The sequence below is a fragment of the Dysgonomonas sp. BGC7 genome (assembly GCF_001261735.1).
Taxonomy (GTDB): domain Bacteria; phylum Bacteroidota; class Bacteroidia; order Bacteroidales; family Dysgonomonadaceae; genus Dysgonomonas.
In genome coordinates, this window is record NZ_CVRP01000001.1 from 1 (window position 1) to 57,671 (window position 57,671).

The following is a 57,671-nucleotide window of genomic DNA, read 5'->3' on the forward strand; positions in this document are numbered from 1 at the left end:
GGTTACCGCCGTTTTAAAGTGAAGAAGGTTCGTATAGTAATATACGAACCTTTTTTGTGTTTACACTAGCCCCCTCACTTCTCTACTCTTCTATTCTTCTACTACACATCTCACACATGCTCAAATGTGAACTGTATGATGAAATATAAAAAGACTTCCTCCTTCTGCAGCATCTTGATAACAAAAACCGGAATCACTCAACCATTTTGTTCTCAAGTGAAAGTAGATTTTTGCATAGGATGAAATAGTAAAAAGCTTATCTGAGTGAATGTTTTTAAGACTGTCTCGGGTCTACTCCCCACATCAATTTATTTCGTAGAGTCTTGTAGAAAGTATTTTCTCTTCTTTTTATAACTTTTAGTTTAAAATCAGCCTTTGAAATAGTTAGCTTAGTCCCAGTTCGGAATATGTTTGATCGTCCGTCAAGTGATATGAGAAAGCTATTATTGCGACTTTCTACATCGAGAGTAATTATGCTGTCGTCAGGAACAACTAAAGGTCGATTGCTCAAACTATGAGGAGCTACGGCAGCTATAACAAAGTTGGATGTTGTGGGAGCGAGTACAGGGCCTCCTACACTGAGGGCATATGCTGTAGATCCTGTTGGAGTGGCAATAACAAGTCCGTCAGCTTCATATGAGGTTAAATATTCTCCATTAATAGATGCATGTACAGTTATCATAGATGCTGTGTCTTGTTTCAAGATTGCTATTTCGTTCAAAGCATAGTTGAATCCTTCATAATTGCGATGTTCTGTTGATAGTTGAAGCTGGCTTCGATGCTCTATTCTGTAATTCTCTGAAAGTATATCCGAAAATGTAGCCTCCAGATCCTTTTCTCCTACATCCGCAAGAAAGCCTAAGCGTCCGGCGTTGATGCCTAATATGGGTATATTTTTTTTGCCAATAGCAGTTGTTGTACGTAAGAATGTGCCATCACCTCCAATGCTAACAACTAGATCGACATCAAAATTGTCAGAATCTATTATGCCTGCAATATTGTAATTCAGGGCAAGAACATCTTTTAAGTAGGTGTAGAATTTATTTTGAATATATATTTCTATTTTATTTTGTTCTAATAATTCAAATAATTTTTCTACTTGTTCTTTCTTCTGATGTTTACTGCCAAATATTGCTATCTTCATAATTCTTTTGTTTTGCAAAACTAGCCTTGCATATAAAACAAATAACTGCTTGAGCTGTTAATAAAATGGAACTGATATCTACAAATTCATCAATTCGTGTTACCTTTGTAGCTTAGTACCGTTCTGCAAAGTTGCTAAAAAGTTTCGACTGATAGATTCTTTTTTGTATTTATATTAGAAGGTACTTTATTATATTGCTGTTCATGACTAAATTAAGTGTAAATATAAACAAAGTAGCAACACTACGAAATGCTCGTGGAGGAAATGTTCCTGATGTTGTGAAAGTGGCTCTTGACTGTGAGAGGTTTGGAGCAGACGGAATAACTGTGCATCCTCGTCCTGATGAAAGACACATCCGATTCAAAGATGTATATGACTTGAAGGCTAAGGTGAAAACAGAGTTTAATATAGAAGGTTATCCTTCTTCTCAGTTTGTAGATCTCATAAAAACTATTAGGCCGACACAAGTTACTTTAGTTCCCGACAAACCAGATGCTTTGACATCTAATGCCGGGTGGGATACTGTAGAACATCGACAGTTTTTATCGGACCTGATTGATGAGTTCCATGAGGCTGGAGTCCGTACTTCTATATTTACCGGAACCGATCCTAAAATTATCGAATCTGCAGCAAAAACCGGAACTGATCGTATCGAACTATATACAGAACCTTATGCTGTAAACTATTCGAAAAATAGAGAGATGGCTGTTGCTCCCTTTGTAGAAGCAGCAAGGTTGGCAAAAAAAATAGGATTGGGGATTAATGCCGGCCATGATTTAAGTCTTGAGAATTTAAATTATTTGTATGTAAATATTCCTTGGCTCGATGAAGTGTCGATTGGTCATGCTCTTATTAGTGATGCTCTTTATCTTGGATTAGAGAATACAATAGCATCTTATAAAAATTGCTTGAAAGAAACATTTGAAATAGAATAAATTATGGAGGCTCAAAAAGACAGGATGATAAGTGTAGGGGTAACGGTGGGTTTTCACTTGCTTGTTATTTTAGCTCTCTTATTTTATACTCTCGATTTTACGCCTATTATTCGCCATACAGAGGATCTTGAAGGAGTACCTGTTATGTTTGGCAATGTTGCCGATGCTTTTGGTGATGATGAACCTTTTGGTAGAGGAAATGGAAATGTTGGGGCAACAGAAGCATCTTCTCCCAATGTTACTCCTGATCCTATTCCGATGGTAGAAAATACCACTAAAGAAATAAAACCCGCTATAAAAAATACAACAACCCCTCCTGTAACACAAGACTTTGAAGAAACAGTGGCGATAAAAGAAGCCAAAAGGAAAGCTGAAGAGCAACGGGAACGTGAAGCAACCGAATTGCGTAAGAAAGCGGAGGCCGAGCGTGTTGCCCAGCAGGAAGCAGAAAAGAAGGGGCAGATCAATAATCAGATGTCAGGGCTCTTTGGTAATGGAACAGGCAGTGGTAGCCGTGGAAATACTGAAGGAACAGGTACGCAAGGTGTACCGACAGGTAATGCCAGCTATGGTAAAACATCCGGAGTAGGGGGTTGGGGTTCTTTCGACCTGGGTGGTCGTAGTCTAGGTGGTGGAGGACTGATAAAGCCTAACTATTCGGTAGATGATTATGGAACAGTAGTTGTCGATATTCTTGTAAATGCAAGAGGAGATGTTGTGGAGGCCACTATTGGTAAAGGTACAAATACTCCGAATACCAATTTGCGTAATGAGGCTATTAGAGCTGCAAAACGGACTAAATTTAATGCTGTTTCGGCAGTAACCAATCAAAAAGGAACAATTACATATAAGTTTAATCTAAATTAAATTGGATATGAAAACTATATTTGTATTTCTAACAACAGGATTTGAAGAAATAGAGGCGCTTGGTACTATTGATGTTTTGCGCAGAGCAGAATTGAATGTGAAGTCGGTGTCGTTGACAGATAGTAAACAAGTAATGGGAAGTCATCAGATCCCTGTAGTTGCTGATCTGATGTTTGATCAGGCTGATTTTTCTACAGCGGAGATTCTCGTTTTACCCGGAGGGACAGTTAAGTTCAACGAACATGAGGAGATGAAGAAGGAACTTCTCCGTTTTGCAAATAAAGGGAATAGAGTTGCTGCAATTTGTGCATCTCCGATGGTCTTGGGAGGTCTAGGACTTCTCAAAGGAAAAAATGCAACAGCATATCCCGGTTTTGAAAAGTATCTGGACGGAGCAAATTTGCAGACAGAAAAAGCTGTAGTCGTTGATGGTAATATTACTACCGGCCGTGGTCCCGGACTTACTATCGATTTTGCTCTTAGTTTGGTTGAGCAATTGGCCGGAAAGGAAAAGCGTGATATCGTCGCTGCCGGACTATTGGTGTCATAAAGCAAACAGAATGGTGAGATAAATCTCATCATTCTTTATTATATATAATAACAATTTAAAAATGGAATTTTTAAACGAAGCATGGAGTTTTATCCATGAATTATTATTTAATACTCAGGATGCTCTTAATCATTTGGTAAATCAATATGATACATGGGTATATGCAATTTTGTTTATTATTATTTTTTGTGAAACCGGTCTGGTTGTAACACCTTTTCTTCCGGGCGACTCTCTTCTTTTCTTAGCTGGAGCAATAACTGCAAATCCGGGAAACTCTCTTCACATCTATTGGCTGCTTATAATTCTTATCGTGGCTGCGATAATTGGTGATGCTGTAAATTATACGATAGGACGTTTCTTTGGAGACAAGCTGTTTAGTAATCCTAATTCTAAGATATTTAAACAGGAATATTTAGAAAAGACACATCATTTTTATGAGAAGCATGGTGGTAAAACGATCATAATTGCCCGATTTGTACCTATCGTTCGTACGTTTGCCCCTTTTGTGGCAGGTATGGGTAAAATGACATATAAACATTTCTTCTCGTTTAACGTTATAGGAGGTGTAGCTTGGGTAGTGATTTTCTGTCTACTCGGTTACTTCGTTGGAGGATTAGAAATTGTTCAAAACAATTTGAAGCTTGTTGTAGTTGCTATTATTGTCATATCAATCCTTCCGGGAGTTTATGAGGTAGCAAAAGCTAAGTTGCAAGCAAGCAAAGACGCAAAGAAATAAGAAGGGATTTTCCTTATTAGTTGTTAACACCATTTATACAAGAAGAACGCATATGGGGCTTCTGTGTATAGATGGTTTTATTATAATATGGTATCTGATAATTAAAATTATACATTGTGTCAGAACTGAAAACTTTATCTATAAGAAAGATAAATCTTTCAATTAGTATTAAACGTAATGAATGAAAAGTAAGTAAAAGATGTACAACTTTGTCAGGTTTTAGTTAAAATCGTAATTTGTAAAGACAGGCAAAGTCGTTGTTTTAAATAAATAGAATATGTAACGCAATAATACACAATAATAATTTATGATTACTACAGCAAATATACCTGATCGGGGAGACAAGAAACGCCTTGTAGTCATAGGCGGTGGTTTTGCAGGACTCGAACTTGCAAAAAAGATTGATAAAAGGCAATATCAAGTGATTCTGATAGATAAAAATAATTATTATCAGTTTCAGCCTTTGTTTTATCAGGTGGCTACTGGAGGTTTGGAGCCGAGTTCTATATCCTATCCGCATCGGAAAAACTTTCAAAAAAACAAGGATTTGCATTTCCGAATGTGTGAGGCAACATTTGTCGATCCGGACAAAAAGGAATTAACTACCAATATTGGTATTGTACCTTACGACCTGTTGGTAATAGCTACCGGCTGTGATACAAACTATTTTGGAAATGACAGTATAAAAGAGAATACTTTTGCTCTAAAGTCTCTGTCGGAATCATTGTTGATGCGAAATAGAATACTTCTTAGTTTCGAAGAGTCTTTGACTACTACCGATGACAGTAAACGAAAGGAGTTACTTACTTTTGTAATTGTAGGCGGAGGAGCTACAGGGGTAGAATTGGCAGGAGCATTAGCTGATATGAGGAAGTCTATTTTTCCTAAAGACTATCCGGAAATAGACTTTAATGAAATGGATATACATCTGATGGATGGTATGGATCGCTTGTTAGGAGGTATGTCTCAAAGAGCGTCTCAAAAGGCTTATGATACGCTAAAAGATAGAGGTGTAAATATTCACCTTAATAAGACAGTTAAATCTGTAGAAGATTCATGTGTAACAATGGGGGATGATTCTCAGATACGCTCTCGCAATGTGTTTTGGGTGGCAGGAGTTAGACCAAATAGTTTGAACGGACTTAGCGAAAACTCTTATAATAGAGGTCGTCTTGTTGTAAATAATTATAATCAGGTTGAAGGCTATAATGATATATTTGCTATTGGAGATACATCTTTGTTAGTCTCTGAAGATAGAGTTAAAGGACATCCTCAAGTAGCTCAGGTGGCCTTACAGATGGCAAAAAATCTGGCAGTGAATTTGAATGGAGATAGCGAAAGGAATAGTGCATGGCACGAGTTTGTATATAAAGATAAAGGGTCGTTAGCTACTATTGGGCGAAACGCTGCAGTAGCAGATCTTGGTAAGTTTCGCTTTGGTGGCTGGTTTGCATGGTGGCTATGGCTATGGGTACACATACTCTCCATTGTTGGTATGAGAAATAAGGTTTCGGTATTTATAGATTGGGTATGGAGTTATCTCAACTATGATGTATCCCTCCGTTTATTGGTTCGTCCCAAATTCAATAAAATGTATAAAGAGGAAGATTTACAATAAAGATATTAATGTATAATAGTGAACTAAGATTAGTCTTGGTTCACTGTTGTTTTTATAGTCTTTACTTTCAAAGATCGGCTATGAAATAAAGATATAGAAGAAGTAAAGAGTAATCTTTTAGCATCTTTTTTAGCAGTTCTATAGCTTGTGCATTATATCTTTTTGCCGTTCTTACTGAAATACATAACTCTGCTGCTATTTCCTCATAAGTTTTACCTTCTATCTTATTTTTTTCGAAAACAAGACGAATATTGTCCGGTAGTTTTGATAAAGCAGTGCTTAATTGTTCCTCCAATTCAGATAGTAAATATATGTAGTCTTGCTCTTGTGTGCCTGTTCTATGTTTCTCAAGGACGTTTTCTTGATACTTCTGTGCAGTTTTTTTCTTTCTTAAATAATTCAGGCAGCTATTCTTTACAGAAACCATGAGGTAGTTTCTAACATCTATTTTGGGAGGCAGCTTATCTCTGCTTTCCCAAAAATAGACGAAGATATCCTGTACGATATCTTTGCTAGAATCTTCTTCTTCAATATATTTTTTAGCGAAGATACATAAGGGAGGATAATAAAGACTGAATAATTCAGCGAATGCTTCTTTATCATCATACATGACCATTTTCTCAAACAATAATTCCGAAGAGTTACTCATAGTACATAGTATGCTATTCATATTTTACAAAATAATGAAAAAATATTCTAAAAAAAGAGAAAAATATCTTAAATAAAAAACGGGATTCGTGACACTATTATTTTAGTAGAGTGTCTTATATATAGAATGAGGCGAAATATATGGGAAATAATAAGGATAAAAAAGAAGATCTGAATCAATTTTTCACACAGTCTGAGCTTACGGGAGAGGAGCTTTCTCAGATGTATAAAGCTTTGGCTCTGCAAAAGCATATTGATGAGATAAAAACTGTTGATATAGAAGGGGGCTATAAGACAGTGCGGAGAAAGATTGCAGGAAAGAATGTAAAACTTGGAAAGACAAAATATTGGTTATATTTGGCTGCCTGTATAGTTGTGCTATTGTTGATCAATAGTGTAGTCCTTATATATAACTATGTAGATAGTTTACAGAATAAAAAACCTTTATATACAGAGGTTGTGTCTGCTCCGGGTCTTGTCTCTAAGTTCGAACTACCGGATAAATCTATTGTTTGGCTCAATTCCGGCTCAAGGTTACGCTTTCCTTCTCAATTTGAAACGTCAAGTCGTAAGGTAGAGCTTGTTGGGGAAGCTTTCTTCGATGTGGAGACAAATAAAGATTCTCCTTTTATTGTGTCTACATCCTCAGGTTTTGAAATACAGGCACATGGTACGAGTTTTAATGTTAATACTACAGAACAATTAGTGGAAGCTGTCCTTGTCGAGGGGGAACTCTACGTGACAGATATTCATACATTCAATCAGAAAATAAGGCCGGATGAAGGTCTTGTATTTGATATTCGAGATCGGTCTTACAAATTGAGGAAAGTGGATACGGATGAGAAGACAGCATGGAAGGATGGTAAAATTATATTTAGAAATGCTTCTTTGTCCGAAATGTTCGAGAGATTGAGCAGGAGATATAATGTTGATATTATTTTACATGACGAAAATAAGTTGGCTCAAAACTATTACTCCCGAGTCACATTTACAAACGAAACAATCTATCAGATATTTTCTTATTTACAGATGGCGGCTCCGATCGAATGGAAGGTAACAGAACCGACGCAGAACACAAATTCTACTCTAATGAAACAAAAAATTGATGTATGGTTTAAATAATTACTAATAAAACGATTTTGCTTATGAGAATAATCTATTTACATTTCCTTTAATCTAAAAAAGACACACAAGTTAGTGTAACCTTATCTATGAATCGGAGAATTTGGGATTTGCAATTTTAAAAAATCCCGCGAACTTAAATTTAATTGGTATTGAATATGAGAAACATGAATATCCTGAGATCATATTTTTTTCGCTTATCTTAAAAAATATCGTATAATGAAAATTAAAGTATTATTGTTGTTAACAACTGTTTTCTTATTAAGTATTACAGATGGCTTTTCGCAGATAGCATCTTCATCTTTTTCTTTTAGAGGTGCTACAATTGAGGAGGTAATTAATCAGATTGAAAATAAAACTGAATTTACCTTTCTTGTATTAGATAAAAAACTCGATTTGAGTAAAACTGTAGACATGAATATTTCGGGGCAAACACTGGAAGGTGCCCTAAGTAAGCTATTTGTTGGAACAAATATTCAATACAGAATAGTCGATAAACAAATAATTTTGACTGAAAAGCAAAAGGGGGCATCCCCTTCAGAGACAGCCCAAAGTAATGTGCAAATAAAAGGAATTGTCTTAGATGCAGACCGGGAGCCTGTTGTAGGAGCAAGTGTGGTTCAAAAGGGTACAACAAATGGGGTGTCTACTGATGTGAAGGGTGAATTCTCTATCCGTATGCCTCAAGGAGCTATTTTACAAGTTTCTTACATTGGCTATATTACGCAAGAAATAAAAATAGTAAACCAGACCCCCTTAACGATTACACTTGAAGAAAACTCGAAGGTATTGGATGAAGTTCTTGTCGTAGCTTTTGGTACAATGAAGAAAGAAGCCTTTACCGGATCAGCAGGCGTTCTTAATACCGATAATATTGTGAAAAGCCAGCAAGCCAATGCTGCGCAAGTACTTGCCGGACGTGTGTCAGGTGTGCAAATAAGTAATACATCGGGGCAGTTTGGAGAGTCTCCTCAAATTTTAGTTCGTGGAGTAGGGTCTATCAATACAGATAATGCTCCGTTGATCGTTGTAGATGGAATGCCTTTTGATGGTGATATGGGCACTCTTAATCCTGCTGATATAGAATCTATGACTGTCCTTAAAGATGCTGCATCAAATGCTCTTTACGGGGCTCGTGGAGCCAATGGTGTTATAATGGTTACTACTAAAAGAGGAAAACTTAATGGCGCAAGCGTTACTCTTGATGCAAAGTGGGGGTTGAGTCAATCTGCACTTAAGACATATGATTATATAAAAGATCCGAAACAATACTATCAAGTGTATTACAAGGCTCTTTATAATAAGAATATAAGTGACGGAATGTCTCCTGCAGAAGCTCATAAACAAGCGTCGTCAGATGTTTCCAGTCAGACTTCTGGAAAGGGACCCGGATATATGATATTTACAGTTCCTGATGGTCAGGATTTTATTGGTACAGATGGATTGGTAAATCCGAATGCAACACTTGGTCGTAAGTATAGCTATAATGGCCAGGATTATTGGCTACAGCCGGATGACTGGGAAAAAGAAGCTCTCCGCAACGGTTTTCGTCAGGAATATCTGGCAACGATAGCCGGTGCTAATGAAAAAATAAACTTTTACTCTTCATTAGGCTATTTACAGAATGAAGGTATAACTGACGGTTCTAAAATGGAACGTATTACGGGACGTCTGAAAGCTGACTATCAGGCTAAGACCTGGTTGAAAGTCGGAGCTAATGTTGGTTATACAAAATATGATTACGACAAAGTAAGCGAAGGTACTATTGGTTCTACCGGTAATATCTGGTCATTTATACATGGAATAGGGCCTATTTATCCTATCTATCTTCGAGATGGAAATAAAAATATAATGATAGATAAATGGGGAGAACAAATGTATGACTTCGGGTCAGGACATGGAGTTGAGCGTCCTGCATATTCAGGTTCCAATCCTGCCTTTTTTAATAAATACAACGTAAGTAAAACAGATGGAAACTCTTTGACTGCATCCGCTTTTTCTGATATCAGATTTTCCGATAAACTGAAACTTACAGTCAATGCCAGTATTCTTAACGATGAATATCGGGGTACATCAGTGTCGAGTCCTTATGCAGAAAATTATTCAACATCGCAAAATAATGGTTCGGTAGGAAAGTCTCACTCTCGTCGTCAAAGCTACAATGTGCAGCAATTGTTAAACTATACATCTACTTTTGCCGATCGTCATAATTTGACTGTTCTGGTGGGGCATGAATATTATAACTACCAATTCAAGTATCTGTATGCTTATAAAACAAACATGGCATTTGAAGATAACCATGAGTTAAATGGCGCATTGGATAATTCGACAAGTGAGTCTTCGTATGTAGATAAATATAACAATGAAGGATATTTATCACGAGCTATGTATGACTATAATGGGAAGTACCATCTATCAGCCTCCTTTCGTAGAGATGCTTCGTCTCGTTTCAACAGTAATATGCGTTGGGGAAATTTTTGGAGTGCCGGTGGTGCCTGGATTCTGAACAAAGAAGAATGGTATAACATACGCTGGATGGATGAATTTAAGTTCAAGGCTAGTGTTGGTTCTCAAGGGAATGATAATATTAGTAGTTACTTATTTTCGGATCAATATAATATCTCCAATAGCGGGGGGAAACCTGCATTTACTTTCAAACAAAAAGGAACAGAAGATATAACATGGGAAACTAATACGAACTTTAATACCGGAGTTGAGTTTGGTTTGTTTGGTAATAGAATAACCGGATCTATTGATTATTTTTATAGAAAGACTAGCGATATGCTCTTTAGCGTAACCACTCCTCCTTCTATCGGATATACCAGTTATTTCATGAATGTAGGAGATATGCGCAATTCCGGTTTGGAAGTCGAGCTCAATACTGTAATTGTTAAGAATAAAGACCTTTATTGGGACTTTAATTTCAATGTGGCTCATGTGAAGAATAAAGTTATGGAATTGCCTGGTGATAAAAAGACGCTTGCTGTTGATGGTCATGGAGGATATACTTACGATGATAATAGCTTTGTTAGCAAATATAAATTCTTTATAGGTGAAGATCTTCCTCTCTATACATGGTATATCCCTCAGTATGCGGGAGTAAATGAAGAAGGTCTTTCTACTTGGTACAAGGATGTGAAAGATGCAAATGGAAAAGTTACAGGGAGAGAAACTACTACAGATTATAGCAAAGCAGATAGTTACTTGTGCGGTACAGCACTCCCCGATCTATATGGAGGTTTTGGAACCACTCTCAATTTTAGAGGATTCGATTTGTCGTTGAATCTCAATTATCAGATTGGAGGAAAAGCATACGACCGTCAATATGCCAATGCAATGTCGGCTCCTCAATCAGCGTATGGCGGAAATTTCCATAAAGATATATTAAACGCTTGGTCTGTGGATAATACAGGGTCTAATATTCCCCGTTTCCAGTTTGGCGATACAAACCAAAACTCTCGTTCGGATAGATTCCTTGAGTCTGCAAGTTTCCTAAACCTACAAAATATAAACTTTGGTTATACTTTACCTAAAAGTCTCTTAACTCAGTTCGATATAGAAAGTTTACGTCTTTATATGTCATGCGAAAATGTAGCTTACATTTCTGCTCGCAAAGGTTTTGATCCACGCCAGTCTATAATGGGATATAGCAATGCAGAATCTTATTCTCCAATCCGAACTATATCTTTCGGTTTGAATATTAGATTTTAATAAGTGAATTTTAGGTAAAAAAACAGAAATTATGAAAAAGTTTAAAATATTTTTGATAAGTGCACTTGTTTCATGTATTACCTTCTACGGATGTATACAAGATATGAGTCCTGAGTCTGATTATATTATCGAAGAGCAAATAGATGGTAATTCGCCTGAACACATGGCGGCTTTGGTCAATGCTATTCCGGCAATGATGGTAGCTTATGAAAATTCTGATGCAGGGGTAGAGGTTGTTTCTTATGGCGGACTTCAGGTGATGCTGGAAATGATGACTACCGACATGGTAGTATCAGGATATAGTGGCTTCAACACTACTGCTGCTTATACTACAGCACAGTCTATCAATGGGAAACTAAATAATAGAGGTAAGTATCCATTCTTTGTCTACTATGGTTATATCAAAACAGTAAATGATATAATAAAGATGATAGATAAAGGTAGTAAAGATCCTGTTATTATGGGTTACAGAGGAGTTGCTCATGCGTTTAGAGCCTTATATTATATGGATTTGGCTGCTATATACGAATATAAGGATAATAGTTATTTGCAACCAAATAGAGATCTGAAAGGGCTTGCCGTACCTATCGTAACGGAGAATACAACAGAAAATCAGGCAAAGAATAATCCTCGTGCTACAGTAGAAAAAGTTTATGAGCTTATTTTCTCAGATTTGGCGATTGCTGAGTCAATGCTTAAAGATAATAAGCCTGAATCGAAAAGTTTACCCAATTTGTCTGTTGTATATGGTCTGTATGCTCGTGCATATATGAACAGAGCCGCAGACAATGTACCCGGTGCTTATGTCAGTGCAGCTACATATGCTCGTAAAGCAATTACAGAAAGTGGATGTGAGCCATTAACTCAAGATCAGTGGGAAGATCCTATCAATGGATTCAATAATATGAGTACACAAAATTCTTGGATGTTAGCTACCAGTATATCACCGGATAATAATAAGGCTGCAACGGAAGGTAGTTTCAACTATACTATGCTTTTAAGTAGCGAACAGTCATGGACGGTATATGGATGGCGGGTAGGTCGTTCTCTTTCCCGAAAAACATATGATGCTATTAGTGATGGAGACTTTAGGAAGCATTCGTGGCTCGATCCTGCTTTTTTCTTGGAAAGTGGCAACACATACTCAGGCTATCAATATAAGGTCTGCTCATCTTATGCTCATCTTCGCAAACAAATCACAAAAGCCAATGGCTTTAATGCGTGGCCATATACCTATGTGAGTATCAAATTCAGGCCGGGAAGTGGAAATTATACAACAGCCAGTGTGGGCGGAGCAACAGACTATCCTATAATGCGCGTAGAAGAGATGTACTTTATCGAAGCAGAAGCAACAGCTCATTCCGGTTTAGGTGCTGCAAGAAAGCTCTTAAATGACTTTATGAAGTATCGCTTAATGAGTGGATATACCTATGACTGTACGGCAAAAACGCCCGATTTAGAATCTTTTATAAAAGAACTGATGTTGCAGAAACGTATAGAATTCTGGGGTGAAGGGAAAAATTATTATGATGCTAAGCGTTTAGCCTTGGGACTGCATCGTGGGTATGTAGGCATTAATTCTTCGAGCTATAAGAATACGTTCGACTTGAATGGTATCGCTCCTCAATGGACTCTCCCATTCCCTACAGCCGAGGAGGAAGGTAATGTCGCTATAGGAAAAGAATTTGATAATCCTGATCCTAGTTCTACTACAAGGTGGTGGGCCAAGGATGATGACCAGTTAAAAAACAATTATGATAAATATGTAAAAGAATAAATCTTTTCTACACACTATTTCTTATTTATTATTTGCTGGAGGCTATCCCAATAATGGAGATAGCCTCTGATTTTTTGTGTAGAATCTATAGAAATATACTGGCTTTTGTAATCTATAATTGACAAATGGATAGCAAAAATATGGAGTCTTACAAAATTCGTTATATTTTCAGATCTTAGTAAAAAATCTTACTTATAAATTTGTATCTTTGCATCGTTTTGAAGAAATAAGTGTGCGATAACAATGGGTTGATAATCAACTATATTAAATATATTAAATTAAAGAGATTATGATTACAATTGACAAATTTAATTTTTCAGGGAAAAAGGTTTTCGTCAGAGTTGACTTCAATGTTCCACTTGATGCTCAGTTCAATATCACAGACGATACCCGTATTCGTGCAGCAATGCCTACTTTGAAAAAAATTATAGCCGATGGAGGTAGCCCTATTATCGCATCTCACTTAGGACGTCCTAAAGGTGTAGAAGATAAGTATTCATTAAAGCATATTCTTGCACACGTTTCTAAACTTCTTGGAGTCGATGTGCAGTTTGCGAACGACTGTGTAGGCGAAGAAGCAGGAGTAAAAGCTGCCGCCCTTCAGCCGGGAGAAGCTTTGTTGTTGGAAAATCTTCGTTTCTATGCTGAAGAGGAAGGAAAACCTCGTGGATTGGCCGAAGATGCCACTGATGAAGAAAAAGCCGCAGCTAAAAAAGCTATAAAAGAAAGCCAAAAAGAATTTACAAAAACATTGGCTTCTTATGCCGACGTTTATGTAAACGATGCTTTTGGTACAGCTCACCGTGCTCATGCTTCTACAGCTCTTATTGCTGATTGTTTTGATGCTGAACATAAAATGTTCGGATACCTGATGCAAAAAGAAATTGATGCAGTAGAGAAAGTTATGAAAGACACTGCTCGTCCTTTCACTGCAATTATTGGTGGAGCTAAGGTTTCTTCCAAAATAGATATTATAGAGAACTTGCTTGATAAGGTTAATAACCTTGTTATAGGTGGTGGTATGGCGTTTACTTTCATCAAAGCAGCGGGCGGTAAGATTGGAAACTCTCTTGTAGAAGATGATAAACTGGATTTGGCAAACGAAATTGTAGCTAAAGCAAAAACAAATGGAGTAAATATAGTTATTGCAAGCGATGCTAAGATTGCAGATGCTTTCAGTAACGATGCCAATGCTCGCTTCGAAGATGCAGATCAAATTCCTGACGGATGGATGGGGCTTGATGTTGGTCCTAAAGGAGAGAAAGAAATTGCAGATGTCCTTATGGCTTCTAAAACTATTCTTTGGAATGGTCCTGTTGGAGTATTCGAATTCGATAACTTTGCTAATGGTACTAAAGTGACTGCAGAAGCTGTTGCTACTGCAACAAAAGCAGGAGCGTTCTCTCTTGTTGGAGGGGGTGACTCTGTTGCTGCTGTAAACAAGTTTGGATTGGCAGACCAAGTGTCTTATGTTTCTACCGGAGGTGGTGCGTTGCTTGAGTTCATAGAAGGAAAAGTTCTTCCTGGAATTAAAGCTATCAGAGGATATTAAGATATTCATACTAGATAAGAAATTAAAGCCTGTGTATATTTTATGCAGGCTTTTTTATTGCATTATTTTAAAGACAATCGGTATTTTATACTCTTTTCTCCTGTTTTTCTAATCATCATTTTCAATTTTAACTAATTCAATTTTAACTAAAACCTGACAAACTTGTACAGTTTTCCTTTATATTTTTATTTTGTACCTTCTATCAGTTGATTTACTCATGTAACATAACCTCAGCTTTTGATTCGTATAAATATATAATTTTTATAGTTTTTGTAAAATGAACCAACTTGTGATTATCTCTGATATAGATAAACTTTTTGTACATTTGTTCTACATTATAATAAGAATATTCAATGATAATATTTAATACAACCTTTCATGTGGAGGATGATATATACGAACAATATATCTCGTATATGAAAGATATATATATTACAGAAGCCGCAAATAGTGGCTTCCTATTCGAACCCCGTTTTTCTCGTATTCATGCTCAGCACGAGAAGGGTGGTACAAGTTTTTCACTACAATTCAGGGTGAAAAATGTAGATACCTTGAATCATTGGTTCGCTGTACAAGGTCAAGAGCTGCACAACAAATTAACCACTCGTTTTGGTAATAAAGCTGTTGGTTTTGTTACGCTAATGGATGAAATAGAATTGTAGGCATGATAGAAAAAGAGCGGATAATATTGGGGATAGATCCTGGTACACAGGTAATGGGATACGGCATTTTGCGTATAGTAAACAATAAGCCAGAACTGATGGCTATGGGAATACTTCAACTAAGTAAATACGACGACCATTATCTCAAACTGCGCCGCATATTTGAACGTATAATCGGGTTGATTGATGAGTTTTTACCCGATGAGTTGGCTATTGAAGCTCCTTTTTTTGGAAAAAATGTGCAAAGTATGCTCAAACTTGGACGTGCTCAGGGCGTAGCTATGGCGGCTGCTTTGTCTCGTGATATTCCAATTTTTGAATATGCTCCGTTAAAAATAAAAATGTCAATTACAGGAAATGGACGTGCTGCAAAAGAACAAGTTGCTTATATGTTACAACATTATCTTAAAATTCCTGACGAGAATATGCTGCCTCAGATGGATGCTACAGATGGATTAGCGGCGGCAGTTTGCCATTTCTTTCAAACGAATAACGTTTCTCAAGATAAGAAATTTACAAGTTGGAAAGATTTTATAAATAAAAATCCGGGAAAAGTAAAAAAATAGGAAGACTTTATGATATATAATGATTTGAATATTATTGAATACGGGAGAGCATGGGAGTATCAACAAGAGTTGTTCGCAAAAGCTCTATCTCTTAAGGATAAAGGGAAGAAGCCTGATAATACTCTATTGTTTTGTGAACATCCCCATACAATAACTATTGGAAAACATGGCGATAATAAAAACTTACTTTTTCAGGAAAGTTATCTCAACGATCGAGGTGTTGTTCTTTTCCAAATAGACCGAGGAGGCGATGTTACATATCATGGACCTGGACAACTTGTGGGGTATCCTATTTTCGATTTAGAATCATTTAATATTGGACTGAGACAATATATTTTTAACGTAGAGGAAATCATAATTCGTTTTTTAGCCTCTTATAATATTCAATCAGAACGACTCGAGGGGGCAGCAGGTGTTTGGATTGATACAAAGATACCTTCGAAAACGAGAAAGATTGCTGCTATCGGAGTTCGTAGTAGCCGTTTTGTTACTATGCATGGATTTGCACTGAATGTAAATACCGATTTATCTTATTTTTCATTGATCAACCCTTGTGGATTTGTCGATAAAGGAGTTACCTCTATCGAGATAGAATTGGGATATAAGTTAGATATGGAAGAAGTGAAGATCAAAATGAAATCACTATTTGAAGAAGTATTTATTGAAACAGTGTCACAATAGCTTATAATTTATAGCCCGTTCTTAAATTTAATTTTTTTGTAGTTTTTATGTAACCGTTTTGTCACCATTGGCTGCTACTTTCGTTTAAAAAAGTAATATAAGATGGATGTCAAACGTATAGGAGCCATTGATGTCGGTTCCAACTCTGTGCGGCTGTTAATAACCGATGTGATTGATTATCACGGAAAGGCTATTTTTAAAAAAGATTCCTTAATTCGTACACCATTAAAACTTGGAGAAGACACCTTTACTCAGGGGTATATTTCGTCACAGAAATGTGAAAAATTAGCTGTGTTAATGCAATCTTATCTGGGATTATTAGAAGTAAATGGAGTTGCTCTATGGAGAGCTTGTGCTACATCGGCTCTCCGAGAAGCAGAAAATTCGGAAGAGATATTATCTACAGTTTTGGAAAAATCCGGAGTTAATATTGAGATAATAGAGAGTAAAGATGAGGCTCGTTTCATCCTTGCCAATAGTATTGATGAATTGCTGGAAGAAAACAGAGCTTATATTTACACTGATGTAGGAGGTGGATGTACCGAGATGGTTATATTTTACCAAAATAAGGAAGTTGCGACAGAAGCTTTTAAATTGGGTACTATTCGTAATCTTACGACAGAAGAGGAAAAGAAAGAATGGTCGAGAATGAGAGATTGGCTGGTAGAGTATAGTTCTCAGTTCTCGAAAGTTTCTTTAGTCGGTTCGGGAGGCAATATCAATAAGTTAGATTCTCTTTTACGTCGCTGCGGTCGTATTCGGCGTGAAGAATTAGTGAGTTTCTCTTATAAATTCAGACAAATGAGTTATGAAGAGCGTCTCTTGAAATATAATATAAACCTTAATAGGGCGGAGGTCATTCTTCCAGCAATAGAGATATACTTGAAAGTGATGAAGCTAGCCCGAGCTTTAGTAATAGAAACGCCTATTATTGGAGTAGCAGATGGGATAATAAAAGATTTGTATCAACAAAACTATGTAAAAGGACAATCAATATCTTCGAAACAGAATCCTCCATCCCTTTAGCTTAGAAGTTTTTGTACATAACCTTGTGAGAATACACAGAAATAATGTTAATTTTAAGGGTTTCTCGGATGAAACAATTCTCCTTCGTAAATGTTATGAAGTATATCACTATATAGATATAAGATGATAAATAATAGAGATTTAAGTTGGCTTGCTTTTAACGAACGAGTACTACAGGAAGCTCAGGATAAGAGTGTTCCTTTACTGCAACGTTTACGCTTTCTTGGTATTTTCTCCAACAATCAGGATGAATTCATTAAAGTAAGGGTTGCTAATATTGTTCGTCTGAGTCAGATGAGGGGAAAGAAACAACCGTTCTTTTCGGGAGGATATTTAGCAAAGGAGTTATTACCTCTTGTAAATACAAAGGTTTACGAAGGTCAAAAAAAATTCAGTAATATATATGCCGAAGTTTTATCCGAAATGGAGACACAAGGCATTTATGTTATAAATGAAAAACAATTAAATAAGAGACAGAAGCAATTTTGTCACGAATACTTTTCTTCAGTTGTAAGCCCTTTGTTGGTTCCGCTTATAATACGGAAAACCACACAATTACCTTTTTTGCGTGATAATGCTATTTATCATGCAGTGAAAATGTATGCAGGAAAACATAGCCAATCGCGTTATGCTATAATTCAGATACCGGTAAGTAGTTCATGTCCGCGGTTTGTTGTTCTTCCGTCTTCGGTTAAAGATCGGAATGAAATTATTTTTTTGGATGATATTATTCGTTTTTGTCTCGATGAGATATTCTTCATGTTCAATTATAAGACAGTTTCCGCCTATACTTTCAAGTTGATGCGTGATGCACAGCTTACATTAGATGATGATATATCTAAAAGTTTGGTAGAAAAGATGGAGGCGGGCCTCGAGGGGCGTTTGCATGGTCAGCCGGTTCGGCTTATATACGACAAGGAAATGCCTCAGGATATGTTGGATATATTAGCTACAAAGCTAAAACTTAAAGATCGGGGTGAATTAGATGCCGGAGGACGTTATCATCTGATGCGCGACCTTATGAAATTTCCTAAAGTCCGTCTCGATTTGGAAAGTCAGATACTTTCTCCATTACATCATCCTGATATTAAGGTGTTTTCGAGTATATTGAAAGTAATAGCTAAAAAAGATATATTACTCAACTATCCATATCATACATTCAATCATTTTATCGACTTCCTGAGAGAAGCTGCCATTGATCCCAAAGTGGAAAGTATTTACATCACTCTTTATCGTACGGCCGAGCGTTCGAAGGTTATTAATACCTTAATAAATGCAGCTAAGAATGGTAAAAAGGTAGTAGTATTATTAGAATTGTTAGCACGGTTCGATGAAGAACAAAATGTTGAATACTCCGAACTCCTTCAGAAAGAAGGGGTAAAAGTAATACATGGAGTAAATGGTTTAAAGGTGCATGGCAAGTTGGTACTGATAGAGCGTAAAGGGAAAGATTTTGTCTATATTGGGACAGGTAACTTTAATGAAAATACCGCCCAGATATATAGCGATTTTGGACTATTTACATCAAATCCTCAAATAGCATCGGATGCAAGGTCGGTATTCGATTTTCTGGTGAATACACATCGTCATTTTACTTGCAAGCAGCTGATGGTCTCCCCATACTATATGCGTGATCAGTTTTACGAACTCATCAAAAAAGAGATCAAGAATGCTCAAAGTGGTAAGAAAGCGTATATATATGCGAAATTTAATAGTTTGACTGATGAGGATATGATTAATATGCTCTATAAAGCAAGTCAGGCGGGGGTAGATATCCGGCTTATTATTCGTGGAGCATGTTGCTTGCAGCCTCAGGTAAAAGGCTTGAGTGAAAATATTAGAGTGATAAGTATTGTAGACCGTTACTTGGAGCATGCCCGACTGGCTATTTTTTATAATAATGGAGAGGAGAAAGTATATGCTTTGAGCGCAGATTGGATGACTCGTAATCTTGACCGGAGAGTTGAAGTTGCAATACCTATCATAGACAATCGTATAAAGCAAAATTTGCTGGATTTTTTTAATATTCAGTGGTCAGACAATGAAAAGGCGAGAGATTTAGCTGAGTTCGGTGAAAATAATTACATAACCAGAGGAGATAATCCTCCATGCCGATCGCAGCTGGAGCTTTATTCCTATTATAAAAACATGAAATAAAATCATATATGGAAACAAGTGTAATTGCAGCTATTGATATAGGCTCCAATGCTATTCGTTTGCTGATTAATAATATTGAAAATACAAAATCTGCACCTGATTTCAAAAAGGCTGCTTTCCTTCGCGTACCTATCCGCTTGGGGGAGGATGTTTTTACGTTGGGACGAATAAGTGAAGAAAAGAAAACTCGGCTTATAGATGCTATGCAGGGATTCTCTCATATAATGAAAGCATATTCGGTAGAGAGCTATAAAGCCTGTGCAACCAGTGCCATGCGTGATGCTGCAAACGGAAAAGAAATTACTGATCTTATACGTAAAGAGAGCGACTTGGATATAGAAATTATTAGTGGGCAAGAAGAAGCTGATATTATCTACGAAGCCGGAGGGTTAGGTAGTCTGATGGATAAAAATCGCAACTATCTTTATGTTGATGTTGGAGGTGGTAGTACCGAGTTGGTTGTGTATAGTAAGGAGCAGAAAATGACTTCCAATTCTTTTCAGATGGGAACTGTACGTATGCTTGTCAATGCAGTGGAAGCTGGTGAGCAGGACAGATTTAAGTCGTGGCTCAAGACAGTGTATAAGAAGTATGCTCCTCTAAATATTATAGCTTCGGGTGGAAATATAAATAAGATTCATAAAATATTGGGTAAGAGAGAAAAGGAATATATAAACTATCCCGAAATGAAAGTTTTATACGATACTTTGCATAGTCAAAGCTACGAAGAACGTATTCAGAACTTTAAATTAAACACCTATCGAGCCGATGTTATTATCCCTGCCCTAAAAATATTTCTTACTGTAGCTAAAACATGTAAGGTGAATGAAATTTATGTTCCTAAAGTTGGGCTTGTAGATGGTATTATTCATCACCTGTATGCTGATAAGCATAAATGATTGTTTAATTTTCTAGTTCGTTCACTCTGTCTTCGACTCCTTCTTGTACTATTTCGTATAGTACCTTTTCTGCTTTAGCGTAATCATTTATTACAATTATGGTTACTATAGCTAAAGGGACTCCTATCAGAGAGCCTATAATCGACATAATCTGACTATCTATCATTTCAGCTATAGTCTCATCTTGTAACGATGTTCTGAAGATTATGTTTCCTGCAATCCCCGCTATAATCCAAAGTGCCCACCATATTGGAAGGTATGTGGTCTTTAGTTGTGGATAAGGTCGATCGGCTTGTTGTTTCAGGTATTTATCTGTTTTTGTGTAGAGCTCATTCATTATCCTGTAAGGAACGAAAAGATTCATTACAGGAACAAACCATGCTCCGGCAGCCCATCCTTCTCCATATGCAATATTGTGAGTCAATGTCTCCAAATTATAATAAGCACGCCTGAACCAGCGAATGAATGTGATTGCAGAAACTATATACATACTTAAGTATAAAAGCCCTACTGCTCCTTCTGTAAAACTACCTGCTAGAGATAAGTTTTCTGAGACGAATTCGCCCTGATCTATCATTGTATAAATTATTAGCTGGAAAACACCTGAAGCAATAGAAAGTCCTTCTATAGCAAGTATTAACCATATAAGAGTAATTGCTGTTTTACTTCTTTGTTCGTTTGGTCTTAATTCGTTCATAGTGTGTTTTTCTACTAGACTAGGTCTGTTGGAGTATAAAGTTATAAAAATAATGTTAAGTATAGCTTTCCCTCTTTTGTTTTATTTATATGAAATGGCTCAATTAGTTCTTTCTGCTTAATTTTTTTTAACTCCTAATAATCGCAAATCAGATTTAACATATCTATTTTTGTCGTGCTTAGTAAATAGGAAAAATCAAATAATAAATATAAACGCTAAATAAACAACAGTATGGCGCAAGTTGATATTCGAGAACTTACAGAAAGGATACAGAGCAAAAGCTCATTTGTAGAGGCACTCACAATGGGAATGGACAGAGTGATTGTGGGACAGAAGCATCTTGTAGAATCGCTCTTGATAGGATTATTAGCTGATGGACATATCTTGCTCGAAGGGGTGCCCGGATTGGCTAAGACATTAGCTATTAAGACTCTAGCGTCATTGATTGATGCGAAATATAGCCGTATTCAGTTTACTCCCGACCTATTACCTGCCGACGTTGTTGGTACAATGATTTATAGCCAGAAAACAGAAGAGTTTCTGGTAAAACATGGGCCGGTATTCTCTAACTTTGTTTTAGCAGATGAAATAAACCGTGCTCCTGCTAAGGTACAAAGTGCACTGTTAGAGGCCATGCAGGAGCGTCAGGTTACTATAGGCGAAAAAACATATAAATTGCCTTCTCCTTTCTTGGTAATGGCAACACAGAATCCGATAGAGCAAGAAGGAACTTATCCGCTTCCCGAAGCACAGGTAGACCGTTTTATGCTCAAAGTAGTTATCAACTACCCTAAAAAAGAAGAAGAAAAGTTGATCCTCAGAAATAACCTGATGGGCGATTACGGGAAATTAGATCCGGTAATGAAAGCTGATGAAATTATCAGTGCCCGCGAGGTTGTCAAAGATGTATATCTGGACGAAAAGATAGAAAAATATATTGTAGACATTGTTTTTGCTACACGTTTCCCGGAAGACAACGGTTTGTCTTCCCTGAAAGGTATGATTGGCTTTGGTGCGTCGCCTCGTGCATCCATCAGTTTGGCTTTAGCATCCCGTGCATATGCTTTCATTAAACGCAGAGGATATGTTATTCCTGAAGATATTCGTGCCGTGTGCCATGATGTTCTACGCCACCGTATCGGACTAACTTACGAAGCTGAGGCTAACAATACTACATCTGATGAAATCATCAGTGAAATACTGAACAAAGTAGAAGTGCCTTAAGGCAATATGCCAATATAATGATATGTCGATAAGCTAATGTAAGAGAAATGTAATTAGCATATTGGCGCATAGAATAATTAGCATATTATTTTTTCTTATGGAAACAAGTGAATTATTAAAGAAAGTACGCCAGATTGAAATAAAGACTCGTGGTTTGTCTGCTAATATATTTGCCGGACAATATCATTCTGCCTTTAAAGGTAGGGGGATGGCATTCTCAGAAGTGCGTGAATATCAGTATGGAGATGATATTCGCGATATTGATTGGAATGTGACAGCCCGCTATAGCAAACCTTTTATTAAAGTGTTTGAGGAAGAGCGGGAACTTACTGTTATGTTGCTTGTCGATGTCTCGGCCAGTCAGGATTTTGGAACAAGGAATACTATTAAGCGAGATGTAGTCACAGAAATTGCTGCTACTCTAGCCTTCTCAGCCATCCAGAATAATGATAAAATAGGTGTAATTTTCTTTTCAGACAAAATTGAAAAATTTATTCCTCCTAAGAAAGGGAAAAAGCATATCCTTTATATTATTCGTGAACTGATAAACTTTCAGGCCGATAGTCCCAAAACAGATATGGGTATGGCTTTAAAATATCTGACTAATGTTATCAAGAAGCGATGTACTACTTTTATGATATCAGACTTTATCGACATCAAAGATTATGATAATGCATTAACGATAGCCAATCGTAAGCATGATATTGTTGCGCTTCAGGTCTATGATAATCTTGAAACACAGCTACCTAATGTTGGCTTGATGAAAGTTGTGGATGCAGAGACAGGTGGTGAGCGCTGGGTCGATACTTCTTCTCGCAAAGTGAGAGAAATATATAAAGACTGGTGGCAGAAGCAACAAGGTAAGATGCAAACCTCTTTCAATAAGAGTAAAGTAGATAGCGTTTCTGTCCGTACCGACGAAGATTATGTAAAAGCTTTGCTGGCATTGTTTAAGAAAAGGAGCTAGTATAAAATATTGATAACTGTTGACTGATAACTGTTAACTGAATAAAGATGTTGAAACAAAAAAATATATTGTTATTTGCTTTACTCTGTTGTCTGGGCTTGTCGCTTAGTGCACAGAAATCTACAGTTAGAGCAACAATACAACCTTCGGATATACTGATAGGAGAGCAAGCAATAATCAATGTCGAAGTTATCTCGCCGAAAGGAAGAGATATTATATTTCCTGTGTATCAGGACACATTGATGAAAGGAATTGAAGTTTTGCAGATGTTGAAACCCGATACTGTGCTTAATGAGGTGATGACCATCAACCAAAAGTATGTTGTTACTTCCTTCGATTCTACATTATATCACATTCCTTATATTGAGGTTATTGATGGAATAGATACTTTGAGAACAAATGATTTTGGCTTGAAAGTGTCAGCGCCCCAATTATCTGATTCTACTCTCGCATATCTGGAAGCTTTGAAAAATAATCAGACCGATTCTATCGATTTCGAGAAGTTACAGATCTCAGATATAAAGGCTATTCAGTCTCCTCCTTTTGTTTGGCAAGACTATCTCGAATATCTGCTTATTCCAATCTTGATTGTATTGGCATTAGCTGTTATTGCCTTGATAGCGTTCCTTATAATGCGAAAGAAGAAGAAAGGGTATTATTTTACACCGAAGATTATTCTCCCTCCACACGTTGTGGCTTTAGAGGGGCTTGATAAACTGAAAGCCTCCAAAATGTGGCAAAAAGGTCAGGAAAAAGAATACTATACCGAATTGACAGATATTTTACGTCAATATATCGACGGACGTTTTAATATTGATGCTCCTGAAATGATTTCAGAAGATATCATCGCTACCGTTCACTTGGCGACAGATACAAAATCTGCTACAGATGGGCTTGCTCAGATATTGAAACTAGCCGATTTGGTGAAATTTGCTAAATATACACCATTTGCCGATGAGAATGATTTAAGTCTTGTAAATGCTTATCTGTTTATCAATCAGACTAAGCAGGAAGAACGCCCTACAATAGAAGAACAGAAAGAAGGAGCATCTGATAATAGTAGTTTGCCGAATCAGACTAAAAGTACTAATGAACAATCTAAAAGCTAAAAGATAGAGACAATGGAATATGCTAATCCTAAATATTTGTTCTTACTCCTGCTATTTATACCATTAATTGCGTGGTATATAATCAAGCTGAGGAAGATGCAGGCAACGTTCAAGCTGTCTTCGGGTTTTGCTTTAGATAAAGCACCTGCCACATTCAGAGTGTATCTGCGCCATTTCCCATTTCTACTACGGCTGATTGCTATAGCTCTGATTATAATTGTGCTGGCACGGCCACAGAGTGTCAACTCTTCGGATGTTTCCAACTCTGAGGGGATAGATATTGTGATGGCTCTCGATATATCTAGTACGATGTTGGCACAAGACTTTTCTCCTACACGCCTCGATGCAGCTAAAAAAGTAGCCGCTGAATTTATTAACGATAGAAAAAATGACAAAATAGGCCTGGTCATATTTGGACGGGAAAGTTTTACGCAATGTCCATTAACCACCGACCATCGGGTATTGTTGAATCTTCTTAACGAAGTAAAATTCGGAATGGTAGAGGATGGTACTGCTATAGGGCTCGGATTAGCTAATGCCGTAAATCGGTTGAAAGATAGTAAATCGAAGTCCCGGGTTGTTATACTGCTAACCGACGGATCGAATAATGCCGGGCAGATAGCACCTCTTACGGCAGCCGAACTGGCAGCATCTTATGGTATTCGTGTATATACCATCGGGGTAGGATCGAGAGGTAATTCTGTTGCCAGTATAATGACTCCGTATGGAATGCAAACGATGAATGTCTCCGGCGAGTTTGACGAAAGGACGCTAACTGAAATTGCTTCTGTGACCAATGGTAGTTACTTTAGAGCTACAGACAATACCAGCCTCAAAGAGATTTATGATGATATTAATGAGATGGAGAAATATCATATAAGTGTGAATACAGTAACAAAGCGCAAAGAACTTTATATGCCGTTTGCACTTATTGCCCTAGCCCTAGTTGGGTTCGAGCTCATTCTTCGTCGTACTTGGTTAAGAAACATTCCATAAGAAAAAGATATAATGAGTGTATTTAGATTTGCAAATCCTGAATTTCTATATTTGTTTTTTTGTATTCCTGTTTTTATAATAGGATTCATCTTTCTGAATATAAGAAAGCGTAAAAGTGTAGAAAAGTTAGGAACTTTGGCTTTGGTGAAAAAAATGATGCCTGAGCTATCTTTGAAGCGTTCCTATCTTAAGTTTTGGCTTACAATGGTTGCTATAGGTTTTGGTATTATTATTATTGCCCGTCCTCAGTTTGGAACCAAAGTGGAAAAGATGGATAAGAAAGGTATCGAGCTTGTTATAGCTATAGATGTATCTAATTCGATGCTGGCCGAAGATATAAAGCCAAGCAGATTGACCAAAGCTAAACAAATACTGACCCGCATTATTGACGAACGCAAAAACGATAAAGTTGCTATTGTTGTATTTGCAGGAGAGGCTTTTATTCAGTTGCCCCTAACGCCGGATACTCAATCAGCAAAACTGTTTCTTGAAACTATCGATCCTAGTATTGTTCCCGTTCAGGGTACAGCTATTGGCAGTGCTATTGATATAGGTATGACTTGTTTCTCCAATGATGAGGATATAGACAGAGCTATTGTTCTTATTACCGATGGGGAAGGACACGAAGGCAATGCAGAAGAAGCAGCCAAAAATGCTGCTGACAAAGGAGTCCATGTCAATGTCGTTGGTATAGGTACTACGCAGGGTGCAATGATACCTGTTGCCGAGGGATCGAGCAATATGAAGCGTGATACAGGAGGACAACCTGTTGTGACAAAGCTCAATGAGGAGATGTGTCGTCAGATAGCAAAAGCAGGTAAAGGTTTGTATGCACATGCCGACAACTCGAATAGTGCATTGAAAGCTTTACAAAGCGAACTCGAAAAATTACAGAAAAAAGAAATAGATGGTATTGCCTATTCTGAGTATGACGAAAAATTTCAGATATTTGCTTGGGTAATGCTTGTTATTCTTTTGTTGGAAATATGTGTTTTTGATAAGAAGAACAGGATATTCAGAAATATAAGGCTGTTTAAATAAGCATAAAGGATGAAGAAGATAGGGTTTATTATATTTTTTGCGACTATTGCTGTTAGCTTGTTTGCCCAAAAGGAGGCAAGAAAAGCTGTAAGGGCAGGTAACAATGCCTATAACGAACAGAGATATGGAGGAGCACAGGCCGAATACGAAAAAGCTTTGACGGCTGATGCAGCCTCGAAAGAAGCTTCATACAATCTGGCCAATACATTGTATAAGCAACAGCGCTGGGATGATGCTCTTAAAGAATATCAACATTATCTTACATTGGAAAATCAAAATCCGACGAAAATGAGTGCCGCATGGAGCAATATGGGAAATACATTCTTGAAGAAAAAAGCAAACGAAAAAGGACAGGCTGGAGCAATGCAAGGACAGCAACCTCAAGGAGGAGGGCAACAACAGCAGGCCGACAATCTGAAACAGTCGATGGAGGCGTATAAAAATGCATTACGTTTGAATCCTCAGGATAATGAAACCCGTTACAATCTGGCTGTGGTGCAAAAAATGATAAAAGATAAGGAGGATCAGAACAAAGACCAGAATCAGAATAAGGATCAAAAACAGGATCAGAAGCAAGACCAAAATAAAGATCAGAACAAGGATCAAAAGCAAGATCCTAAGCAAAATAAACAAGACCAAAAGCAAGATCAGAATCAGATGTCGCAAGACAATATACAGCAGATCTTGCAAGCTATAGAACAAGACGAAAAAGAAACTCAAGAACGAGTAAAACAAGCTAAGGCTCAAGAACGGAAGCAAAAAAATCAAGATAATAGAAAACAAAATAAAGACTGGTGATGATGCGGAAAATGTATTATAATGATGTTGTTCTACGGATATCACTTATAATTGCTTTTTTATCAGTTTCATTATTTGCTGTTTATAGTCAGGAGCAAGAAACAAAAGTCAGAATAATAATAAAAGCACCCGAAGAGATATTGGTTGGTGAACAATTTAGGGTCGACTATATAATAGAGGGAGATACCCAAGTGCAGGAAACTATTATGTTTAAGAATATGAATGGTTTCAAAATACTGCATGGTCCATCAGTTTCTACGTCTTCGTCTGTTCGTTTTAGTCAGGGGAGACGTTTGACAACATACCGTACGACATCTACTTACTATCTCGAAGCTCAAAAGGAAGGAGCATACCCTCTACCTAGAGCTGAGATAAAAGTAGAAGGACGGAAATACAGATCGGATATCTCTAAAATAAGAGTTATCTCTCCGAAAGAGAAAGCGGAGGAGGTCGACGCATTTGTAAAAACAATTATTTCCAAGCCTCGTGTAAATGTTTCAGATACATTGACTCTTACATACCGGCTGTATACTACAAAAGAAATAAGGCGAATAATCAGTTCCGACTTCCCTACTATCAGCAGCTTTTATTCTACTAATATAACCCGTTCCCGTCAAACGTTTTCAGAAGAAAAAATTAATGGGAGAGTATATAAAGTGGTAGATATTCGTGTTCTTATTCTTCAGCCGCAGAGAGTCGGGCAATTTGTTATTCCCGAAGGACAGATTGTATTGGAGTATTCAACTCCTACCGGGCGTCGTGTAAGAGATATTTGGGGCGATGTGTATGATGAAGCTATAAGAAGTGATAAAACTCTGAAGATAGACTCTGTAAAAATAGCAGTTCAGAACTTGCAGATAATATAAAGTTGCTATTTTTGCGTCTGATTAGATAAAACTAACAATGGTGAAAGAAATATATAAAATTATATTAGGGTAATGAAAAAGTATTGGTTTTTATTGATATTATTACTCATAAGTGTTCCTAAGATATTTGCCGATGATGTAACCTTTGTTATCAGTGCTCCGGGAAGTACTGTTAAGGGTGCTCAAATACAGCTTCAATATGTATTAAAAGGGGGACAGGGGCAGAATATTCAGGTGCCAAGTGATATCAAAGGATTTGATGTCCTCTATGGCCCATCAGTGTCTCAGATGTATAGTTCTTCCAATATAAACGGAAAGGTTACCTCTGAGAGTAACACAACTTATACTTATTTGCTTATGGCAAAAGAAGAGGGAACCTTTACCTTACCGGCAGCCAGTATAAAGGTGGGAGGGAGTAATTATAAGTCAAACACAACTCAAATTAAAGTTTTGCCTCCCGACAAAAACGCGCAGCCTCAACAAGCAGGCAGACAGCCTCAGGCCACTACCTCTACTTCTACAGCAGCCAGTGTGAGTTCCTCTGATATTTTTGTAAGAATCATTTTATCTAAGTCGAGAGTAAAAGAGCAGGAGGCGGTTACAGCTACTTTTCGTTTATATTCCACTTTGGATATTATGTATTTTTCTGATGCCAAATTTCCTGAATTTGAAGGGTTTATGACAGAGGAATTTGAGATCTCACGCAACCAGCAGATTGGGATGGAGCATTATCAAGGGCGAAATTATTATACAGTCGATTTCAAAAAAACACTTCTTTTCCCTCAGCGATCGGGTAAAATTACAATACCTAGCGGAACGGTAGAAGCTGTAATTCGTGTTCCTTCCGGGAAAAAGGTACAGACATTCTTTGGTCCTCAGGAAGTGATGACAGAAACTAAAAAGGTAATGAGAACTAATCCACTGACTTTGGATGTGTCTCCTCTTCCTGTTCAGAATAAACCACTCAATTTCTCAGGAGCTGTTGGTAATTTTGCGTTTACTCCGACCATATCTTCACAGAAGATGAAGGCGAACGATGCTGTTACCATAAAGTTGGATATTACAGGAACAGGAAATCTGAAGCTGATAAAAAATCCGGAAATAAAATTCCCGAAAGATATTGAAACCTACGATCCTCAGGTGAAGAATAACTTTAAACTGACAGAAAACGGTCTGGCAGGAACTAAGTCTATTGAATATATGTTCATACCTCGCTATCCGGGTAATTTTACAATACCGGCCATAGAATTTTCATATTTCGATACTAAATCAAATTCGTATAAGACTTTATCATCCCCTTCTTATACCCTGGATGTGGATAAAGACCCCAATGCCGGAAAAAACGTATCGACCAGTTATTCGAACCAAAAAGAGTTGGAAGTAGATCAGGATATTCGTTATCTAAAGACAGGTGAGTTCTCATTCAAGAAATCACAGGACTTTATAGCAGGCTCTGCTTCTTACTTGTTATGGTATATTATTCCGACTGTTCTCTTCGCTACGTTTTTTATAATCTACAGAAAACAGATACGTGCCAATGCAGATATTGCTATGATGCGTACCAAGAAAGCGAATAAGGTGGCAACGAAACGCTTGAAACTGGCTAAACAATATTTGCAGACAGGTAAGCAGGATAATTTCTACGAGGAAATATTACGTGCTGTGTGGGGCTATTTAAGTGATAAATTGACTATACCTGTGGCCGATCTGAACAGAGAGAATATAGAAGCCGAACTTTTGAAATATGGGGTAGGAGCCGATCTGATAGCTCAGTTTATCGGAGTTCTTGATACTGGCGAGTTTGCTCGTTACGCGCCTTCTCAGTCGGCAGATATGAATAATCTGTACAACGAGACGGTAGATGCTATCGGAAAAATGGAAAGTACAATTAAAATAATAAAATAAGGTTGTCTAATGAAACGGTTTGTATTATTCACTTTCTTCATATTGTTTTGTTTTGCAGTTGTCAATGCACAAGACTCTATTCCCCAATCGAATGTAAATGATTCGATAAAAGCTATTGTAGACAAGCATAATACTGAGGGAGAAATGACCGGAGTAAACGGTCTAGCAACTACAGCGTATAATGAAGGTAAGTTTCATGAAGCTATAGCCATTCTTGAAAAGACAGGAAAAGAAGAATTAGCGAAAGGTAATGAATCTGCGGATTTATATTATAATCTTGGAAATGCATATTTTAGAATCAACGATTTGGCTAATGCCCGCTTAAACTACGAACGAGCTCTTCTTCTGGCTCCAGGAGATAAAGATATTAAGCATAATATAGATTATCTGTTGACTAAGGTAGAGGATAAGATTCTGGTTGCTGATACCTTCTTTCTTAATATTTGGTTTAGAGTAGTTCAGAATATTTTGAGTTCCGATGGCTGGGCTGTTTTGGCTATAGCCTCGTTCCTTGTATTTATAGCAGGTTTAGTCTTTTTCTTCTTTAGCAAAAGTATTGTTGTCAAAAAAGGTGCTTTCTATGTAGGCTTGGTTTCATTAGTAATTGTTATATTCGCAAATATATTTGTATTTAAGCAGAAAAATAAAATAGAACATAGAGATACAGCTGTTATAATGGTCGGTTCGGTTCCAGCGTTGAGCTCTCCCGATATTAATAGTAAAGAGCTTTTTATTTTACATTCCGGTACCAAAGTTTCAGTGACAAAAGAAGATCGTAACTGGTTTGAGATAGAAATTGATAATGGCAGTGTAGGATGGATTTCACGAGACAAACTTGAAATAATATAAAGTTAGCAATGTTCGTATCTCCCTTAAATAAAACATAACGTGGTAGAAAAAATCCTACCCTACGAAAGAGGGTTATTCCTTTGGCTGAATGAGCATCATACCGATTATTGGGATGTCTTTATGTGGCTATATAGCGATAAGCACACTTGGTTGCCTTTAGCAGTAGCAGCGCTTATTATATTCGTGTTCAAAGTTAAATGGAAAGAGGCTCTACTATTGATTATATGTGCGACTTTGGTTGGTGTAATGTGTGATTATGTATCAGCCAATCTTATCAAACCTTTTTTCGAGCGTTTAAGACCAACCCACCATCCTGATTTCTCTGCTTTTGTCGAAACTGTGAGAGGTTATAGAGGAGGCCGTTATGGCTTTATTTCTAATCATGCAGCAAATGGATTTGGTATTGTTGTATTTACATCTCTATTATTCCGATATAGGTATTTTACTCTTACTATGTTTTTGTGGGCAACAATGACTGCATATTCACGAGTGTATTTAGGAGTGCATTTTATTTCAGATGTTGTAGGGGGTGCGATGTGGGGCGGTCTAATAGGTGTTCTGGTCTATTATATTTATTTAACCTCTCGTCAATATATCCTCAAGGTTCCCAAGGAAGAACTGAAACAGCCTGTCTTTTCAAAGAACAGAGCTTATGTTCTTATGGTGACAATAGCTCTTACCATAATTTATATTGCAATATATAGTGCTTTATTTGATATTCCTTATTGAAAGCCATTGTTTTTCAAAAAAGAATTTTATAACTTTAGAACATATTCCTAATCAATGTACCATTTAAAACTTAGAGAGTATGACTAAAGTTATTTCATTTTCAGAGCTTCGCAAAATAAAAGACAACTTGCCAGACGGAAGTGTACATAAAATTGCCGAAACGCTACAAGTTCCGGTAGAAACTGTTTGGAACTATTTCGGTGGTCATAGTTATGAAAAGGGTCAGAGTTGTGGTGTACATATAGAACCCGGCCCCGATGGTGGATTTGTCTCGTTAGATGACACTACTATTTTAGATATGGCTTTAGAACTCATCGAGGTAAAAGAAGTCTAATGAAAAAAATAGGGAGATGAATACGTAAGTATTCATCTCTTTTACAATTGAGTAATAGTAATAGAAAATACAATGATGGAGGATAAATTTGTAACCCTTGCTATTCATACCGACGAAAAGGCTCAAATACTGAAGGGGGTATTGGAAGGAGAAAACATAGAAGTGCACATTGATGGTGTCGATATAGATAATCCGAAGATTTCGTCAGGAGTTCGTATTCGTATAAAAGAATCGGATCTGCCTAAAGCTTTAAGTGTTGTAGAAAGTCGCCATCTGTTTAGTTATGATGAAGAGGAAACCTATAGGACGGATGACGGGCGCAGTCGCGTACTTATTCCTGTCGACTTTTCCGACTATTCGTTGAAGGCATGTCGTATTGCTTTTAATTTGGCAAAAGAGCTTAATGCAAAGGTGAAGATATTACATGTTTACTTCAACCCTTATTATCCTACAGCTCTGCCTATGGCCGAGGCTTTTGCTTATCAGGGAAAAGAGGAGAAAGAATTTCAGAATGTAATAGAGAAAGTCAAGGAAAATATCCAACGGCTTTGTAATACAATAGATAAGAAGGTTTCTGAGGGTGAATTCCCTTTGGTAAACTATTCTTATGTGCTACGGGAAGGATTACCCGAAGAGGAGATTGTTACGTTTACAAAAGAATATAAGCCGGCTGTTATAGTAATGGGAACCAGAGGTAAGGATCAGAAAGATGCAGACCTTATAGGTAGTGTTACTGCGGAGGTTATAGAAATGACACATGTTCCTCTGATTGCTATTCCGGAAAACACACCTTTTACTGATCTGAAGCAAGTGAAACATATTGCTTTTCTTACCAACTTCAGTCAACGAGATCTTGTCTCATTCGAATTGTTAGCTCAATTACTGAGGCCATACCATGATATTCGTATCTCTTTGACCCATATTTCCGTGAAAAAAGGAGATCAATGGGATGAGATAAAATTGGAAGGAATCAAAGCTTATTTCTCAAAGCAGTATCCAAATCTCAATTTAGATTACAAGCTTATTGATACGAGCGATATGCTAAAAAGCCTGGATGAGTATATAAAAAATGAGAAGATTCAGATATTGGCTCTGACTACAAGCAAACGTAATATTTTTGCTCGTATGTTCAGTCCTAGCATTTCCCGCAAAATGTTGTTTCACTCAGATACACCTCTGTTAGTTTTACGAGGCTGAAAAAATGACACAATTGATATATTTAAAAGTCTATTCATTATCTTTGAAATAAATGAATAGGCTTTTTTATAATGATCAAATACTTTTCTTTTATACTTTTGTTTTTGTATTCAACATGGCTTTGTGCTACAGTGCAAGCGGATACTCTGCCAGTAAAGATTCCTGAAGGAGCCGTTCCCGTCAAAAGCTTTAAGAACAATATTATATTCCAAGCTCGCATAAATGATTCTATTCCTATAAAAGCCTTATTCGATATTGGAGCGTGGGGGCTTGCTGTTCCTGAGAAATGGAGAAAAAATAAAGACAAACCAGAAAAATATGAGCAAATCCGTCTGGAGGTAGGTTCGTGGACTAAAACAATGTTTGCTACTTTTCTATTGGCAGATAGTCAGTTCCTTAATTGGTATGGAGATGACTGTGTCCTTCTCGGATGGGATTTTTTTAATAGAAGGATAATTGAAGTGTCTTATAACTACCATTATGTAAAAGAGCTTACCCGTAGAGAATTAAATGAAATTTCAGGTTATGATGTTTTAAAGATAGAAAATAGGGGAAGGCGGCTTTTAGTGGATGGTGAAGTTATTATAGATGGTCAGAAGATTGCTGGCAAATATTGGCTCGATACAGGTCTTAATGGTACAATGTTCCTTGCACAAAATATTTTATCAAAATATGGCTTGAATGCAAAGCTTGTGAAATCGGGAAAGGCGAAGAATTTAGATTCTGATAAATCAAAAATAAATCTCATAATGGCCGATACTATTCGAGTTGGTAATAGTATCCTTACAAGAAAAGATATTATTTTTTCTAATTCAGAATGGTTTGTGTTTAAAGAAAATAATATTTATGTAGGACTTATCGGTAATCAGTTTTTTAAGAACTTTTCTGTTATTTTCGATTTCCAAGAAAATAATTTGTACCTCAAGCCCATCGAAAACTGATTCTTCTTTTTATATTTATCATAGGTTGTGTATCTTTACAATATTGAAATTCCTTGCAAAAACACATAGAATAAAGAATTTTTAGAATGAAAAAAACAGTATTAATCGCTATGACTGGATTATCCATGATGTTTGCGGGTTGTGGAGGAGGACAAAAGAATACTTCGACACAAAGTGACCCGGATATTGTTCCCACCGATTTTAAATATGAAGTCGACGAATTTGCAGACTTGCAGATATTACGTTACTATGTTCCCGGATTTAAAAATCTCACATTGGAGCAAAAGGAATTAGTATACTATCTTTCTATGGCAGCCATAGAAGGACGAGATATCCTTTTTGATCAGAATAATCGCTACAATCTGGCTATTCGCCGTACATTAGAGGCTATTTATGAGAACTATAAAGGAGATAAAAATACTCAGGACTATAAAGCGTTTGAAGTATATCTGAAACGAGTTTGGTTTTCTAATGGTATCCATCATCATTACGGAGAAGAAAAGTTCTTGCCTGCTTTCTCCCAATCGTTCTTTGCCGAACAAGTTAAGGCTCTGCCTGTAGAAGCTGTTCCTGTAAAAGACGGGCAGCCGGTAGATGAGTTTATCAAAATGATATCTCCTGTCATGTTCGATGCTAAAGTAATGGCAAAGAAAGTCAATCAATCGGGAGGAGACCTAATTGTGTCTTCTGCTAATAACTATTATGGCGAAGGTGTTACCCAGAAAGATGTTCAGGCTTTCTATGGTACAATGAAAGATACTACCGATCTTACACCTGTCTCTTACGGATTGAATAGCCGACTGGTTAAGGAAAACGGAGAGCTTAAAGAAAAGGTGTGGAAAATTGGCGGTTTATATACCAAAGCCATAGAAAGAATTATTTCATGGCTCGAAAAGGCAGAGGCTGTTGCCGAAAACGACAAACAAAAAGCTGTGATTTCGAAGCTGATCTCATATTATAAGTCAGGTGACCTGAAGGAGTTTGATAATTACGCTATTGCATGGGTAGAAGACCTCAACTCTCAGGTAGACTTTGTAAATGGATTTACCGAAGTTTATGGCGATCCGTTAGGTATCAAGGCTAGTTGGGAGTCTATTGTTAACTTCAAGAATGTAGAAGCAACCAAGCGTACCGAAATAATCAGCACCAATGCCCAATGGTTCGAAGACCATTCGCCGGTAGACAGTAGATTCAAGAAAGAAAAAGTAAAAGGTGTTTCTGCCAAGGTAATTACTGCGGCTCAGCTTGGAGGAGATTGCTATCCGGCAACACCCATCGGAGTAAATCTTCCTAATGCCGACTGGATACGTAAAGATCATGGATCGAAGTCTGTTACTATCGAAAATATAATGGAAGCCTACGATGCAGCAGGAGCACATACTGGATTTAACGACGAATTTATCTGGTCTCCTACCGAAATAAGTTCTATGAAAGAATATGGTTTTATCACGGACGTACTTCATACCGATTTACACGAGTGTCTGGGGCATGGTTCGGGAAAACTCTTGCCCGAAGTAGATCCTAATGCATTAGGAGAGTTTAGCTCTACTATCGAAGAAACGCGTGCCGACCTGTTTGGCCTTTACTTCCTTGCAGATGCTAAACTTGTAGAATTGGGTATAATACCAAACGCTGAGGCATATAAGGCTGAATATTATAAATTTATGATGAATGGTCTTATGACTCAATTGGTAAGAATAGAAGCCGGTAAGAATATTGAAGAATCGCATATGCGCAATCGTCAACTTATTGCGAAATGGGTATATGAGAAAGGCAAGGCGGATAATGTGGTCGAATATAAAGTACGTGGCGGAAAGACTTATGTTGTAATAAATGACTATGCTAAACTTCGGACTTTGTTTGGCAACTTGTTAGCAGAAATACAGAGGGTGAAATCGGAAGGAGACTTCAAAACAGCAAAAGCACTCGTTATGGATTATGCGGTGAAGGTTGATCCTAAATTGCATAAAGAAGTATTGGAGCGTTACAAATCATTGAACATGAAGCCATATAAAGGGTTTGTGAATCCTGTATTCACTCTTGTTCAGGATAAAGACGGTAAAATTTTAGATGTGACTATTTCATATTCGGAAGGCTATGCAGACCAAATGATGAGATACTCTAAGGAATTTTCTGTATTGCCTACTTACAATGATTAAGGTTAATTAAAAATAAATATAAACGGGATATCTTAAGGGGTATTCCGTTTTATGTTGTGTGTTAGATATTGTACCAAATGGAAAAAACGCATCTTGAAATTATAGTTGTAGGAGCAGGGCCTGCCGGGGTAACCTGTAGTTCTTTATTACAAAGAAGTGGGAAAGAATGCTTACTTATAGATAAAGCGGAGTTCCCACGGAATAAAGTTTGTGGTGGTGGTTTGACTCCCAAAGCTCATATTTTATTAAGTCGTATTTATCCCACATTGAAGTATGACTATTATAAGGTAAATTCGATATACACCTATTTCAATCGTAAATATATCTGTAACTTTTCTCTCGATACAGAAATAAGAACTGTAGTCAGACAAGATTTCGATCATCTGTTGTTAAAAGAATATAAGCAATTAGGCGGATTATTTCTTACTGATAAATTATTGAAAGTAGAAGAAAAGGATAAGAAGGTTGTTGTTGTATTGAAATCGGGAAGAGTATTGTCTTGTAACTATCTGATTGGGGCCGATGGTGCTAATAGTATTGTCCGTAAGTGCTTACAGCCTGGTTTTAGTAGTGGACAAGTTTGGATGGAAAAGACATCTATTGATAAGTCGCAAGACAAAATGATTGTACATTTCGATAAGCGTATTCCCGAAGGATATTCGTATGTTTTTCCAAATACGAGAGGGCATATAGTTGGTTATGGAGAGAAACATTCGGGACATGAGAAATTCGGACAACTGCTGAAAGAACAGGGTTTGGAAGGCTCAGAGAAGACTAAAGGAGCGTATATCCCTATGTTTGATAAGTTGGATTATCCGTTTCGTGAAAGTATTATATTGATAGGAGATGCTGGAGGCTATGCTGATTCTATGACCGGAGAAGGCTTGTATTATGCTCTTCGAAGTGGCGAAAATGCGGCTTTGGCTATTCTTTCAGGGCAGGACTTCAAAGTTCAGAATAGTGATATAATTACCCTCATAAATAAACGGAGAAGAATGGCGCGTTTGTTCTATTGGTATCCGATTAATAAACTGTTTATGTATATGTGTACAAGGCCGTTCCTATTTTCTCGTATCAATAAGCGGGTTAATAAGGAACTTACACCAAAGTGTGAGTGATAATGATAAATTATAATAATCAAATAGATATATGAAACTGAAAGAAGAGACTAAGAATAAGTCGGTTATGACTACAAGCCATGTTCTTACACAAGGCTCTCCCGTTACTTTTGTCTTATACGACGAAGATGGAGACTGGCAACTGTTTGGAGATGATGAGGTGACAGCAGATGAAGATGCTTATCTGGTATCTGTAGAAGAAATATTGGAGATGGAGCCGGCTTTGCGAAAATTGCCCGATATGCAGCCCGGCCAAGCTGTAGTTCGCGAAAAAGATAATACTCGTTGGTTCTTTGCCGAAGAGGAATAATGCAAAATTAACAAGTGTTGGATTGAAGAACTGGTTGGCATTCCAATTTTCTTTGTATTTTTGTCGGGCTAAACAGTTTGAGATAAACTGTTTTTCGAATGATAATATATAAAACAGATTTCTATGAATAACGAGAAAGGACTGGACTTTAAATCCACGACTGAAAACCAGGAAAGAAAACTGTTCATCGAAACCTATGGTTGCCAGATGAATGTGGCAGACAGTGAGGTTGTAGCATCGGTGATGCAGATGGATGGCTACACTATGACAGATAAGCTCGAAGATGCTGATGCTGTTTTTGTAAATACATGTTCTGTACGGGACAATGCCGAACAGCGTGTAGTACAAAGGCTTGATTACTTCAATGCGATCAAGAAAAAGAAGAAGCCGAATCTCATAATCGGAGTATTAGGCTGTATGGCCGAAAGGGCTAAAGAAGAACTCCTCGAAAAACATCATGCAGATGTTGTTGTTGGTCCTGATGCTTATTTAGATCTACCCAATTTGGTAGGAGCTGCCGAAAATGGAGAAAAGGCTATCAATGTGCAACTGTCGAAAACCGAAACTTATAAGGATGTAATTCCTCTCAAAATAGGAGGAAATCACATTTCTGGTTTTGTTTCCATAATGAGAGGCTGCGATAAGTTTTGTACCTATTGCATTGTGCCTTACACTCGGGGGCGTGAACGTAGTCGTGAGCCTCAAAGTATACTGAATGAAGTTGCCGATCTGCGTGATAAAGGATTTAGAGAAGTAACACTACTCGGACAGAATGTCAATTCTTATCTTTACGAAAATGAAGATGGCGCGACTGTTGACTTTTCCCGATTGTTGGAAATAGTAGCATTGGAAGCTCCTAAAATGCGTGTCAGATTCACTACTTCTCATCCTAAAGATATGACGGATGAGACGCTCGAAGTAATAGCTAAATACGATAATCTATGTAAGTTTATTCACTTGCCTGTGCAGTCGGGTAGCTCTCGAATGCTCAAATTGATGAACCGTAAATATGACCGGGAATGGTATCTGGATCGTATAGCCGCTATTAAACGTATAATTCCTGAATGTGGGTTGTCTACAGACATTATGTGTGGTTATCATTCCGAAACTGATGAAGATCAGCAGGATACTCTGTCTCTTATGAAAGAAGTCGGATTCGATTCAGCCTTTATGTTCAAATATTCAGAACGTCCCGGTACTTATGCTGCTAAGAAACTGGAGGATGATATAACCGAAGACATAAAAATACAGCGTTTGCAGGCTATAATAGAACTGCAAAATGACTGCTCATTGGAAAGTAATAAAAGGGACATAGGCAAAGTGTTTGAGGTGTTAGTAGAAGGTTTTTCAAAGAGATCGAGAGAACAGCTTTTTGGACGTACATCTCAGAATAAGGTCGTTATTTTCGATAAGCAGAATTATCGTATAGGAGACTTTGTATCTGTTAGAGTAACAGGTAATACATCGGCAACATTGTTTGGTGAACCTCTAGAGTAAATCTGATAAAAAGTTATTTTTTCTCCTAGATATTTTTTGTTTTTCAAAAAGTGATTATCTTAGATGTTCATTTTTAAAGGAATAATAAAAGAATATAGACTACTTTCGGGTTATTATTATTGATACTGTATTAAATTCAATCTTTCATCAGTATAGATAATAATGAAATAAGTAGTTCATACAAGTATAGATAATTAAATATTAAACTGAAAATTATGAATAAGACAGGCTCTAACTTATTGTTTTTGGCAATTGGTGCTGCTTTAGGTGCTGCGGTTGGATATATTGCAGCTTCTGATAAAAAAGAAGAATGGTTGAAGGACATAAATAGCCTTGTAGACAAAGTAAAAGGAAACGTCAAATCTGCTGCACATAGAAGTAGAGAAAGAATAGATGATTTGAGAAACGATGTCGAATAATCCAGACGATAGAGACAAAGGACTTAATACTTTGCTTGACGAAATCAAGCAAGAGCTGTTAAGCTATATCAACAGAAGGCTTCGGCTTATTAAGCTGGACTCTTTCGAGAAGTTGAGTATATCGACTTCTATTCTGGGATATGGCTTAATAGTTTTTACTATAGTTGGTACGATCCTGTTCTTCCTTTTTATAGGCATAGCCTTTTTTATAGGAGAGTTGCTTAATAGTTTGGCAGCAGGTTTTGGTATAATGGCTCTTTTTTCGCTATTGGTACTGCTTATTGTGTTTATGCTAAGAAAAGGCATAAAGAAATCTATTCTGAATAACACAATTAAATTCCTTAGAAAAATTGATGCCAATGAAGAATGAAATAAGCCCTTTGGAAGAGCTTCGTCAGGAGAAAGAAATCGTTAGGCGGGAAATAAAGGTCTATGAAGACCGTCTGGCTGAAAAATGGGAATACTTATCGGATAATGCTCCATCTTTACTCTTCAATGCTGCGCTTAGCGGTATTGTTGGTTGGTTCGGATTTGGTAACAAAGTAGAATCTAAGGACAAAAAAGAAGGCGTGGGTTCTTCTGGAATAACTCACAGTCTATTAAGTGGATTAATGGCTTATTATCCTCTGATATGGGATATTGCGAAACCTATGTTGTGGAAGTATGCCGTAAGAAAAGTTATATCTCTCTTTACCAGTAAGAAAAAGAAAGGTAAAAAGGATAACGATTAAATCAGTATTTACAGTATATGCAATGGGAATAAGTTAAAACTTGTTCCCTTGTTTTTTAAAGAATGGAAACGATAAAAGACATAGATGTTATTCGCCATAAAATGAACTCTTTCGGTGTTCGTAAAGAGCCTTTCTTGTTTGCTGTAGATTTTGAACTGACTGAAGGCCTCTTTATAGAGAATCCCTTAGAACAAAAAGCTATATTCTTTGACGTAAATGGGGTAGGGAATACTATTCTTGAAGCCAGTGTATCTAGCGATGCCATTAAGTTTACTTCTGTTCCTATATCTTATAGCAAGTTTCAGGACAAGTTCGAGACTGTTCATAGAGGTCTGCTTAAAGGAGATTCCTATCTGACTAACCTGTCCATAAAGACACCTGTCTGTATCAATCTCTCTTTAGAAGAGATATATAGTAAGAGTATTGCCCGATACAAACTGTTTCTACCAAATAGGTTTGTTTGTTTCTCTCCCGAAAGGTTTGTCCGTATAGAAGGTAAACGAATATCTACCAATCCGATGAAAGGGACTATTGATGCTTCTATTGATAATGCAGAGAGTTTGATACTGAACGATTTCAAGGAAACAGCGGAACACAATACTATTGTAGACCTCTTGCGCAACGATCTAAGCATGATATCTAATAATGTAAAGGTTGAACGCTTTAGATATATAGATCGTATTAAGACTCACCAATCAGAGATATTACAGGTCTGCTCCGAGATAAGTGGCACCTTGCATGATGATAATAAAGACTTGTTGGGCGACATAATATTCAGAATGCTTCCCGCAGGATCAATATCGGGTGCACCAAAGAAAGCAACGTCAGATCTTATCCGGATGGCTGAAAAACAAGATAGGGGGTTCTATACAGGAGTGTTCGGTTATTACGATGGTAATGTGCTTGATACCGCAGTACTTATTCGGTTCATAGAGCAGTCTGCTGATGGGTACTACTATCGTAGCGGTGGAGGTATTACAGCCTATAGCGATTGTGAGAGCGAATATAAGGAAATGTTGGATAAAATTTATCTGCCTATAATATGAATACTCCTAGCTTTATAGAGACCATAAAGGTATTGGATGGACAATTTATAAACCTTCCATATCATTATGAAAGGATGAGTCGGACTATAGCTTCATTCCTCAATACGGCGATATCTATAGATCTGAGCATTGATGATATTCCTGTAAATTTGAGAACAGGCCTTGTGAAATGTCGTGTTGCTTATTCATCTAATTACATCTCTGTAGAATATACACGCTATACCTTTCGTAAGGTTGAAAGCCTTAGATTGGTAGAAGATAACGAGATAGACTATTCCTACAAATATGAAGACCGAAGCTCTTTGCTCTCCCTTCTAAGCCGTAAAGAGAATTGCGATGATATTCTTATTGTAAAGAACGGATATATTACCGATACATCCTATTCGAATGTCGTACTCGAAAATGCTACCGGACTATATACTCCTTCTTCTTATCTGCTGTCAGGAACAAAGCGTCGGATGCTGCTGGACCAGGGTCGTATAAAAGAAACTGATATAAAAGTGAGCGACCTGCATCACTATTCTAAGCTCTATCTTATAAATTCGATGATAGATATCGAGGACAATATATCTTTAGCTCTTTCTCAGGTCATTTAGTCTTTTGCTCATTACGCTTGCCTGCAAAGATGTCGTATCGTCTAAATTCACACTGCAAAGAGCCGTTTACAAGCTGTATTTTCTTCGATGGCTTTAGTCCTATCTTATCAAAGCATTCTTTCTTGTAGCTGAGTATCCATACCTTATATCCCATAAATACGTGCTTAAGGCGCTCACCTATCATTTCATATAGCCCAAACAAGTCTTCAGGTTTTATTCTCTCTCCGTATGGTGGATTGGTGATTAGTATCGCATTCTCGGCAGGAGCTTCTGTGTACTTTTCGAAAGGTTTTACCTGCAGGTTGATATGCTTTTCCACTCCGGCGCTTTTTATATTCTTTGCAGCAATACTGATTGCTTCCTCCGAGATGTCAGAACCGTATATCTTGTGTTCAAAAACCCGCTCCCCACCATCATCGTTGTATATTGTTTCAAACAAGTCGGCATTAAAACCTTTCCATTTCTCAAAAGCAAAATTCTGACGATATATACCCGGAGGTACATTCATGGCTATCATAGCCGCTTCTATGAGTAGAGTGCCCGAACCGCACATGGGATCTACAAAGTCCGAGTTGCCACGCCAACCTGTTTTCAAGATCATTCCGGCCGCTAATACTTCGTTCAATGGAGCTTCGGTCTGCGCTACTCTATAACCTCTCTTGTGCAGAGATTCGCCCGAACTGTCAAAAGATAAGGTACACTTATCATGTGCTATATGAAAATTTATAAGCAGATCGGGATTCTTTACATCTACCGATGGTCGTTTTCCTGTTTTCTGCATAAAATAGTCGGCTATTGCATCTTTTACTCTATAAGCTACGAATTTGGAATGAGTAAAATAATCGGAAAAGGTAATAGCGTCTATGGCAAAGGTACTATCTTCTGTCAGATGTTCGTACCAGTTCATCGCTTTCACCTTCTTGTATATCTCGTCTGTTGTCTTTGCTTTGAACTGATATACAGGACGTAGTATACGCAATGCTGTGCGACAATGTATATTTGCCTTGTACAACAGAGCCAAATCACCTTCGAAAGATACCATTCGGTTGCCCATCTCTAGATTGTCAGCGCCTAACGATATTAGTTCTTCTGCTAATACGTCTTCAAGTCCTGCCATTGTTTTGGCTATCATCGCAAAGTTCTGTCTGCTCATTTTCTTGTTTTAACTAAAAAGTAACGAAAGTAATACTTTACGTTGTTTTTTATGTTTCTTTTTTTATAATTATTTATGTCGATTATAGCTAGCTTTTGTTTAAAAACAATCGTTTCTCTGGCTTCTGTAAAATCCAATTTTAACTAAAACCTGACAAAGTTGTACACTTTAAGCCCCTCTTTGTCTCCCCAGAGAGGAGAAACTGCTGACGCTATCAATTCATTGCTCCTGTGCTAACTGTTGATTGATCAATATTATCAATTCTCCTGGCTTTGCCCTAGCCTCCCTTCGGGGAGGTTGGTGGGGCTATTTTAACTAAAAACTGACAAACTTGTACACTTTTGTACTACATTCCGCATTTATTTTTATTCGATCCTTTTGGCTTCGCTTGAGCCTTCCTCTATAGATAAAATTCTGAAAGATTATAATTTAATCTTTTTCGATTTTCCTTTCGATTCGTTGTGGAATCCGTCTACTGCCGTTACAACATATTTATATTCAATCCTCCCGCCTTCGTATGGCAATACATGGCTTTTCTCTTTTGTTATAGCAACTATATATTGGGCATCGTCCAGATTTTCCTTTTCTCCTTTCGGGAAACGATAAACTACATAGTATTGTGCAGTCTCCGGATCGTGCTTGTCAGAAAGACTTTCCCAGCTTAGAGTATGAGTTGTCTGAGTATATTCTTCCTGCAATTTGTCTACTTTTTTCGGCTTTTTGTTGTGCATATGTGTATATGCAGGAATTAGAGCAGGATATTTATGATAGTTATTTTGTAGCTGAGATGCTATCCCCTTATAGTTATCGAGTAGTTCGTAAGCAGGCCAAAAACAATTTCCGTGCACTGTAGTAAAACTTCGGGATAGTATCATTTTCTCTTTGAGCTGATTGTCGCCCGATGGAGTAGTCGCATCCATTGTACGTTTCACGTCTTGCCCTATATAGAGATGTCCGTCGTAGTTGTTGTTAGCCCACCATTCTATCAGTGTTTTATAGTCTGCCAGACTGTGTCCTATCTCCCAATATATCTGAGGCATATTGTAATCTATCCATCCATTTTTTACCCATAGTTTGATGTCGGCATACAGATCGTCATAGTTCTGTAATCCGTTTGTTTTGCTTCCCGACCCGTCAGGTGTGTTCTTTATGTTACGGTAAATGCCAAAAGGACTGATACCGAAGCGTACCCATGGTTTTGTTATTTCTAGAGTATGTTTTATTTCTCGGATCAACTGATTTACATTGTTCCGTCTCCAGTCGCCTAACTGATTTCGGGAAAACCCTTGTGCTTTGGCATAAGTGTCGAAACTGTTCTGATCCGGAAAAGGTTCTCCGGCAATAGGGTAGGGGTAAAAATAATCGTCCATATGGATAGCATCCACATCGTAACGCATTACTATATCTTTCACTACATCACATATAAATGTTCTGTTTTCAGGGATTCCCGGATCGAAATATATTTTACCTCCGTATGTTACAAACCGTTGCGGACATGAATTATATATATGGTTTTTTGCAAAAATCTCATTATCTTTCGACGATACTCTATACGGATTCAGCCATGCGTGTAATTCCATATTTCGTTTATGACATTCTTCTACCAGAAATGCTAAAGGGTCAAAACCTCCTTCCGGCGCAACACCCTGCACTCCGGTAAGAAATGCACTCCAAGGCTCCAGCTCCGATTTGTAGAATGCGTCGGCATAAGGTCTTGCCTGAAATATGACAGCATTGATGCCATCGACCTGTAACTGATCGAGTGTGTTAATGAAATATGATTTCAGTTGAGGCACTGTCATCGACCTGTATCTTGTTTGCCATGCGGTGCTTAACCATGCTCCCCTAAACTCTCTTTTAGGATGAGTCAGATCGGTAAACTTTACTCGTTGTCGTTGTGCTCCGCAAGATGAGAGAAGCATTACCAGAATTGGAATAATAAAGATGTAAGATGTCTTATATTTGCTCATAGAAGTAACATAATTTAATAAGTGCCTACAAAAATAGCAATAATAACTAGAAAGCCTTTTATCGAAATGGCTTACTTTTGTATTTAACAAACAAATAATGTATATGAAAGGGCTAATTATATCTGTTTTTCTGATTATTACTCTAGGGCTTTTTTCGGCAGAGCCTCTGAAAATCGGAGTTATTACCGATACTCATTATTTGTCAGAAAAACTTATGGATGATGGATATGCGGTTCAGGATTACATATTAAGTAGTGGGCGGAATATAAAAGATGTTCCTGCTGTTCTCGATCAGGTATTGGATAAATATCTGAATAGTGATATCGAAATATTGCTTATTTGTGGCGATCTGACTAAAGACGGGGAGAAACAAAGCCATATTGATTTTGCAGAGAAATTAAAACCTCTGAAAGATAAAGGTGTCAATGTTTTTGTCATTCCCGGTAATCATGATATCAATATGCCCACATCTGTAGAGTTTAAAGGAAATAAGAAATTGCCTGTTGATAATATTTCTACAACTGAGTTCGAAAACATATATGCAGACTATGGCTTCAATAAGGCTATAGAGAGAGATACTGCATCTTTGAGTTATGTTGTTCCGCTCGATAGCCATACATGGCTATTGGCTATAGATGCTGCTAGATACAATGAATATAAAACATCGAGTATTACAGCAGGCCGCATAAAACCTGAAACAGAAAAATGGATTGTAGAAGTGCTCGATAATGCCCGTCAGAAAAATATACAAGTAGTGGGAATGATGCACTGGGGCTTGGCGGAGCACATCATGTATCAATCTGTTTTCTTTAAAGACTATTTAGTAAATGATTGGGTAAGACTTGCTGATCTTTTTGCTGATAAAGGTATGAAAGCCATATTTACAGGACACTTTCATTCCAATGATATTACCCGACATGTATCGCAAGCCGGAAATAAGATTTATGATATAGAAACAGGCACATTATCCGGCTATCCTTATGCTTATCGCTTTGTAGATTTGTATGCAGATGGAATGACCATAAAGACCGAGAATGTTATATCTGTTCCCTCAAATCCCAATATGGCTGTAGAAGATAAGCATCGAATACAGGCTCTGTCTCAGCGCATGGCTAAAAATAAGTTGCAGGGATTAGGCTATGACATGCCTGCTGATATTCTGGATCAGATGGCTGATGTAATGAGTCGTATTTTTGTTTTGCATTTGTTTGGCGATGAAGTTGCTGATGAAAGGCTGAAAACTTCAATAGGAAAATTAGCCAAGATAATGGATAGCCCTATTGATATTGAAGAAATACAACTGGACTTTGAACCGGCAGACAATAATGTTCAAATAACTTTCTGACTATCATGTTACAATTATCTTTATACCCGGATCTGATAGAAGCCGGCTGCGATGAGGCGGGTAGAGGATGTCTTGCCGGACCTGTTTTTGCCGCAGCGGTCATTCTCCCCGATGGCTTTGAATGTGAAAAACTGAATGATTCTAAACAACTGAGCGAAAAAGAACGTTACCTTCTTCGCCCCTTGATAGAGGAAAAAGCCTTAGCATGGGCTGTCGGTATTGTCGATCATAAAGAGATAGATAAAATAAATATATTGAATGCATCCATTCTGGCAATGCAGCGCGCTGTCGCTTCACTTAAGATTCGTCCACAGCATTTGCTTATAGATGGCAACCGGTTTAAGAAATATGAGGATGTTGGTCATACTTGTGTAGTAAAAGGTGATGGTAAGTTTTTGCCTATTGCCGCTGCTTCGGTATTAGCTAAGACTTACCGAGATGATTTTATGCTTAAGCTGAATGAAGAATATCCGTTGTACGACTGGATAAACAATAAAGGATATCCTACCAAGAAACACAGAGATGCGATCAAAAGCCATGGGGTGACTCCCTATCATCGTCTAACATTCAATCTGACCGAAAAGCAACTTAAACTTGATTTTTAATAACCGAATTTCTTTTCGAAGCTGGAGGATATTTCTTCCAGATAATACAGAGTACTTTTTCTTGTGTTGTTCCTCAATTCCTGTAGGTTATCTTTGGTGTCGATGGCATTATCTGTTATAAAATCTTCGGCACGTATTACACGAGGTAGAGATTTGTCTTTGGATGAATTTTCGTAAAGATAGGATATGTCGGTTATCTCAAGAACACATTTGTCTTTGTATATGAATCCATTTATACGATAGCGCATTGTCATTTTTTCACGTACACCTTTGGCATTCGCGGGGAGTAATAACTCTATTCTCGATTTTGCGATAAACTCATTATTCTTTGCATCATGTCGTATGCTCGAGTTGAAAGGATCCTTTCCGTAATTGACCACAGACCATTCTTTGAGCAGTTTGTAATTATCGGCAGAAGTTGTACCAGTTTTAGATGGTATCTCTTTCAGGAAAGTGACTTTTCCTTCGATAACAGAAACGTTAGCAAACTTCTCTCCTTGTCGTACTACCTGAGAAAAGCATGCTGCCGGAATTATACTGAATAGAATATATATCAAGTACTTTTTCATAGTTTGAGTCATTTGTGTCTTGCAAATATAGAAATATATTTTTTATCTCAAAGAATGAAGAAGACTTGTTTACCCTTATGACTGTATCGCTTCCAGATGGTTTTTAAGAGTATTGGAATACATTTCCAGCATCTTACTCCAAGCAAAGTCATAGTCTATATAGTCAAGATCAATCTTTTTTATCTGTTTGTCTAAATAAGACTTGAAATTATTCACCTCATCGGATGTGTATTTATCCGCAAATCTATTTTCATTGTTCAGCAGGTCATGAGCAATATAATTGCAAGGGAATATCTCATAGTTAGAATGTATTTCCTTGTCTATTATTTGGGCAGCTAACTCTGGTTGTAAACGCTTGTCTGGTTCTGTTATTTTTTCCAGTTCAGGATTAATACAATTACAGAGGCGGAAAACTACATTTCCCTTTTGCCCTAAGATCCCTATCTCCATATTTAAGAGATCGTCTCTCTGAGTCTTCTTGAAGTCCGGATTGTCCCGTTTTTGCTGAAACTCTTTTGCTTTCAGATAATCGCAAGGGTCATACTCATAAGATATTGATAATGGAACAAGATTCAGTTCTTTCAGGCTTTCCAAAAATGATTTGTCGTCAGGGTACAAAGCCAACATCTTTAATAAGCTGTCTTGGGTTCTGTCGTCTGAATTTTTTGCACGGCCTTCCCGTTGGGCTATCCATACAGATTCTCCCTTTTCATTAATCGTATAATGAATATATTCCGACATATGCTTGGAAGCTATCAACCGTTCTTTCATAGAAAGTCCTCGCTTTACAATGAAGCTTTTGTTCAATCTCACAAGCTTATCTATCCATGGATGGATAAGAAGATTATCACCGATGGCTATCTCTGTTGTTGCCAAGTCCTGCTCATGACGAAGGATATTGAATAGTCCGGCATCGAGGACAATGTCTCTGTGATTAGACAGGTATAGATGTTGTACCGAACGGTCTATCTTATCCCAATTGTCGCCACGTATGCTTGTGGAAACTTTCATTCCCAGCGATTTGATAACAGGATAAATCATTTGTGCCTGAAATTGTTCTTTCGTTTTATACTTCGACATTTCTGCCGAAAACTCATTCCAGTCTATATCGGGTATAATATATTTTACAGCATGCTGAAATCCAGGGTCGACAAGGATATCCTGAATGGCTTGTTCTACTTCGTGGTCGTAAAGTGGCGCTATGTCGTTAAATTTACTACTCATGGTATATAATTTCAATTCACTTAAAATTCGTTCTCGATGATCTCTGTTAATACTTCAGTTATGTTTAATCCGGCAGCAGCTACCTGTTGTGGTACGAAGCTGGTTTGGGTCATTCCCGGAGTAGTATTTACTTCTAGCAGGTAAGGCGTTTTTCCTTTAATAATAAAATCAGCCCTTATGATCCCTTTGGCCCCTACCAAGTCATATATTTTAGAAGTAAGACTCTGTATTCTTTGTGTCATCTCTTCGGAAATACGTGCCGGAGTGATTTCTTCTACTTCTCCCTCATACTTTGCTTTGTAATCAAAAAAATCATTTGATGTAACTACTTCTGTTAGGGGAAATACTACTTCTTTGTTTTTTGTTTTGTAGCTTCCGCATGTAACCTCTGTTCCACCAATATAACTTTCAATAATTACATCCGATGTTTCTTTAAAGGAAGTTTCTATTGCTTCTTCTAACTGCTCTATTGATTTCACCTTAGTTGTTGCAAAACTCGAACCACCTGTGTTTGGCTTTACAAACATAGGAAATCCCAATCTATCTGCTATCTCTTTTGTACTATATTTAGTATCCTTATTCAAATATAAGGAATCTGCAACCGTAACACCAAAGTTTTTAAGAAAATTATTGCAAATGAACTTATTCATCGTAAGGGCTGAAGCCATCATTCCGCATGTAGAATAGGGTATATCTATCATGTCGAAAAAGCCCTGTAGCCGCCCATCTTCTCCCGGAGTACCATGTATGGTAATATATGCAAAGTCAAATTTTACCTTTACACTCAATATAGGATGCATGAAACTGAAATCATTTTTGTCTACAGGATATATTTGCCCGTCCGCATCTACAGTCCATCCTTCTTTTACTATTTTTACTTTATAGACATTGTATCTTTCTTTGTCTAAAAAAGAGTATATGCCGGCCATACTTTTAGCTGATATAACTGCTTCGGAAGAGTAACCTCCCCATACGATGGCAATATTACGTTTCATTTGAATTTCCTATGATTTTATATTAAATATCTCTGTTTGCTATATACCCACGCCATTTGTCTAAAAGCAGAGTCATATCTTTGGGGATTGGAGCTTCAAACATTAGTTCTTCTCCCGTACGGGGTTGTATAAAACCTAATGTTTGTGCATGTAGAGCCTGTCTTGGGCATATGCTGAAACAGTTTTGGACAAACTGTTTATATTTTGCAAAATTTGTTCCTTTCAATATTTCATTCCCTCCATAACGTTCATCGTTGAAGAGGGTATGTCCGATATGCTTCATGTGTGCACGTATCTGATGCGTGCGACCTGTCTCTAACCGACACTGCACGAGGCTTACATAACTCATACGTTCGATAACTTTATAGTGAGTTACTGCATGTTTTCCGAAGTCTCCGTCGGGGAATACAGTCATTAACATTCTGTTTTTCAGGCTTCGTCCTATATTGCCTTCTATACGTCCCTCGTCGGCTTCTACCGATCCCCATACAAGGGCTACATATTGTCGTTTGGTAGTTTTGTTAAAAAACTGAGCAGAAAGGTGGGCTTTTGCATATGCGTTTTTTGCAACCACTATTAGTCCCGATGTGTCTTTGTCTATACGATGAACAATTCCTAAACGAGGATCTTTGGCGTCGTATTCGGGGGTGTCTTTAAGCTTATATGCTACGGCATTTACCATAGTGCCCTGATAGTTGCCAAACCCCGGATGAACAACGAGTCCCGGAGGCTTATTGATGACCATGAGGTCTTCATCTTCATATACTATATCCAAAGGAATGTCTTCGGGAATGATCTCCAATTCGCGCGGAGGGCGATTCATCACCACCGAAATAGTATCCAGCGGCTTTATTTTGTAATTCGATTTTACCGGAATTTCGTTTACCAATATACAATTGGCTTCCGCTGCCTGTTGTATTCTATTGCGCGACACTCCTACTATATGCATAGCCAGGTATTTGTCTACACGCATTTGTCCTTGTCCTTTGTCGGCAACAAAACGGTAGTGCTCATATAGCTGAGATTCTTGTTCTTCTACAAGTTCCTCTTCAGCTAATTCATCTATATCGTCTAAAAAATCTTCAGTCATTATTCAAAGAATGTTCCTTCAATATTGTTTTCTGTATCTGGAATACTATCGTCCAACGGTTCGCCGCCTGCGCCTACAGTCATTCTTAGCGGAGAGCCTTTTGGTATTTTCTGGTTAGGCTTTATTTCCTGTCCTTTATAGGAAAGCGAGATCACTATTCCTGCATATGCAGAAGGAACTTCGTCTATTATAATCTTGTCGAAGCCCAGAGAATTAAGCTGAGCCTCTGCTTGCCTTCTCGAATAGTCTTTAAGCTCTGGTATGGGAACCATCTGAACTCCTTTTGCCTGTATGATAAGGAAGACTGTACGTCCTTGTTTTACTTTCGATTGTTCTTTCGGTATTTGCTCTATGATTGCTCCCGGAGTTCCTCCTGTCTGAAAAATAGAGTCTATAATTTCATATTGCAGATTGGATGAGGTAAGTATTCCTCCAGCCTCCTCTACTTGCAATCCTTTTACTGCGGGAACATTAACACTTTGGTCATGTTTAGTATATATATTCAGGAAGAATAAGACAAAAACTATAAGAGCTATTCCTGCAAGAAATATCAATAGTATATTTTTTACATATATATTTTTGAGAAGCCTTATTCGAATGTTTTCTTTTTTTGCCATTTGCATTATTTTCTTGATAAATACAGCTACAAAAGTATTAAAAAAAATGGATGTTTCATTTTATTTGTATTGTATAATTATAGCTTGCTCCCAATCTCTATTGCTATATAACATATAATAACAGGAGAACTTGTATTAATGATATTTCTTAACAGAAAAAGAAAAAGGATAATCCCTTAAGAGATTATCCTTTTTATATCTAAACAAAACTGATTTCTGTTATTACCTATTCTGTCTTAGAAATTGGTATCTGGCGTTTAACACCCTGGCTCAAAGAAATCATAGTTTCGGTAGCAACAACACCGGGTATATCTTGTATTTTGTTGTTGAGTAAGTCCATCAGATGTTCATTGTCCCGTGCATATAATTTTATTAATATGGTATAAGGGCCTGTCGTAAAATGAGATTCTACTATTTCAGGAATCTTATCCAGTTCAGGTATAACGGATTTGTACATTGAACCTCTTTCCAACTTTACTCCGATATAAGTACAAGTGTTGTAGCCTAAAACTTTAGGGTTGACAAAATATCCGGAACCAACTATCACATCCATTTCGATCATACGTTGTACTCTCTGATGGATTGCTGCACGAGATACACCACATTCTAAGGCTACATCTTTGAATGGTATCCTTGCATTTTGAGATATGATTTCCAATATCTTTTTGTCAAGTTTGTCAATTTTTTGCATGATATAAGAGCGTTAATTATTTATTCTATTCCAAATGTAAGTTGTTTTTTGTGAAAAATAAAACTTTTTGCTCGAAAAAATATATTGACAGCCCCAAAGTAATATATACCACTAACTTTTTGTCTTATTTTTTAGTTTCTATGCTCAAAAGCTCAACATCGAATATAAGAGAAGAGAAAGGCTTGATTGCTCCTCTGTCTTGAGCTCCGTATGCAAGATCGTATGGTACATAAACAGTCCATTTAGATCCTACAGGCATCAACTGAAGTACTTCTGTCCAGCCTTTGATTACACCGCTAACATTGAAGGTAGCAGGTTCGCCTCTTTCTACTGAGCTGTCGAATACTGTTCCGTCGATCAATGTTCCATGATAGTGTACTTTTACGATATCTGTAGCAGTAGGTTTAGCTCCATTACCCATTTTTACTACTTTGTATTGTAGTCCGTCAGGTAAAGTAACTACACCTTCTTTTGCTTTGTTTTCGTCAAGGAATTTTTTGTCAGCATCTATCTGAGCCGAGTATTGTTTTTTTAGTTCCTCTTCTTGTTTTGCCTGAGCTTTAGCTTGCACCTCCTGCATTTTTACGTTGAATAGTGAAGCTGGGTCAGATATTGCAAATTTACCACCCTTCATTGCTGTAGCCATAGCTGCAACAAATGCATCGGTATTTACTTTTTCTTTAGAATCCGGACCATACATTTGGCTGATCAGGTTAGGTAACATTTGTTGTGAAATCTGATTTCCGATAGCGATACCTGCAAAATAAGCTGATTGAGATTCAGGCGCTTTGATGCTTTCCTGTAATCCTTTAAGGAATTCTGCGATATTTCTGTTGTTTGCTTTAGTAATAGAGTCAACCTTAGACTTCATTTCTTTTGCAAGAGTTTCTTTGCCTTGTGCAGTAGAGTCAGAAGCTATTTGTCTTCTGTAATATGCACTAACGCTAGCAGTATCTCCTACAATACCTAGCTGTTGTAGGTGCATAGATAAACCTTGTTCGTAAAGGCTTGCTCCAAAGCTGTAAGAAATAGTATCCATTTCTGTTTTTAAAGAAGCATCTGTCGAAACACTGCCTCCACAAGAAGTAAGTAAAGCTCCTACTGCGACAAAAGCGCTAAGGGCAACAACTTGAATTTTTTTCATGCTTTTAACTAAATAAATTATGATTAAACAATTTCTAGAATTTCTACTTCAAAGACCAAAGTTGAATTTGGTTCTATAGTTTGTCCTGCACCGGATTTTCCGTAAGCAAGATTAGATGGTATGAATAATTTCCATTTAGACCCTGTTGGCATTAGCTGAAGGGCTTCTACCCATCCCGGAATAACCTGATTGACACCGAATGTGGCAGGCTGTCCTCTTTCTATAGAACTGTCGAATACAGTGCCGTCGATTAAGGTTCCGTGATAATGACATTTAACCTGATCAGTTGCCGATGGTTTAGGGCCGTTACCTTCTTTTAGTATTTCGTATTGCAATCCGCTAGGTAGTGCAACTACTCCCGGACGATTTTTATTTACAGCAAGGAATTCTTCTCCTGCTTTAAGGTTAAGGTCTAGTCTTTCGTCTTGTAGTTTAGAAAAATAATCGTTCATTACTTCTTTTGCTTCGTCATAAGACATCTCGGGGGTTGCTCCCTCCATTACATCTTTCATTCCTTTAAGGAAAACTTCGAGGTTTACTTTTTTAATGCCCGAAGTAATGAAGTTATTTCCAATACTTAAACCTAAAGCATAGCTGATTTTATCCATATCAAATAATCTTTTTTTTATTAGCCTTGTAAATCAGATTTTTAGATTCAGGCTAAAAGTTTTTATAATCAGTCACAAAAGTAATTCTTTTCACGATACTTTTATAAAATTTAAACCCGAAAAAACTATATTTGTATAGCATACTTACATTTTTTAATAGTTTATGAAACATATAGTTGTTTTGACTGGTGCCGGAATGAGTGCAGAGAGTGGTATTGCTACTTTCAGAGATTCCGGAGGGTTGTGGGAACAACATGCTGTAGAGGATGTTGCCACACCTGAAGGTTTTGCCCGAAACCCTAAGCTTGTTCTTGATTTTTATAATGCACGGAGGAGGGCTGCTTTTGCCGCGGTGCCTAACCAAGGGCATATCGGACTTGCTGATATGGAAAAAGATTATAAAGTGTCTATCATCACTCAAAATGTAGATGATCTGCACGAGAGAGCAGGTAGCACCTCTGTTTTGCATCTGCATGGCGAATTGAATAAAATGCGTTCTACTGTCGATCCTTCGCTTATATATACGCTTACTGCTGATAATCCGGAAATTCATTTGGGAGATAAATGTGAGAAAGGATCTCAGCTCCGTCCCCATATTGTTTGGTTCGGAGAGGCTGTTCCTATGATCGAAGACGCTATTCGCATTGTGCGCAAAGCTGATGTGTTGGTTGTTATTGGCACTTCTCTTAATGTGTATCCGGCCGCAGGTTTATTGGGCTATGCTCCATCTGGTATTCCTGTATATCTTATAGACCCCAACGATGTAAAAGCATATCAGCCGGAGATTCATTTTATAAAGAAAGGTGCTTCGGAGGGGGTCGGGGAACTTAGAAGGTTGTTGGATTCATCTTGTAAAAAGTAACAACCTGTATAAAGTAATAAAAAAGGCGAAGATATTCTCTTCGCCTTTTTTATTTATTATTTAATTCTTTCTAATGTTTTTATTAGATATTCATAAAACCTTTCGGTTGCATCTATTTCCACGTACTCGTCTGGAGAGTGGGCATTTAAGATTGTTGGTCCGAAAGATACTATGTCAAGTCCCGGAGTGCTACCAAGTATGATACCACATTCCAATCCGGCATGAACTACTACCACATGAGCTTTTTCTTTGTAAAGATCTTCATATAGTTTTGCCATCATATTTAGTGTATCTGATTGCGCGTTTGGTTGCCATCCCGGATAATCGTTTTCTATAGAAACTTTAGCTCCGGCAAGGGCAAATACGCTTTCCAGACTCGACGCAATTTCTTCTTTTCTGTCTTCGGAAGAACTGCGGGCTAACATTTTTGCTGAGATTTTGCCCGGTTCTGATTTTACAGAAGCAAGGTTTGTTGATGTTTCAACAATTCCTTCAAAGTCAGTAAGCATACTGATTACTCCGTTTTGGCATCCTACTACAGCGTTTATCAAGCTGTCTTGTATTTCTTCAGGGATAATGGTTTTAGGTAAGTCTGTCTTGTCTGCTTTGAAAGATAGGTTTGCTTCTACAGCCTTGTATTCTTCTTTATAGCGTTTTTCGTATTTTTTTACCAGTTTCAAAAAGTCCTTTTCATCTTCTTCCGGAAGAGTAACTATAGCAAAGGCTTCGCGAGGGATAGCATTTCTTAACGAGCCGCCATCTACTGTGGCTAATCTTACTTCGTAATTGCTAACGGCTTCTTTCAAGAAGAAGAACATAAGTTTATTTGCGTTAGCTCTGCCTAAATGTATTTCTGTACCGGAGTGACCTCCTCTTAGCCCCTTTAAGGTTACTTTGTAGGCAATATCCCCCTTGGTTACTTTTACTTCTTTAAATTCCCAGTCGGCATTTACATCAACACCTCCTGCACAACCTACACATAATTCTCCTATTTCTTCAGTATCCAGATTTAGCAAGACATTACCTGATAAAAATCCTTTTTTCAAGCCATTTGCGCCCACCATTCCGACCTCTTCATCTACTGTGAATAGGGCTTCTATCTTTCCGTGTTTCAGCTTTTTGTCTTCAAGTACAGCCATCATTGCAGCGGCTCCGATGCCGTTGTCGGCGCCAAGGGTGGTTGATTTGGCTTTTACTATATTGCCGGCGATCTGAGTTTCTATAGGATCTTTTGTGAAGTCATGTTTTACATCAGAGTTTTTCTGAGGCACCATGTCCAAGTGTGATTGCAGTATAACAACAGGTGCTTTTTCCATCCCTTTAGAGGCTGGTTTTACAATAAGCACATTACCTGTTTTGTCTTGTTTGACATCAAGACCCAGCGATTTGCCAAAGTCCATAACAAATTTGGTTACTTCTTTCATCTGTCCTGTCGGACGAGGAATCTGATTCAGATCATAGAAGTGCTTCCACAACTGTGTCGGTTTTAGATTAAGTATTTCTTTAGCCATAGTAAATATATTTTGTTAATTTACGAATAGTAACAAAGATATAAATTCTATGTATATAATAGGTGACAAGGATGTATGTTTTTAATTCTATATGGCGAATTATTTACATTTTGTCTAAATAACTCTTTCTGTAGGAGTAAGGAGTTGGCTCTTTGTCGAATAATTATGCCTATTTCGATTTCTTTATAGCCAGCATGCCCATTCCGAAGAGTCCGCAAAGTATAACCCAGATAGACTGAATGGCAAAAACGCCTGTTGCAAAAGCAGTAGCTTGTAAGCTGCTTACGCCATAGAGACTGAGAGATGCTATGACAGCAATTTGCCAAGGGCCGAGCCCTCCATTGGATGGTACACCCATGCTTATGCTACTGAGAGCAAAAGCAATAAGTCCGGCTGTAAATCCTAAGTTCTCGGTGAAGTCGAAAGCGAAGAAAGTAATATAAAAATATAAGAAATAAGATCCCCAGATGCCTATTGTGTATAAAAATAGACGCCCTTTGGTTTTCATTTTCCATATAGCCTTCATATCTTTAGACATCCCAGAGAGGAAATCTTTTATTTTTCGGACAATAAAGTTCTCTTTGAAGAACTTGAAAACAATGTATGTGGTTATTATTGCTGCTCCTATCGCTAAATATAGTAGTGGCGATTTTAATATTGACAATATAGAATCGAGCGTGCCTTGATTTTGTTTCAATTGGGTGATAAAGAATTGCATGTTGAGCAGGAAGGCAATTAGGGATATACACAATACTGTGATGGTATCGAATATGCGGTCTAGTATCATTGTGCCAAACAGCTTTGTGAAGGGAACCTTTTCTTCTTTGGCTATGATTCCACATCTCCATATTTCTCCTGCACGGGGGAGGGCGAAGTTTACGGCATATCCTCCATAAATCGCATAATTGAGGTTAGAGATTTTTGGCGAATAGCCGAGTGGTTTTATAAACAATTCCCAGCGGTAACCTCTTATCGTGTTCCCTAATAGACCAAATATAAGAGAAAATAACAGAATACCCCAATTTGCTTCTCTAAGAATACCCCAGACATCATTGAAATTAATGTCTCTGAAAAGATAATATATTATAAGGATACCTAAGCCCAAAG

General features: G+C 37.5%; 54 protein-coding genes and 1 pseudogene (1 of these 55 running past the window's edge). 40 read left to right on the forward strand and 15 right to left on the reverse strand.

Annotated elements, in window-relative coordinates; translation table 11 throughout:
- Positions 1 to 274 precede the first annotated feature (274 nt).
- Positions 275 to 1,144 carry an NAD kinase gene (locus BGC7_RS00005; RefSeq protein WP_050699503.1) on the reverse strand — a complete coding sequence of 290 codons (870 nt, stop codon included), beginning with the start codon at positions 1,142 to 1,144 and terminating at the stop codon, positions 275 to 277.
- A gap of 203 nt (positions 1,145 to 1,347) precedes the next feature.
- Here BGC7_RS00005 and BGC7_RS00010 point away from each other — a divergent pair, with 203 nt between their 5' ends.
- From BGC7_RS00010 to BGC7_RS00030, 5 genes are all read left to right on the forward strand, one after another.
- The gene (locus BGC7_RS00010; protein WP_050699504.1) at positions 1,348 to 2,079 is read left to right on the forward strand and encodes a pyridoxine 5'-phosphate synthase; all 732 of its coding nucleotides are present in this window, start codon (positions 1,348 to 1,350) and stop codon (positions 2,077 to 2,079) included.
- Positions 2,080 to 2,082: 3 nt separating this feature from the next.
- Positions 2,083 to 2,946, forward strand: coding sequence for a cell envelope integrity protein TolA (locus tag BGC7_RS00015; RefSeq protein WP_050699505.1), 864 nt, complete (start codon positions 2,083 to 2,085; stop codon positions 2,944 to 2,946).
- Between the two features lie 7 nt (positions 2,947 to 2,953).
- The gene (locus tag BGC7_RS00020) at positions 2,954 to 3,496 is read left to right on the forward strand and encodes a DJ-1 family glyoxalase III (protein ID WP_050699755.1); all 543 of its coding nucleotides are present in this window, start codon (positions 2,954 to 2,956) and stop codon (positions 3,494 to 3,496) included.
- A gap of 61 nt (positions 3,497 to 3,557) precedes the next feature.
- A complete protein-coding gene (locus BGC7_RS00025; protein ID WP_050699506.1) occupies positions 3,558 to 4,232 on the forward strand; it encodes a DedA family protein in 675 nt (224 codons plus the stop codon).
- 307 nt (positions 4,233 to 4,539) lie between these two features.
- The gene (locus tag BGC7_RS00030; RefSeq protein WP_050699507.1) at positions 4,540 to 5,850 is read left to right on the forward strand and encodes an NAD(P)/FAD-dependent oxidoreductase; all 1,311 of its coding nucleotides are present in this window, start codon (positions 4,540 to 4,542) and stop codon (positions 5,848 to 5,850) included.
- A gap of 67 nt (positions 5,851 to 5,917) precedes the next feature.
- Here BGC7_RS00030 and BGC7_RS00035 read toward each other — a convergent pair whose 3' ends face one another.
- Positions 5,918 to 6,520: an RNA polymerase sigma-70 factor gene (locus tag BGC7_RS00035; RefSeq protein ID WP_082206375.1), complete on the reverse strand. Its 603-nt coding sequence runs from the start codon at positions 6,518 to 6,520 to the stop codon at positions 5,918 to 5,920.
- Positions 6,521 to 6,639: 119 nt separating this feature from the next.
- On the opposite strand from BGC7_RS00035, the gene BGC7_RS00040 reads away from it, so the two are divergent.
- From BGC7_RS00040 to BGC7_RS00085, 10 genes are all read left to right on the forward strand, one after another.
- Positions 6,640 to 7,620, forward strand: a complete 981-nt coding sequence (locus BGC7_RS00040) for a FecR family protein (RefSeq protein ID WP_050699509.1) — start codon at positions 6,640 to 6,642, stop codon at positions 7,618 to 7,620.
- A gap of 219 nt (positions 7,621 to 7,839) precedes the next feature.
- Positions 7,840 to 11,331 carry a TonB-dependent receptor gene (locus BGC7_RS00045; RefSeq protein ID WP_082206376.1) on the forward strand — a complete coding sequence of 1,164 codons (3,492 nt, stop codon included), beginning with the start codon at positions 7,840 to 7,842 and terminating at the stop codon, positions 11,329 to 11,331.
- Positions 11,332 to 11,362: 31 nt separating this feature from the next.
- Positions 11,363 to 13,108 carry a RagB/SusD family nutrient uptake outer membrane protein gene (locus BGC7_RS00050; RefSeq protein ID WP_050699510.1) on the forward strand — a complete coding sequence of 582 codons (1,746 nt, stop codon included), beginning with the start codon at positions 11,363 to 11,365 and terminating at the stop codon, positions 13,106 to 13,108.
- A 289-nt stretch (positions 13,109 to 13,397) separates the two neighbouring features.
- On the forward strand, positions 13,398 to 14,660 hold the full coding sequence (gene pgk, locus BGC7_RS00055; protein WP_050699511.1) for a phosphoglycerate kinase: 1,263 nt from the start codon (positions 13,398 to 13,400) through the stop codon (positions 14,658 to 14,660).
- Positions 14,661 to 15,013: 353 nt separating this feature from the next.
- Positions 15,014 to 15,322 carry a DUF4286 family protein gene (locus tag BGC7_RS00060; protein WP_050699512.1) on the forward strand — a complete coding sequence of 103 codons (309 nt, stop codon included), beginning with the start codon at positions 15,014 to 15,016 and terminating at the stop codon, positions 15,320 to 15,322.
- Positions 15,323 to 15,327: 5 nt separating this feature from the next.
- On the forward strand, positions 15,328 to 15,888 hold the full coding sequence (gene ruvC / locus BGC7_RS00065) for a crossover junction endodeoxyribonuclease RuvC (RefSeq protein WP_185112933.1): 561 nt from the start codon (positions 15,328 to 15,330) through the stop codon (positions 15,886 to 15,888).
- Positions 15,889 to 15,897: 9 nt separating this feature from the next.
- A complete protein-coding gene (gene lipB, locus BGC7_RS00070; RefSeq protein WP_050699514.1) occupies positions 15,898 to 16,569 on the forward strand; it encodes a lipoyl(octanoyl) transferase LipB in 672 nt (223 codons plus the stop codon).
- Between the two features lie 102 nt (positions 16,570 to 16,671).
- Complete coding sequence (locus BGC7_RS00075; RefSeq protein WP_050699515.1) at positions 16,672 to 17,595, forward strand: Ppx/GppA phosphatase family protein; 924 nt, start codon at positions 16,672 to 16,674, stop codon at positions 17,593 to 17,595.
- Positions 17,596 to 17,718: 123 nt separating this feature from the next.
- Positions 17,719 to 19,752, forward strand: coding sequence for a polyphosphate kinase 1 (ppk1, locus tag BGC7_RS00080; protein WP_050699516.1), 2,034 nt, complete (start codon positions 17,719 to 17,721; stop codon positions 19,750 to 19,752).
- A gap of 8 nt (positions 19,753 to 19,760) precedes the next feature.
- Complete coding sequence (locus BGC7_RS00085) at positions 19,761 to 20,651, forward strand: Ppx/GppA phosphatase family protein (RefSeq protein ID WP_050699517.1); 891 nt, start codon at positions 19,761 to 19,763, stop codon at positions 20,649 to 20,651.
- Between the two features lie 4 nt (positions 20,652 to 20,655).
- Here the strand turns inward: BGC7_RS00085 and BGC7_RS00090 are convergent, their stop codons facing one another.
- Positions 20,656 to 21,348: a DUF4328 domain-containing protein gene (locus tag BGC7_RS00090; RefSeq protein ID WP_050699518.1), complete on the reverse strand. Its 693-nt coding sequence runs from the start codon at positions 21,346 to 21,348 to the stop codon at positions 20,656 to 20,658.
- Positions 21,349 to 21,579: 231 nt separating this feature from the next.
- Between BGC7_RS00090 and BGC7_RS00095 the strand changes: the two genes are divergently transcribed.
- From BGC7_RS00095 to BGC7_RS00200, 22 genes are all read left to right on the forward strand, one after another.
- Positions 21,580 to 22,572, forward strand: coding sequence for an AAA family ATPase (locus tag BGC7_RS00095; RefSeq protein WP_050699519.1), 993 nt, complete (start codon positions 21,580 to 21,582; stop codon positions 22,570 to 22,572).
- 97 nt (positions 22,573 to 22,669) lie between these two features.
- Complete coding sequence (locus tag BGC7_RS00100) at positions 22,670 to 23,539, forward strand: DUF58 domain-containing protein (RefSeq protein ID WP_050699520.1); 870 nt, start codon at positions 22,670 to 22,672, stop codon at positions 23,537 to 23,539.
- 47 nt (positions 23,540 to 23,586) lie between these two features.
- Complete coding sequence (locus tag BGC7_RS00105; protein WP_050699521.1) at positions 23,587 to 24,648, forward strand: hypothetical protein; 1,062 nt, start codon at positions 23,587 to 23,589, stop codon at positions 24,646 to 24,648.
- A 12-nt stretch (positions 24,649 to 24,660) separates the two neighbouring features.
- Positions 24,661 to 25,644: a vWA domain-containing protein gene (locus tag BGC7_RS00110; protein WP_050699522.1), complete on the forward strand. Its 984-nt coding sequence runs from the start codon at positions 24,661 to 24,663 to the stop codon at positions 25,642 to 25,644.
- A 12-nt stretch (positions 25,645 to 25,656) separates the two neighbouring features.
- Positions 25,657 to 26,685 carry a vWA domain-containing protein gene (locus BGC7_RS00115; RefSeq protein WP_050699523.1) on the forward strand — a complete coding sequence of 343 codons (1,029 nt, stop codon included), beginning with the start codon at positions 25,657 to 25,659 and terminating at the stop codon, positions 26,683 to 26,685.
- A gap of 9 nt (positions 26,686 to 26,694) precedes the next feature.
- Positions 26,695 to 27,483, forward strand: a complete 789-nt coding sequence (locus BGC7_RS00120) for a tetratricopeptide repeat protein (protein ID WP_050699524.1) — start codon at positions 26,695 to 26,697, stop codon at positions 27,481 to 27,483.
- On the forward strand, positions 27,483 to 28,349 hold the full coding sequence (locus tag BGC7_RS00125; protein ID WP_050699525.1) for a BatD family protein: 867 nt from the start codon (positions 27,483 to 27,485) through the stop codon (positions 28,347 to 28,349). The genes BGC7_RS00120 and BGC7_RS00125 overlap by 1 nt, the downstream gene beginning before the upstream one ends.
- Before the next feature lie 72 nt (positions 28,350 to 28,421).
- Positions 28,422 to 30,254 carry a BatD family protein gene (locus tag BGC7_RS00130; protein ID WP_050699526.1) on the forward strand — a complete coding sequence of 611 codons (1,833 nt, stop codon included), beginning with the start codon at positions 28,422 to 28,424 and terminating at the stop codon, positions 30,252 to 30,254.
- 9 nt (positions 30,255 to 30,263) lie between these two features.
- The gene (locus BGC7_RS00135) at positions 30,264 to 31,103 is read left to right on the forward strand and encodes a tetratricopeptide repeat protein (RefSeq protein ID WP_050699527.1); all 840 of its coding nucleotides are present in this window, start codon (positions 30,264 to 30,266) and stop codon (positions 31,101 to 31,103) included.
- Between the two features lie 39 nt (positions 31,104 to 31,142).
- Complete coding sequence (locus BGC7_RS00140; RefSeq protein ID WP_185112923.1) at positions 31,143 to 31,832, forward strand: phosphatase PAP2 family protein; 690 nt, start codon at positions 31,143 to 31,145, stop codon at positions 31,830 to 31,832.
- Between the two features lie 79 nt (positions 31,833 to 31,911).
- Positions 31,912 to 32,166: a hypothetical protein gene (locus BGC7_RS00145; protein ID WP_050699529.1), complete on the forward strand. Its 255-nt coding sequence runs from the start codon at positions 31,912 to 31,914 to the stop codon at positions 32,164 to 32,166.
- Positions 32,167 to 32,241: 75 nt separating this feature from the next.
- The gene (locus tag BGC7_RS00150) at positions 32,242 to 33,363 is read left to right on the forward strand and encodes a universal stress protein (protein WP_050699530.1); all 1,122 of its coding nucleotides are present in this window, start codon (positions 32,242 to 32,244) and stop codon (positions 33,361 to 33,363) included.
- Between the two features lie 71 nt (positions 33,364 to 33,434).
- Complete coding sequence (locus tag BGC7_RS00155; protein ID WP_050699531.1) at positions 33,435 to 34,304, forward strand: hypothetical protein; 870 nt, start codon at positions 33,435 to 33,437, stop codon at positions 34,302 to 34,304.
- An 86-nt stretch (positions 34,305 to 34,390) separates the two neighbouring features.
- Positions 34,391 to 36,463, forward strand: a complete 2,073-nt coding sequence (locus BGC7_RS00160; RefSeq protein ID WP_050699532.1) for a dipeptidyl-peptidase 3 family protein — start codon at positions 34,391 to 34,393, stop codon at positions 36,461 to 36,463.
- Between the two features lie 77 nt (positions 36,464 to 36,540).
- Entirely contained in the window at positions 36,541 to 37,581 is a 1,041-nt protein-coding gene (locus BGC7_RS00165) for an NAD(P)/FAD-dependent oxidoreductase (protein ID WP_050699533.1), read from the forward strand.
- A 31-nt stretch (positions 37,582 to 37,612) separates the two neighbouring features.
- On the forward strand, positions 37,613 to 37,891 hold the full coding sequence (locus tag BGC7_RS00170; RefSeq protein WP_050699534.1) for a hypothetical protein: 279 nt from the start codon (positions 37,613 to 37,615) through the stop codon (positions 37,889 to 37,891).
- A 123-nt stretch (positions 37,892 to 38,014) separates the two neighbouring features.
- Positions 38,015 to 39,388, forward strand: coding sequence for a tRNA (N6-isopentenyl adenosine(37)-C2)-methylthiotransferase MiaB (gene miaB, locus BGC7_RS00175; RefSeq protein ID WP_050699535.1), 1,374 nt, complete (start codon positions 38,015 to 38,017; stop codon positions 39,386 to 39,388).
- A 215-nt stretch (positions 39,389 to 39,603) separates the two neighbouring features.
- Positions 39,604 to 39,807 carry a YtxH domain-containing protein gene (locus tag BGC7_RS00180; RefSeq protein ID WP_050699536.1) on the forward strand — a complete coding sequence of 68 codons (204 nt, stop codon included), beginning with the start codon at positions 39,604 to 39,606 and terminating at the stop codon, positions 39,805 to 39,807.
- Entirely contained in the window at positions 39,797 to 40,177 is a 381-nt protein-coding gene (locus tag BGC7_RS00185) for an NfeD family protein (protein WP_050699537.1), read from the forward strand. Before BGC7_RS00180 ends, BGC7_RS00185 begins: the two co-directional genes overlap by 11 nt.
- Positions 40,167 to 40,538: a hypothetical protein gene (locus BGC7_RS00190; RefSeq protein WP_050699538.1), complete on the forward strand. Its 372-nt coding sequence runs from the start codon at positions 40,167 to 40,169 to the stop codon at positions 40,536 to 40,538. Before BGC7_RS00185 ends, BGC7_RS00190 begins: the two co-directional genes overlap by 11 nt.
- A 62-nt stretch (positions 40,539 to 40,600) precedes the next feature.
- Positions 40,601 to 41,584, forward strand: a complete 984-nt coding sequence (locus tag BGC7_RS00195) for an aminodeoxychorismate synthase component I (protein ID WP_050699539.1) — start codon at positions 40,601 to 40,603, stop codon at positions 41,582 to 41,584.
- Positions 41,581 to 42,180 carry an aminotransferase class IV gene (locus tag BGC7_RS00200; protein ID WP_050699540.1) on the forward strand — a complete coding sequence of 200 codons (600 nt, stop codon included), beginning with the start codon at positions 41,581 to 41,583 and terminating at the stop codon, positions 42,178 to 42,180. Before BGC7_RS00195 ends, BGC7_RS00200 begins: the two co-directional genes overlap by 4 nt.
- Position 42,181: 1 nt before the next feature.
- Here the strand turns inward: BGC7_RS00200 and BGC7_RS00205 are convergent.
- Together BGC7_RS00205 and BGC7_RS00210 are read right to left on the reverse strand one after the other, a co-directional pair.
- A pseudogene (locus BGC7_RS00205) lies at positions 42,182 to 43,312 on the reverse strand (class I SAM-dependent RNA methyltransferase); the annotation flags it as partial.
- A gap of 443 nt (positions 43,313 to 43,755) precedes the next feature.
- Positions 43,756 to 45,303 (reverse strand): glycoside hydrolase family 10-like protein, encoded by a 1,548-nt coding sequence (locus BGC7_RS00210; RefSeq protein WP_050699542.1) that lies wholly within the window; start codon positions 45,301 to 45,303, stop codon positions 43,756 to 43,758.
- 103 nt (positions 45,304 to 45,406) lie between these two features.
- Here BGC7_RS00210 and BGC7_RS00215 point away from each other — a divergent pair, with 103 nt between their 5' ends.
- Both BGC7_RS00215 and BGC7_RS00220 read left to right on the forward strand, forming a co-directional pair.
- On the forward strand, positions 45,407 to 46,648 hold the full coding sequence (locus BGC7_RS00215; RefSeq protein ID WP_050699757.1) for a metallophosphoesterase family protein: 1,242 nt from the start codon (positions 45,407 to 45,409) through the stop codon (positions 46,646 to 46,648).
- Between the two features lie 5 nt (positions 46,649 to 46,653).
- A complete protein-coding gene (locus BGC7_RS00220) occupies positions 46,654 to 47,253 on the forward strand; it encodes a ribonuclease HII (RefSeq protein WP_050699543.1) in 600 nt (199 codons plus the stop codon).
- On the opposite strand, the gene BGC7_RS00225 is transcribed toward BGC7_RS00220, so the two are convergent.
- The 8 genes from BGC7_RS00225 to BGC7_RS00260 all read right to left on the reverse strand — a co-directional run bounded on the left by BGC7_RS00225 (position 47,250) and on the right by BGC7_RS00260 (position 54,191).
- On the reverse strand, positions 47,250 to 47,822 hold the full coding sequence (locus tag BGC7_RS00225) for a hypothetical protein (RefSeq protein WP_050699544.1): 573 nt from the start codon (positions 47,820 to 47,822) through the stop codon (positions 47,250 to 47,252). The two genes, BGC7_RS00220 and BGC7_RS00225, sit on opposite strands and share 4 nt — an antisense overlap.
- 75 nt (positions 47,823 to 47,897) lie before the next feature.
- Positions 47,898 to 49,046 (reverse strand): 1-acyl-sn-glycerol-3-phosphate acyltransferase, encoded by a 1,149-nt coding sequence (locus BGC7_RS00230; protein ID WP_050699545.1) that lies wholly within the window; start codon positions 49,044 to 49,046, stop codon positions 47,898 to 47,900.
- 20 nt (positions 49,047 to 49,066) lie between these two features.
- On the reverse strand, positions 49,067 to 50,041 hold the full coding sequence (locus BGC7_RS00235; RefSeq protein WP_050699546.1) for a D-alanine--D-alanine ligase: 975 nt from the start codon (positions 50,039 to 50,041) through the stop codon (positions 49,067 to 49,069).
- Positions 50,042 to 50,063: 22 nt separating this feature from the next.
- Entirely contained in the window at positions 50,064 to 51,131 is a 1,068-nt protein-coding gene (locus BGC7_RS00240) for an RluA family pseudouridine synthase (protein ID WP_050699547.1), read from the reverse strand.
- Positions 51,131 to 51,748, reverse strand: a complete 618-nt coding sequence (locus BGC7_RS00245; RefSeq protein ID WP_050699758.1) for a PASTA domain-containing protein — start codon at positions 51,746 to 51,748, stop codon at positions 51,131 to 51,133. The genes BGC7_RS00240 and BGC7_RS00245 overlap by 1 nt, the downstream gene beginning before the upstream one ends.
- A gap of 226 nt (positions 51,749 to 51,974) precedes the next feature.
- Complete coding sequence (locus BGC7_RS00250) at positions 51,975 to 52,439, reverse strand: Lrp/AsnC family transcriptional regulator (RefSeq protein WP_050699548.1); 465 nt, start codon at positions 52,437 to 52,439, stop codon at positions 51,975 to 51,977.
- Positions 52,440 to 52,563: 124 nt separating this feature from the next.
- Positions 52,564 to 53,583 carry an FKBP-type peptidyl-prolyl cis-trans isomerase gene (locus BGC7_RS00255; RefSeq protein ID WP_050699549.1) on the reverse strand — a complete coding sequence of 340 codons (1,020 nt, stop codon included), beginning with the start codon at positions 53,581 to 53,583 and terminating at the stop codon, positions 52,564 to 52,566.
- 23 nt (positions 53,584 to 53,606) lie between these two features.
- Positions 53,607 to 54,191 (reverse strand): FKBP-type peptidyl-prolyl cis-trans isomerase, encoded by a 585-nt coding sequence (locus BGC7_RS00260; protein ID WP_050699550.1) that lies wholly within the window; start codon positions 54,189 to 54,191, stop codon positions 53,607 to 53,609.
- Between the two features lie 163 nt (positions 54,192 to 54,354).
- Between BGC7_RS00260 and BGC7_RS00265 the strand changes: the two genes are divergently transcribed.
- Positions 54,355 to 55,053 carry an SIR2 family NAD-dependent protein deacylase gene (locus BGC7_RS00265; protein WP_050699551.1) on the forward strand — a complete coding sequence of 233 codons (699 nt, stop codon included), beginning with the start codon at positions 54,355 to 54,357 and terminating at the stop codon, positions 55,051 to 55,053.
- Between the two features lie 56 nt (positions 55,054 to 55,109).
- Here the strand turns inward: BGC7_RS00265 and BGC7_RS00270 are convergent, their stop codons facing one another.
- Together BGC7_RS00270 and BGC7_RS00275 are read right to left on the reverse strand one after the other, a co-directional pair.
- Positions 55,110 to 56,564, reverse strand: a complete 1,455-nt coding sequence (locus tag BGC7_RS00270; RefSeq protein WP_050699552.1) for an aminoacyl-histidine dipeptidase — start codon at positions 56,562 to 56,564, stop codon at positions 55,110 to 55,112.
- Between the two features lie 169 nt (positions 56,565 to 56,733).
- Positions 56,734 to 57,671, reverse strand: the 3' portion of a protein-coding gene (locus tag BGC7_RS00275) for a lysylphosphatidylglycerol synthase transmembrane domain-containing protein (RefSeq protein ID WP_050699553.1). 76 nt of this gene lie beyond the right edge of the window; only the last 938 of its 1,014 coding nucleotides appear in the window; its start codon lies off the right edge, out of view; it ends in the stop codon at positions 56,734 to 56,736.

Bases quoted from the DNA above. Each gene is read 5' to 3' on its own strand.
- BGC7_RS00180 (WP_050699536.1), top strand. From the start codon at position 39,604: ATGAATAAGACAGGCTCTAACTTATTGTTTTTGGCAATTGGTGCTGCT.
- BGC7_RS00025 (WP_050699506.1), top strand. From the start codon at position 3,558: ATGGAATTTTTAAACGAAGCATGGAGTTTTATCCATGAATTATTATTT.
- BGC7_RS00015 (WP_050699505.1), top strand. From the start codon at position 2,083: ATGGAGGCTCAAAAAGACAGGATGATAAGTGTAGGGGTAACGGTGGGT.
- BGC7_RS00240 (WP_050699547.1), bottom strand. From the start codon at position 51,131: ATGACTGAAGATTTTTTAGACGATATAGATGAATTAGCTGAAGAGGAA.
- BGC7_RS00075 (WP_050699515.1), top strand. From the start codon at position 16,672: ATGGATGTCAAACGTATAGGAGCCATTGATGTCGGTTCCAACTCTGTG.
- BGC7_RS00230 (WP_050699545.1), bottom strand. From the start codon at position 49,046: ATGAGTAGTAAATTTAACGACATAGCGCCACTTTACGACCACGAAGTA.
- BGC7_RS00185 (WP_050699537.1), top strand. From the start codon at position 39,797: ATGTCGAATAATCCAGACGATAGAGACAAAGGACTTAATACTTTGCTT.
- BGC7_RS00050 (WP_050699510.1), top strand. From the start codon at position 11,363: ATGAAAAAGTTTAAAATATTTTTGATAAGTGCACTTGTTTCATGTATT.
- BGC7_RS00005 (WP_050699503.1), bottom strand. From the start codon at position 1,144: ATGAAGATAGCAATATTTGGCAGTAAACATCAGAAGAAAGAACAAGTA.
- ppk1 (WP_050699516.1), top strand. From the start codon at position 17,719: ATGATAAATAATAGAGATTTAAGTTGGCTTGCTTTTAACGAACGAGTA.
- miaB (WP_050699535.1), top strand. From the start codon at position 38,015: ATGAATAACGAGAAAGGACTGGACTTTAAATCCACGACTGAAAACCAG.
- BGC7_RS00125 (WP_050699525.1), top strand. From the start codon at position 27,483: ATGATGCGGAAAATGTATTATAATGATGTTGTTCTACGGATATCACTT.
- BGC7_RS00215 (WP_050699757.1), top strand. From the start codon at position 45,407: ATGAAAGGGCTAATTATATCTGTTTTTCTGATTATTACTCTAGGGCTT.
- pgk (WP_050699511.1), top strand. From the start codon at position 13,398: ATGATTACAATTGACAAATTTAATTTTTCAGGGAAAAAGGTTTTCGTC.
- BGC7_RS00250 (WP_050699548.1), bottom strand. From the start codon at position 52,439: ATGCAAAAAATTGACAAACTTGACAAAAAGATATTGGAAATCATATCT.
- BGC7_RS00255 (WP_050699549.1), bottom strand. From the start codon at position 53,583: ATGAAAAAAATTCAAGTTGTTGCCCTTAGCGCTTTTGTCGCAGTAGGA.
- BGC7_RS00210 (WP_050699542.1), bottom strand. From the start codon at position 45,303: ATGAGCAAATATAAGACATCTTACATCTTTATTATTCCAATTCTGGTA.
- BGC7_RS00020 (WP_050699755.1), top strand. From the start codon at position 2,954: ATGAAAACTATATTTGTATTTCTAACAACAGGATTTGAAGAAATAGAG.
- BGC7_RS00130 (WP_050699526.1), top strand. From the start codon at position 28,422: ATGAAAAAGTATTGGTTTTTATTGATATTATTACTCATAAGTGTTCCT.
- BGC7_RS00160 (WP_050699532.1), top strand. From the start codon at position 34,391: ATGAAAAAAACAGTATTAATCGCTATGACTGGATTATCCATGATGTTT.
- BGC7_RS00260 (WP_050699550.1), bottom strand. From the start codon at position 54,191: ATGGATAAAATCAGCTATGCTTTAGGTTTAAGTATTGGAAATAACTTC.
- BGC7_RS00030 (WP_050699507.1), top strand. From the start codon at position 4,540: ATGATTACTACAGCAAATATACCTGATCGGGGAGACAAGAAACGCCTT.
- BGC7_RS00225 (WP_050699544.1), bottom strand. From the start codon at position 47,822: ATGAAAAAGTACTTGATATATATTCTATTCAGTATAATTCCGGCAGCA.
- BGC7_RS00105 (WP_050699521.1), top strand. From the start codon at position 23,587: ATGTTGAAACAAAAAAATATATTGTTATTTGCTTTACTCTGTTGTCTG.
- BGC7_RS00060 (WP_050699512.1), top strand. From the start codon at position 15,014: ATGATAATATTTAATACAACCTTTCATGTGGAGGATGATATATACGAA.
- BGC7_RS00035 (WP_082206375.1), bottom strand. From the start codon at position 6,520: ATGAATAGCATACTATGTACTATGAGTAACTCTTCGGAATTATTGTTT.
- BGC7_RS00235 (WP_050699546.1), bottom strand. From the start codon at position 50,041: ATGAAACGTAATATTGCCATCGTATGGGGAGGTTACTCTTCCGAAGCA.
- BGC7_RS00270 (WP_050699552.1), bottom strand. From the start codon at position 56,564: ATGGCTAAAGAAATACTTAATCTAAAACCGACACAGTTGTGGAAGCAC.
- BGC7_RS00165 (WP_050699533.1), top strand. From the start codon at position 36,541: ATGGAAAAAACGCATCTTGAAATTATAGTTGTAGGAGCAGGGCCTGCC.
- BGC7_RS00090 (WP_050699518.1), bottom strand. From the start codon at position 21,348: ATGAACGAATTAAGACCAAACGAACAAAGAAGTAAAACAGCAATTACT.
- BGC7_RS00115 (WP_050699523.1), top strand. From the start codon at position 25,657: ATGAGTGTATTTAGATTTGCAAATCCTGAATTTCTATATTTGTTTTTT.
- BGC7_RS00220 (WP_050699543.1), top strand. From the start codon at position 46,654: ATGTTACAATTATCTTTATACCCGGATCTGATAGAAGCCGGCTGCGAT.
- BGC7_RS00265 (WP_050699551.1), top strand. From the start codon at position 54,355: ATGAAACATATAGTTGTTTTGACTGGTGCCGGAATGAGTGCAGAGAGT.
- BGC7_RS00045 (WP_082206376.1), top strand. From the start codon at position 7,840: ATGAAAATTAAAGTATTATTGTTGTTAACAACTGTTTTCTTATTAAGT.
- BGC7_RS00145 (WP_050699529.1), top strand. From the start codon at position 31,912: ATGACTAAAGTTATTTCATTTTCAGAGCTTCGCAAAATAAAAGACAAC.
- BGC7_RS00170 (WP_050699534.1), top strand. From the start codon at position 37,613: ATGAAACTGAAAGAAGAGACTAAGAATAAGTCGGTTATGACTACAAGC.
- BGC7_RS00200 (WP_050699540.1), top strand. From the start codon at position 41,581: ATGAATACTCCTAGCTTTATAGAGACCATAAAGGTATTGGATGGACAA.
- BGC7_RS00190 (WP_050699538.1), top strand. From the start codon at position 40,167: ATGAAGAATGAAATAAGCCCTTTGGAAGAGCTTCGTCAGGAGAAAGAA.
- BGC7_RS00155 (WP_050699531.1), top strand. From the start codon at position 33,435: ATGATCAAATACTTTTCTTTTATACTTTTGTTTTTGTATTCAACATGG.
- BGC7_RS00195 (WP_050699539.1), top strand. From the start codon at position 40,601: ATGGAAACGATAAAAGACATAGATGTTATTCGCCATAAAATGAACTCT.
- BGC7_RS00110 (WP_050699522.1), top strand. From the start codon at position 24,661: ATGGAATATGCTAATCCTAAATATTTGTTCTTACTCCTGCTATTTATA.
- BGC7_RS00010 (WP_050699504.1), top strand. From the start codon at position 1,348: ATGACTAAATTAAGTGTAAATATAAACAAAGTAGCAACACTACGAAAT.
- lipB (WP_050699514.1), top strand. From the start codon at position 15,898: ATGATATATAATGATTTGAATATTATTGAATACGGGAGAGCATGGGAG.
- BGC7_RS00120 (WP_050699524.1), top strand. From the start codon at position 26,695: ATGAAGAAGATAGGGTTTATTATATTTTTTGCGACTATTGCTGTTAGC.
- BGC7_RS00040 (WP_050699509.1), top strand. From the start codon at position 6,640: ATGGGAAATAATAAGGATAAAAAAGAAGATCTGAATCAATTTTTCACA.
- BGC7_RS00100 (WP_050699520.1), top strand. From the start codon at position 22,670: ATGGAAACAAGTGAATTATTAAAGAAAGTACGCCAGATTGAAATAAAG.
- BGC7_RS00150 (WP_050699530.1), top strand. From the start codon at position 32,242: ATGGAGGATAAATTTGTAACCCTTGCTATTCATACCGACGAAAAGGCT.
- BGC7_RS00095 (WP_050699519.1), top strand. From the start codon at position 21,580: ATGGCGCAAGTTGATATTCGAGAACTTACAGAAAGGATACAGAGCAAA.
- BGC7_RS00135 (WP_050699527.1), top strand. From the start codon at position 30,264: ATGAAACGGTTTGTATTATTCACTTTCTTCATATTGTTTTGTTTTGCA.
- BGC7_RS00245 (WP_050699758.1), bottom strand. From the start codon at position 51,748: ATGGCAAAAAAAGAAAACATTCGAATAAGGCTTCTCAAAAATATATAT.
- BGC7_RS00085 (WP_050699517.1), top strand. From the start codon at position 19,761: ATGGAAACAAGTGTAATTGCAGCTATTGATATAGGCTCCAATGCTATT.